This window comes from Kingella denitrificans ATCC 33394 (genome assembly GCF_000190695.1).
In the GTDB taxonomy this organism is placed as follows: domain Bacteria; phylum Pseudomonadota; class Gammaproteobacteria; order Burkholderiales; family Neisseriaceae; genus Kingella_A; species Kingella_A denitrificans.
Map to the genome: position 1 here is coordinate 578,611 of NZ_GL870929.1, position 55,793 is coordinate 634,403.

The following is a 55,793-nucleotide window of genomic DNA, read 5'->3' on the forward strand; positions in this document are numbered from 1 at the left end:
ACATGGCGTTGCGCCGCCATACCCACGCAAGATGGCTGCCCGCCCCACGTTTCGTTTTTCGCACATCAAAAAGCAGCCTGCACTCCGCATGTTTCCAGAGTGCAGGCTGCTTTTCACAAACCAAATCGACTATTACGCGACTTGCGTTTGGTGTTCGTCACCCACGCGCTCGCGGATTTTGCCCAAGCGGTACACGGTTTCGCCCTGCTCGGCAAACAGCTTCTCCGCCTGCTCCGCCACTTCGGGCGACACAATCACCACCATGCCGATGCCGCAGTTGAACGTGCGGTACATTTCCGCCGTCGCCACGTTGCCGCCCTGTTGCAGCCATTGGAACAGCTTGGGCATCTGCCATGCGGACGCATCGATTTGGGCAACGCAGTTTTCCGGCAGCACACGCGGCACGTTTTCGGTGATACCGCCGCCGGTAATGTGCGCCATACCTTTGATTTCAAAATGTTTCAACGCTTCCAAAACGGGTTTCACATACAGGCGCGTGGGCGCGATAATCGCTTCGCGCAGGGTTTTACCGCCGTCAAAAGGCGCGTCCAAATCGGGATTGTCGCGCGCCAGGATTTTACGCACCAGCGAATAGCCGTTGGAATGCGCGCCGTTGGAAGCCAGTCCCAGTACGATGTCGCCCGCCCGAATATTGCGGCCGTTAATCACGCGGTCTTTTTCCACCACGCCCACGGCAAAGCCCGCCAAATCGTATTCGCCGTCGGGATACATACCGGGCATTTCCGCCGTTTCGCCGCCAATCAGGGCGCAGCCGGATTCTTCGCAACCGGCCGCAATGCCTTTGACCACATCGGTGGCACGCGCCACATCCAGTTTGCCGCACGCAAAATAATCCAAGAAAAACAAAGGCTCTGCGCCCTGCACCAAAATATCGTTCACGCTCATGGCCACCAAATCGATGCCGACCGTGTCGTGCTTGTCCCATTCGAAGGCGAGCTTGAGTTTGGTGCCCACGCCGTCCGTGCCGCTCACAAGGACGGGGTTTTGATATTTTTTGTTGATTTCCACCAGCGCGCCGAAGCCGCCCAAGCCGCCCAACACTTCGGGGCGCATGGTGCGTTTGGCAAAGGGTTTGATGTTTTCGACCAGTTGGTCGCCCGCGTCGATATCGACGCCTGCGTCGCGGTAGCTTAAGGATTCTTGGGTCATGGAAGGCTTTCTGTGTTGTTGAAACGGGTAGAACAAAGTGCAGGCTGCTTTTTTGCCGCGCAGACAGAAAAAGCAGCCTGCACCCGGGTATTTCGTGCCAGGCGCATTTTATCCTAATTTTGCCCCCAACGGCGGTGTTTGTTTGCCGCCCCCGCTCAATCGAACAGTGCAGGCTGCTTTTCGCGCAAAAACACGTCCAGCGCGGTGTGCCGCCGTTCGGCTTGGCGGCAGGCGGCGTGAAAGCCCTCCATGCTGCCCCAATACGCGAATTTTTCTTTGGCACGGGTGATGGCGGTGTACAGCAGGGCGCGGCTCACGGCGGCTTGCTCCGGCGCGGCATACCACACTTCGCCGTATTCCGAGCCTTGGCTTTTGTGGACGGTCAATGCGAACGCGGTTTCGTGTTCGGGCAGGCGGCTCAACGGCACGCTGCGGTAGGATTCCCCATGGGCGAAGCAGGCCGTCAGCCCCGTTTCGGCCTGTGCAGGCTGCATGATGATGCCCACGTCGCCGTTATACAGATGCTGCGCGGGCGCATTGCGCGTAATCAGGATGATTTGGCCGGCGAACCATGCGGCGTTCGGGGCGATGTGCCGCTGAATTTGCAGGCGCTGCGTGTAATGGCGGTTGATACGTTCGGCATCGTGACGCAGCGCGGTCAGCACCACGCATTTCTGCTGTTCGGCAAAAGCAGCCTGCACATGGCCGCCGTCCACCGCCTGCCAATAAGCCTGGTGCCGCTGCCACAGCATTCGGGCGATTTGGTCGGCATCGTTTTCGTGCTGTTGCAGCGCATCAGGGAAGGCCGCCAGCACATCGCCCACCTGCGCCCCGCCATCCAGCACGGCACGCGCCAGTTGCCCGATGGCGCTGTTTTCGCCGAAGCGGTGACTGCGCGTCAAACGGGCGTGCTGCTGCGACAGGGTTTGCCAGTCGCGGCGGTGCGGCAGATACGTTTGCAGCGCGTTGTGCACCGATTCGGACAGCGGCGGCGTTTGGGTTAAGGCTTCCAGCACCGCACCCGCGCCGACGGACGGCAGCTGTTCCGTGTCGCCCAGCAGGATGACGCGGCAGCCGTCCGCTACGGCTTTGAGCAGTTGCAGACACAAATGGTTGTCCAGCATGGAAGCTTCGTCAATCAGCAGGATATCCACCGGCAGCGGATGCCGTTCGTTATAGGCAGGCTGCATCAGCGGCGGTTTCAGCCCCAACAGGCGGTGCACCGTCTGCCCTTCGATGCGCTGCAAATGTGCGGCCACATGGTCCGGCAGCCCTTTCAGCCGCCCCACGGCATTTTGCAGCGCCTGCGACAAACGCGCGCCCGCCTTCCCCGTGGGCGCCACCAAGGCAATGCGCGGCAGGCTGCCGTCCGAACACAGCAGCGCCAGCAGTTTGGCAACGGTGGTGGTTTTGCCCGTGCCCGGCCCGCCGCTTATCAGCATGAATGGTTGCAGCAGTGCCAAAGTGCAGGCTGCCTGCTGGTCAAAGCTGCCCTCATCGGCAAACCATTGCTGCAATTTGTCCGACACGGCGGCCGGCTCGGGCACGGTGCAGGCTGCCTGCATAATGCGGCGGATGTGCCATGCCAATTCCTGCTCCTGCCGAAAATATTTCGCCAGAAACAACTGCCTGCCGCGCAACACCAGTGGCGTATCGCCGTCCCTGCCGACCAAATCGGGCATGGCGTTTAAGGCGGCCGCTTCCCCGTCGTCCACATAAACCAGCGTGTCGCCCTGCGCCAATGCGTCAAACAGGTGCAGTACGAACGGTTCCGCAGCCGCCGCATTCTCGGGCGACAAACGGTGCAGCAGGCGCACGGCGGCTTGGGCGGCTGCGGCAAACGGCGTATCGTCCGTCAGGATATCGGCCTTCATGCGCCCTGCCCCTTGCGCCAAAGAAATTGTTTCTGGTTATGCAGATTGCGACCTTTCGCGTCCATCAGCATGCGGAAAAAGTCCAATCCGTAGCGTTTGCCCAATTTGTCGGCACGCTTTTTCAGTTTTTCGATGTTCAATTCGGGTTCGCTGCAAAAGGCCAGCACCGCCACATTGCCGTGGGTGGTGGCCGGCACTTCCAAAACGCGGTTGTCGAAAATCGTGCGCAGCCGTTGCAGGAACAGCGGATAGCGTTTGTCGCCGCTCCACCAGTTGGCGGCAAAAATGCCTTTTTCGCTCAATGCCATGTGGCAGTCGTGGAAAAACGGCTCGGCCACCAGTTCGTCGATAATCTGCACGCCGTCAAAGCCGTCCACCAGCACCACGTCGGTATTGCCGCGCAGAATCTGAATATATTCCGCGCCGTCCGCTTCGATAATCTGGAACGCGTCGCCCTCGAAATCCAGGTAGAACGAGGCGCGGGCAATCTGAATCACCTGTGGGTTGATTTCCACGGCGGTTTGGCGGCAGTCGGGCAGATAATGGTGCAGCCAGCGGGCGAACGAGCCGCCGCCCAAGCCGATTTGCGTGATGTGCTGCGGCAGTTCGTCCGCAAACAGCAGCCACGACATCATGGCGCGGCTGTACGACAGTACCAATTCCACCGGATTGTCCACGTTCATGGAGCTTTGAATGGTGGGCGTGCCCAAATGCAGCGAGCGGATGTTGCCTAGCTCGGAAATATTGGCTTCGGGCAAGGTGTTGCGGAAAAAGCGGTTGCGGCGGAAGGGGTGGGTCATGATTCGGTTTCTGAAGTTGGGTTGGCGGATTCGGGGAGTGCGTGGAAGCAAAAGCCGTCGGCATCGAGCGACAGATAGCCGCCTTCGCCGTGTTTCCAGTCGGGCAGCACATAGCGCGTCACGGCGCGGTGGCCGCATTGGTGTTGATGGGTATTTGGCCGGTGCGTGTGCCCGTGCACGATGGCATCGAATGGGGCGTGGTTTACAAAAGCAGCCTGCACGCCGGCTTCGGTAACATCGGCAATGGCATATACGTCGGCGCTTTTTTGGCGTTGGCGGCTGGCGTTGCGCATTTTCTCGGCAATACGGCGGCGCAGGGCGAACGGCAGGCTCAAAAGCAGCCTGCACACCCATGGGCGGCGGATGACGGTGCGGTATTTTTGGTAATCCGTGTCGTCGGTGCACATTTCATCGCCGTGCGTGAGCAGAATCCGCCTACCGTGCCGTTCAATGACGCAGGGTTCGGGCAGAATCTGTATTCCGGCGCGGGCGGCATAGGCATTGCCCAGCAGGAAGTCGCGGTTGCCGGCCATGAAATACACGGGGGCGCGGCGGGCAAAGGCGGCCAATGCTTCGGCCACTTGCGCGGCGGTGCGGCTTGGGTCGTCGTCGCCCGTCCATGCTTCAAACAGGTCACCCAGAATATACAATTCGGCGGCGGTTTCCGCGTGCTCGTGCAGGAAGCGGCACAGCAGGCGGGTCAGCTCCGGTTCGTGGTCGGAAAGGTGCAAATCGGCAATGAATAGGGTCTGCATAGCGTTGGGAAAAGTGCAGGCTGCTTTTGAATCCGTCCGAAAGCAGCCTGCACTTTCGGATGGGGCGGTTTATTGAATCAATATGGCCGATATGCAGGCTGCTTTTTGCGCGGGTGCTATCCGGCAGCCTGCACGTATTGGGCGTATTGCGCTTCGTCAAAGCCTGCCAATACACCGTTGCCGTCCGTCAGAATGGGGCGTTTGATAAGGCTGGGGTATGCGCACATCAGCGCGATGGCGCCGGATTCGTCGGCCGCCTGCGCCTGCTCTTCGGGCGTGAGTTTGCGCCATGTCGTGCCGCGCTTGTTCAACAAAATTTCCAGTGGGACGTGTTGCAGGCAGGCAGCCAGCCATTCCGCCGTGAGCGCTTCTTTTTTGAAATCGTGAAACACATAGTCTATCTGCCGCGCTTCCAGCCATGCGCGTGCTTTTTTCACTGTCGAGCAGTTGGTGATGCCGTAAAGATGCCGCATAAATTTGTCCTGACACAAAAAAATATCGGCTATTGTACGAAATTCATTATTTTTTGTCTTGTCGTTCTGCGAATTTGCCGTTATCCTTCCCATGTTCGGCAATCATTTGCCGCCTTTTTCCATCCGCAACCCACAGGAAACGCAACATGAAAAAATTATGGCTCGGCGGTTTGGCCGTCTGCTTGCTTAGCGCTTGTTCTCCTTCACAAATTTCCAAATCCGATGTGCAAAAGGCATTGGACGCGTCCAAAACCCTGAACCAAATCTGCGTGCCTTTCCAACTGACCATCGACACGCGCCTGAAAGAAAATGACGAAATCACGCAAGAATTGCTGGGCGCACGCGAAGTCCGCTTCCTGAAACGCCGCCCCGACGGCAAACACGCCAACCATGCCGCCGCAGAGCAAATGGAAGCCTTGGTGGATGCCGGCATTTACAGCAGCGCGGAAAGCAAGCGCATCGGCGAAGGCGAAGAAACCATCCGCTATTATTCCTACCAGCTCACGCCCAAAGGCGAAAATTATTTCGTTCCGTCTCCGCACGGCGCGCTGTTGTGCGTCGGCCAACAAAAAGTGACCGACATCCGCTATTACACCGAGCCCACCCCCGCCAACGGCATCACCGTGAGCCAAGTGGCGTATCAGGCCGACATCCAAATGCCTTCTTGGGCGAAAACGCTGCTGCGCGACACCCCGATGTACGAAGATTTGAAACAGCCGCTGAACGAAAAAATCACACTGGTGAAAACCAATGGCGGCTGGCGCGACATCCGCCAAATCCGCCGCGATTTATATTGATACGGCACAACATCCGAACCACACGCCTGTTTACGAACGGGCGTTTTGCGTGAAAAGCAGCCTGCACGCCGCAACGCAACACTGGCTCGGACATTCATGGCCGCCCTGCCTGCCCCACACGGGTGCAGGCTGCTTTTTGCCAACCCAGCCGCACACAACATAGAAAGGACACACCATGCCAGCAGAACGCACCGCATTACACGCTCCCATGCGCATCATGGGCATTCACGCCACCACCACATTGGACAAAGCCCACGAAACCCTCAACCGCCTGTGGACGGACTGGCAGAACCACAAAGCCTCGCGCCTGCCCTCGTTCACGCTCACCGTCTATTGCGTGTACCAATACAACGACGCAGAGCCCGACCAAGTCAGCATCACACTCGGCCGCCTGGTCGCACTCGACCTGCCCACGCCCGATTTCGCCCACGAAACCCAGCTGCCCGCACAAGACTACCTGCGTTACGACGTGCCCGATTTAGAGCCGCAAAGCCTGTTCAACACCTGGAAACGCATCGAGCAAACCGAAAACCTGCCGCGCCTGTTCACCACCGATTTCGAAGCACACCCCATCAACGGCGCACCGCGCATTTATATCGGCGTGGCGGCAGAAAAAGAGTAATTTCATGAAATTCAAAAATATCAAGCCGATTGTGCAAAAAGCCTTGTCCGTGCTCAACCGCTTGGACGCACTGCTGCCCCCCGAAGAGCGCGAACCCGATTGGGCGGCCAGCATCGCCTTCCGTTGGCAAAAAGCGGGCAACCGTGGCATTTTGCACAGCCTGCCACACCCGCACACCTTCCCGCTGAACCGCCTAGCCGCCATCGACACCCAAATGCGGCAACTGGTGCGCAACACCGAGCAGTTTCTGGCAGGCCGCGCTGCCAACAATGTTTTGCTGACCGGCGCGCGCGGCACCGGCAAATCGTCGCTGGTCAAAGCGCTGCTGCACGAATACGCCGAACAAGGCCTGCGCCTGATTGAAGTGGACAAACACGATTTGGCCACCCTGCCCGTGCTCTTGGTGCTGCTGGAACCGCGCCCCGAAAAATTCATCGTGTTTTGCGACGATTTGTCGTTTGAAGAAGGCGAAGACGGCTACAAAGCCCTGAAAACCGCGTTGGATGGCAGCCTGTCGCGCCGCGCCGACAATGTTTTGGTTTATGCCACCTCCAACCGCCGCCACCTGATGCCCGAATACATGCACGAAAACGTGCAAACCGGCGGCGAAATCCACCAAAAAGAAGCGGTGGAAGAAAAAGTTTCGCTGTCCGACCGCTTCGGGCTGTGGCTCAGCTTTTATCCGTTTTCGCAAGACGAATATTTGGCCGCCGCCCGCTTGTGGCTGCTCGATTTCGGCACGAAATGGGACGACACCGCGCGGAAAGCCGCCCTCAACTGGGCGCAATCGCGCGGCAGCCGTTCGGGACGCACGGCTTACCAGTTTGCCTGCGACTGGGCGGGACGCTTGCCCGAAGAGCGCACCGTGTAAAAAATATAAAATAAAAACAAACAACAATGAACTTATTAACCACTATCCTGCTGGCCTTGGGCATGTCGGTCGATGCCTTTGCCGCCGCATTGGCGCGCGGTGCAGGCAGCCTGCACTATACTTGGCGGCAAACCGTTAAAACCGCGCTGATTTTCGGCATTGTCGAAACCATAACGCCGCTCATCGGCTGGCTGGCCGGCAGCATGGCGCAGAAATTTATTGCCGAATACGACCACTGGCTGGCGTTCGGCCTGCTGCTGGCGCTGGGGCTGAAAATGATTTGGGGCGCGCTGCATGACGACGACGAAGCCGCCGCTGCCGACGGAAACCCCACCGACGCTACCCTGCTACTGACCGTCGTCACCGCCATCGCCACCAGCATCGATTCCATGGTGGTGGGCGTGGGCTTGGCCTTTTTGGACGCCAATATCTGGCTCACCGCCCTGGCCATCGGCACCAGCACCACCATCATGGCAGCCATCGGCCTGCGACTCGGCCGCCTGCTCGGTCAGAAAATCGGCAGCCGTGCAGAAATGGCGGGCGGCGTAGTGCTTATCGGCATCGGCACGTTTATCTTATTGGAGCATTTGGGTTATTTGAACGTCTGAACCCCGTTTTAGCTTCGCAGAAACTGCGTTTTCCGTGTGCAGGCTGCTTTTTCCCATCATTTTGCTTATCGAGAACCACCATGAACCCCCTCATCACCGACTACCCGCTCTCCACCGCACGCACACCCGTTATTGTCGCGCTGGATTTTGCCAACGAACACGACACGCTTGCCTTTGTGCGCCGCCTGTCGCCCGAATTGTGCCAACTCAAAATCGGCAAAGAACTCTTCACCGCCACCGGCCGCAGCCTGGTGGAAAAGCTGATTCAGCAAGGCTTCAAACTGTTTCTAGATTTGAAATACCACGACATCCCCAACACCGTTGCCCAAGCCTGCAAAGTGGCGGCCGACATGGGCGTGTGGCTGGTCGATATGCACGCTTCGGGCGGGCGGCGCATGATGGAAGCGGCGGCCGACGCGGTGGCCAATTACCGCCAGCGTCCGCAGCTCATCGGCGTTACCGTGCTCACCAGCATGGAACAGGGCGACCTGCGCGAGCTCGGTTTCACGCAAACACCCGAAGAATTGGTGCTGGCATGGGCGGCATTGGCGAAGGATTCGGGTTTGGACGGCGTGGTCTGCTCCGCGCATGAAGCCCAAGCCCTGCGCCAATCACTGGGCAACGAATTCCTGCTGGTCACGCCCGGCATCCGCCTCGACGTGGCCGGCAACAACGACGACCAGCGCCGCATTATGACGCCGCAACAGGCGCTTGCCGCCGGTTCGAGCTATCTGGTGATGGGGCGGCCGATTACACAGGCGGCAGACCCGGTGGCCGTGTTGCAGCAAATCAATCACGGCGTTTTATAGTGAATTAAAATCGCAATGATACGGCGTTGGCTCGCCTTGACGTACTATTTGTACGCCTTGCGGCTCGCCGCCTTGCCTCATTTTTATTTTAATCCACTATATAAACGCTTTAAAATCAATGCGAAAAAGCAGCCTGCACTTTGGTTTTCAGAGTGCAGGCTGCTTTTAAAAGGGGATTTGCGGGATGTGTGCCGCTCAACAACAGTCCCAGCTGTACATCACGCGGGAAAAATCGCGGCGGCGCAGATCATCGGGATGGATGAACAGGTGGCCGACACCGGCATCGCCCCACATGGTGTGTTTGTCGTCGCTGTCGAGCTGCATCAGCTGCACATATTCGCGGAATGCCGGCACCGAGGCGCGCGGGTCTTCCTGCGTGAACTCGGGATAGCCGCCGATGCGGTGGCCGCCGTTATAGTAGCCGTGTTTGTCTGTGGCACTTTCGGCAAATACGAATTCGGTATAGGCATCGCAGGCGGCTCCGTCGTCGTGTTCGTAGTTGTCGTAGGTGATGTCGGGCACGCCTTCGCCGCGCAGGTGCAGGGTGCAGTCTTGAAACGAAGGAAACTGGCTACCGGATTGGAAACGGATGGCGCAGGGATGAACGAACGGGGGATGGCTTTCGCCCTCCATGCCCCAGTCTTTGATGCGCCGCCACAGGCTACGCTTGGGCGGCGGCACGGGCGGAACGTTTTCCAGAAAGGAGAAGTCCCGCACCAGCGCATCATCCGACAGCACTTCGGGATAGTACAGCACGCGGAAGCCATCTTGATTCAACGGATTTTTGGAATCCAAGCCCCAACAGTTGAAGAAGCCGTGCAGGTTGATAAACCATTGCAGGATGCCGCTTGTTGGAAAATCGGGCAGTGGCGGCATTTCGGCGAAGTTGATTTGCGCGAGCAGGGTCAGCGGCTGGTGGTAGGGGTTGCGCGGGTATTCTGCGTCAAGCGGCAGATAGGGCAACCCGCCGATTTTGCTCTGGCTCAAGGTCAGATTACCGCAGGGCTCGAGAGTGATTTCGGCAGTGGGTTTCTCGGCAGCGAGAATGGCCGCTTTGTAGGGGGCAAGAAGGGGATGGTCGGGCACACGCATGATGTCTCCTTTGGAAATGGGATTTATCCAGACAAGAAGTGACTAACGTTTAATTTTATTTTCCAGCAGTTCCCGTCCCAATGCCTCCCCAAGTGCAGGCTGCTTTTCACACAGAATATTCTATTCGGCGGGACGGTATTCCTTTTTCAGCCGGATATACAGCGTGCGCGTGGCCACGGCGATGGTTTCGTTGCGGGCATTGAAAATGCGCACGGTGAACACGGGAAAATGCTTTTCGCCATTCGCCGTGGCGGCTTCAATGCTGGTGCGGTCGGCGTGGCTCAGGCGGCAGTCCAGATACACTTCGCCCATCGCCGGTTGGACAAACTCGATATGCGCGGATTTGTCCCACACATAATATTTGTCGCCATACAGGCAGCCGAGCATGATGGGGTAAATCGGGTCGGTCAGCGCAAACAGGCTGCCGCCGAACTGGCTGCCGTGCGTGTTTTTGGTGTTGAACCAGTTGCGCAGGCGGGCGCGGCAGTGCATGAAATCGTCCGACAAATATGTGATTTGTATGCCGGCGAAAAACAGCGGCGACCACCAGTTCAGGCGGCGGCGCAGGGCGGCGGCGGTTTTCGGGCGTTTGCGGGGCAGCGGCAGCATAATCAGTCTTCGCCTTGGTCGTCGGTGGCAAAGAAAAGATGCTGCACGGCAAACGGGCTGCCGTCTTCTGCAAACATGCTGTGCTGCGCGGCAGCGTGTTTCACCACCAGCAGGTGCAGGCTGCCTGATTGGTTAATCACAATGCCTGCTTCCGCCTGCTGCGCGTCCTGCACAGGTACGCCTGCGGGCTGCGGCACGGCATTTTCCGCCACCGCCAAACCGCGTTTGACCTGTCCGCGGTATTGCGCGCGGGCAATGATTTCCTGCCCGGGATAACAGCCTTTGCGGAAATGCACGCCGCCGATGGTGTGCTGGTTCAGCATTTGCGCTACACAGGTTTCGCTGGTGGCCGCGCTAATCCACGGATAGCCGCACAGGATTTCGTGGCGGTTCCATGCGGATTCAGCCGCAGCGTCATGGGCCGGTAAATCGGATTTCGGCGCCAAAGTCAGGCAGCCGCCGTGGGGCAGTTCGATTTGCCCTGCTTCATTGCACGATAATTGCAGTTTCGGTTCGCTCGGATACACTACCGGCGCGTTCTCCGGCAGGCAGCCTGCAACGCCCCAATCGGCCAAAACCTCCATCTGCACTTTGGCGCGCAGCACGAACATCCGCAAACGCTTGGCCACTTTTTCCGCCAAATCCGCCGCCAAAATCAGGAAAACGGCATCATCCGCGCAATACGCCAGCATATTGGCAATGACGCGGCCTTTCGGCGTGTTGTAAGTGGCATAGCACGCCGTTTTTTCACTTAAATTTTTAATATCGTTGGAAAATTGGTTGTGCAGAAATTCGTGGCGGTCATCGCCGGTAACGCGAATCACGCCGAAAAAAGGCAATAGTGTGTTCATAAAAACCTCTGATGTGTTAATGGTCGGTAAGCGCTTTGCCCAGAATGAGCACGTCCGCTGTCCGTTTCGGCATTTCGCACACGGCGGGCAGCCGCCCCCAGGTTTCAAAGCCGAAGCGTTCAAACAGATGCAGGCTGGCGGCATTGTGGGCGAAAATCACCGCCAGCACGTTGCGAATCCCCAAATCGGGCGCGAGCGCCAGCATAAATGCCAGAATTTCGCGCCCCAAGCCGCGCCCGCGGTAGGATTCGTGGATATAAATGCTGATTTCTGCGCTGATTCGGTAGGCCTCGCGCGGATAATAATCGCTGAAACTGGCCCATGCGACCATGTTCTGCTGATCGTCGCGCCACACATAAAGCGGGCGATGCGGCTGCCGGTGGGCATCGAACCATGCCTGTCGCTGTTCGATGCGGATAGGTTGCAAATCGGCGGTGGACTGCCCGGAAGCCACGGTGCTGTTGTAAATGGCGACAATCTCCGCCAGATCGCCCTGCCGTGCGCGCCGCGGTGTCATGCGATGAGCTTGGAAATGTTTTTAAATTGCGGATGTTGCGCGTCTTGCAGCATTTGGAACAGCAGGCTTTCGATATTGCTGATGTGCACGCCGACCTCGCGCATTTGGTCGATGCCGTTTTGCTTGTTGGCGGCAGTGCGCGATGTTACGCATTCCTGCGGCACATACACTTCAAAGCCTTGCCCGCGCAAATCCCATGCAGTCTGCAACACGCAAATATGGGCTTCGCAGCCAATCAGGATGACGTTTTGCGGTTTGTGTTGTGCCAAAGCAGCCTGCACTTCTTCAGTGAAGGCAGAAAAGCGCGTTTTTTCAAACACGGGGGCATCATTCAGCAGTACGGCCACATCGGCAACGGTTTTGCCCAAGCCTTTGGGGTATTGCTCCGTGAGAATGATGGGCAGCGACAGGTATTGGCTGCCCTGAATCCAACGGCGGCATGCGGCGGCAAACTCTGCCGACTGATGCAGCACGGGCAGCAGTCGCTCCTGAATATCGACCACCAGCACAACGGTATTTTGATGATTTAACATGTGTATGCTCCTTGCCAAACGGTTTACTGCAAACAAAAGCAGCCTGCACTTCGATATTCAAGGTGCAGGCTGCTTTTTCGGATTATTCGCTGCGGTTTTGACGACGCAGCACCGCAGGGGTTTCAAAATCGTCAATCACGGATTGGTTGGAAAAATCGGCGGCCACCAAATTGATGCTGCGGGCATCGCGGCCGGAACGAATCAGGGTTTCCACGCCGTTATGGAATGCGTGCGTATCCTGAACCGGACGTGCAGGCTGCATTGGGCGCGCATAAGATTCGTGCATGGCATAATCGCTGTCGCGCAGGCCGGTGGCGATAATGGTGATGCGGATGGCGTCTTCCGGCATGGATTCGTCTTCCGCCGTACCGAATTTCAGTTCCGCATCGGGCGCGGCGTAATTGTTCACCACCGACATGATTTCTTCGTATTCGTCCAAAATGAAGCTGTCCGGCGCCGTGGTGATATTGACCAGCACGCCGCGCGCACCGCTCAAACTCACATCGTCCAACAGCGGGCTGGAAATTGCCTGTTCCACCGCCACGCGCGCACGGTCGCTGCCTTTGGATTCGCCAATCCCCATCATCGCCATGCCTGTAATGCTCATCATGTTTTTCACGTCGGCAAAGTCCAAGTTAATCAAACCGGGCGATGTGATGATTTCCGAAATCCCCGCCACGCCGTTGCGCAATACATTATTGGCGGCACGGAATGCGGCACGCACGGTAACGCCTTTGCCCAATGCGCTGAGCAGCTTGTCGTTCGGCACCACAATCAGCGAATCCACATGCTGTTTCAGCAAATCAATGCCTTGCTGGGCAACTTGCGTGCGCTTGCCTTCGTGCTTGAACGGGCGTGTAACCACGGCCACCGTCAAAATACCCATTTCTTTGGCAATTTCAGCAATCACCGGTGCCGCGCCCGTGCCTGTGCCGCCGCCCATGCCGGTGGTGATGAAGAGCATATTCGCGCCGCTGATGGCTTTGGAAATGGCTTCGCGGTCTTCCAATGCGGCATCGCGCCCCACTTCCGGATTTGCACCCGCACCCAAACCGCGCGTCAAACTTGCCCCTAATTGGATTTTGGTGGCTGCCTGGCTGTTGCTCAATGATTGGGAATCGGTATTGGCGCTGATATATTCCACGCCGCAAATCGGATTTTCAATCATATTGTTGATGGCATTACAGCCGCCGCCGCCCACGCCAATCACCTTGATGACTGCCGCGCCCGTGGTTGCTTCTACAAGATTAGAGACAAAGTTTGTCATGTTTTACTCCTCACGTTATTCGTAACGTGTACTCAAACAAAATAAAAATATGAATTCGATAAAGTGCAGGCTGCCTGAACGCTTATAAATTTTCCCGCATCCAAGTAACGATTCGCGTGAAAATATTGGCCTTGCGCGGTCTCGGTTCCGGCAAATCCAATGCCTGCATATCGGTATTTTTCTCATTGTCCGCGCGTTTGTTCTGCGACGAACCGCCCGTTTTGTCTTTATTGCCAAACGATGCGGAACGCACACTGCCCGTAGAACCACCGTTTTTCTGTTGCACGCGCTCTTTTGCAGCCTCCAGCAAGCCCATGGCAGTGGAATAACGCGGATTGCGGATACGCTCCGACAAATGTCCCGAATCGTGCGGCACACCGATGCGCGCCGGCAGATTAAAGACCTCTTCTGTCAATTCTACCACGCCGCGCAGCAATGATGCACCGCCCGTCAGGACAATGCCCGATGTGAGCAGCTCTTCCGGATAGCCGGCATGACGCAGCTCGTTTAATGTCAGCAGCAAGATTTCCTCAACGCGCGGCCCGATAACGCTGGCCAAATTGCGGCGGGCAATCTGGCGCGGCGGACGGTTGCCCACGCTGGGCACTTCCACCATTTCATCCAAACCGTCCAAATCTTCCAGCGCCACGCCGTGATAGGTTTTAATGCGTTCTGCCGCATGATACGGTGTGCGCAAGGCTTGCGCCAAATCGCGCGTGATGTGGTCGCCCGCAATCGGAATCACGGCGGTGTGGCGGATGGCGCCGTTGGTATAAACCGCAATATCAGTCGTGCCGCCGCCAATATTAATCACGCACACGCCCAATTCTTTTTCGTCTTCGGTCAGCACCGCTTCGGCGCAAACCAAAGGCTGCAGCATAATGGCATCCACTTCCAGCTGGCAGCGTTTGATACATTTTTGAATGTTCTGCAGCGCCGTTACCGCCCCTGTAATAATGTGTACGCGCGTATCCAAGCGTACGCCGCTCATGCCGATCGGTTCACGCACGCCCAGTTGGTTGTCGATAATATATTCCTGCACCACCGTGTGCAAAATTTGGTGGTCCGGTGGAATATTGACGGCTTTGGCCGTGTCTTTGGCACGTTCCACATCGGCTTTGCTCACTTCGCCGTCTTTGATTTTCACTACGCCTTGCGAATTAAGGCTGCGGATATGGTTGCCGGTAATCCCTGTCGTCACGCTGCGGATTTTGCAGCCTGCCATGCGCTCTGCCTCCGCAATCACGGCTTTAATATCTTGAGTGGTCGCATCGATATTGGTGACCATGCCCGCAGTCAATCCGCGCGATTCCACCTCTGCCACGCCGACAATATTGATTTCGTCATCCACCACCTCGCCCACCAAAGCGATAACCGTTGAGGTGCCGATATCGAGTGCGCAGATATATTGCTGTTTTTCGTTCATGTTTCTTCCATTATTCTTGAATACTATTGTCGGCTGCCGTTTGTTCTGCCCGCACCAGAGGATTGAATTCCGCCGGGACATCTGCATTGAGTTTGACGGCAAATGCGTGCGGATAACGCATATCCACATAATCCAAATACGGTGCCAATACACTCAATTCGGATTGCCAATATTGAATCAGCCGTTGAACCCGGGTGTGGATATCTTGTTTACCCAAGCGCACTTCCACACCGTTGGTCAGGCGCATTGTCCATGCGCCGCGCGCATCATATTTTAAACGTTCGATTTCCAAACGCAAAGATTTTAATTGCCCGTTAAGCAAATGATATTGCTTCATTACTGTGTTCAGTTCGTCTGCCGGCGCATCGAATTCGGGCAATTTCTCATCTGTGGGCGCTTGGAAAACACGGCCGCTGCTGTCCACCAGCCCCGCTTCCGTGCCATTGTTCAGCCATCGTGCAACGGCATGATATTCCTGCACATCAATTTTGATGCTGGAAAACGACACTCTGCTGACTTTGGCCTGTGCCACCCACGGCGTGGCCTGTGCGGCTTTTTGCGCCTGATGCACGTTGACCGAAAAAAAGCTGCCGGTCAGGCTCGGCAATACGGACTGGAATATCTGCTGCCGATTGGCATTTTGAAATTCGGTGCTGCCGCGTTCGTTCACAATATCAATTTGTGCAATTTGGAAATAGCGGTGTTGTTCAATATATTTCGCCAGCAGGACGATAACGGCAAGAGCGCACAAATATACAAAAAATTTCATGTACTTCAAAGATTTCACCTGCGCTCATCTTGTGCATTCTGCAATACGGCGATACACAAATCGGCAAAGGAGATACCGATTTGCAGGGCAGATTTCGGAATCAGGCTGTGGCTGGTCATGCCGGGCAGCGTATTAGCTTCGAGGATATACAGGCAGCCTGCACTGTCTTTCAGGAAATCGATGCGCCCCAATGTGTTGCCGCCACCAATCGCTGCAAAGGCTTCTTGCGCCAAATGCTGCATGGTGCGTTCGTCTTCGCCGCTCAAATCGGAAGGGCACAGATAAACGGTGTCGTCGCGCAGGTATTTGGCTTCGTAATCGTAAAACTCGGTTTGCGGGATAATGTGGATGCTGGGCAGGGCTTTGCCGTTGAACACGCCGCAAGTGTATTCGCCGCCCGACATAAACTGTTCGGCCAGAATCACGCCGTGCAGCCCCATATCGCGTAATTGGGCATATTGTTGCGCCAATTCTCCGGCCTGTTTGATTTTGACCACGCCGACGCTGCTGCCTTCTGCGGCCGGCTTGATGAACAGCGGCAGTCCGAGTTTTTGTTCCACGGCGGCAAAATCGCTGTCGTCGTGCAGCACTTCAAACGGCGGCACAGGCAAGCCCAATGCCGACCAAATCAGCTTGCAGCGGTATTTGTCCATGCCCAATGCCGATGCCAACACGCCGCAGCCTGTGTAGGGGATGCCCAATGCTTCCAATGCGCCCTGCACCGTGCCGTCTTCGCCGTAAGTGCCGTGCAGGATGTTGAACGCCATATCGAAATTCTGCGTTTTCAGTTCGGACAATTCCATTTCAGCCGGGTCGAAAGCGTGGGCATCTACGCCGCGACTTTGCAGGGCTTCCAAAATGGCTTTCCCGCTAATCAGTGAAATTTCCCGCTCTGACGAAAAACCGCCCATCAATACGGCCACTTTACCAAAATGCTGCATGTTCCCATTCCTATGCAATAAACAGTACAAGCAGCCTGCACGCAACAGCGGGGTGCAGGCTGCTTTTTTCAAATTATGAAGGCTGTCCGCCCAACTGCGACAAGGCTTGTGCCACGCGGTTGATGCTGCCTGCGCCCATGGTCAGGACCACATCGCCGTCCTGCAAAATGCTCAGCAGGGTTTGCGGTAGCGCCTGCACGTCGGCACAATAAATCGGCTCAACCAAGCCGCGCGCGCGCACCGCATTGGCCAGCGAGTGCCCGTTGGCATCGGCAATCGGCGCCTCGCCGGCGGCATATACTTCGGTCAGCACCACGCGGTCGGCGGTGGATAAAATATCGACGAATTGATAAAACAAATCTTTGGTGCGCGTATAACGGTGCGGCTGGAACGCCAATACCAGACGGCGGCCGGGATACGCGCCGCGCGTGGCGGCAATGGTCGATGCCATTTCCACGGGATGATGGCCGTAATCGTCGATAATCAGGGCTTCGCCGCCGGAAGGCAGCGCAATGTTGCCGTAGCTTTGGAAGCGGCGGCCGACACCTGCGAAATTAGCCAAGCCCTGTTGGATGGCTTCAATGGGCGCCTTGCATTCGAGTGCGACGCCGATGCTGGCCAGCGCGTTCAACACATTGTGGCGGCCGGGCAGGTTCAGGGTCACGTCAAATTCGTGGACGCTGCCGGTATGGCGCGTGTGCGCGGTGAACTGCATTTGCGCGCCGTTCGTGCGGACGTTGGTGGCGTAAATATCGGCCGTTTCGTCTTCAATGGCATATGTGGCGAACGGTTTTTTGATTTTGGGCAGAATGCTGCGGACGTGTTCGCTGTCCACACACAAAAATGCTTTGCCATAAAACGGCATGCGGTGCACGAAATCGATAAAGGCCTGGTGCAGCCGCTGCACGTCCTGCCCGTAGGTGTCCATGTGGTCTTCGTCGATATTGGTAACCACGGTGATGACAGGCGACAAATACAGGAAAGACGCATCGCTTTCATCGGCTTCGGCCACCAGATATTCGCCTTTGCCCAATTTGGCATTCGTGCCGGCGGCGGTGAGTTTGCCGCCAATGACGAAGGTCGGGTCCATACCGGCCGCACCCAGAATGGAAGCGGTCAGGCTGGTGGTGGTGGTTTTGCCGTGCGTACCGGCAATGGCGATGCCGTCTTTCAGGCGCATGAGTTCCGCCAGCATCATGGCGCGCGGAATCACGGGAATGTGCTGTGCCAAAGCAGCCTGCACTTCGGGATTGTCGGCCTTTATGGCGGTGGACGTTACCACCACTTCGGCACCTTCGATGTGTTCCGCCGTGTGGCCGGGAAACACGCGCACGCCCAAATCACTCAAATGCTGGGTCATGGCGCTTTGGCTCTGGTCCGAGCCCGACACTTGGAAACCCAGATTGTGCAACACTTCGGCAATGCCGCACATGCCGGAACCGCCGATGCCGACAAAATGGATACGTTTGATTCTGTTTTTCATAACTTCGTCCGTGTTTTTCAGTGCCGTTGCAAAACCGTGTATTTTAAAGTCTTATACGCACTTGCGCCATGCTTTTTTGTGCATTTGCGGCAAATTTTGCGTAATTTTAAAAAGCAGCCTGCACCCTACCGCTGCGCCTGCATGCGATGCCATTCTTCGATAATCTCGCGGTTGGACGGCGAAAAGACTTGTTCCGCCGCCAAAAGTGCAGGCTGCCACGCATAAGCCGTATGCTCAGACAGGCGGATGGGCGTGCTGCGGTCGATGCGGGCGGAAAACCAATGTTCGGTATTGTGCGTTACGCCGTCCACATAACGGTGCCGCCAATGCGCGTAAATTTCATAGACCACGCTGCGCCGCCAATCGTGCAGGCTGCTTTCGGCAAGCACGATGCCCGTTTCTTCGGCCACTTCGCGCAAAGCAGCCTGCACCGGCGTTTCCCCGTCTTCCAGGCTGCCCGTAACCGACTGCCAGAACCCTGCGCGGTCGGCGCGTTCCAGCAGCAATACATGCCCTGCCCCGTCGTGCAGCAACACCAGCACGGACACGGGTCTTTTGGGCGGTTTAGATGCAGGCTGCATTCGGTTTATCCTTCCTGTTCATTGGCAGAACGCGTGTCTGTCTGTTCGTGAATTTTCGCTTTGCGCAGCGCCAAATCGCTGGGCGCGGATTCGCTCGGCAAAATGCGTACTTCGCGCTGCGGATATGGAAACTCGATTTTTTCTTCGTTGAAGCGCCGCCAAATGGTCAGCAAAATCGAAGAAAACAGCTTGTTGAACCCGTTTTCCGGATCGCTCACCCAAAAGCCGACACGCAACTGAATGCCATTATCGCCGAAATTGATAAGGTAGGCGGCAGGCTCCGGCTCTTTGCTGACACGCTCCTGTGCCGCTGCCGCATCTTTCAGAATCTGCAAGGCCAGCGTCAAATCCGTGTGATACGCCACTTCCACATCCAGCGTTTTGTGCAGCGCTTTCGTGCTGTACGATTCGTTAATCACGGTGGAAGTAACAAAGGTTTCGTTCGGAATCAGCGCTTCCTCGCCTGCCGCACTGCGCAGCACCACGAAACGCGCCGTCATTTGGGTAACATAGCCCGTGAAACTGTTTACCGTCAGGCGGTCGCCCGGGCGGATGGAGCGGTCGGCCAAAATAATGAAGCCCGACACATAATTGCTAGCGATTTTCTGCAAGCCGAAACCCAAGCCCACACCCAGCGCGCCGCCAAACACCGACAACACGGTCAAATCAATGCCCACCAAAGGCAGCGCAATCAAAATCGACAGCACCACCGCCGCGCTGGAAATGATTTTGGACAGGACAATCCGCAAGTTGATGTCGATGTGCCGGCTTTTCATCAACTGTGTATTGAGCCAGCGCGCCAGCCATGTCATCAACAGCAGAATCACGCCGACCCACAACAGGCCGGTGAACATGGTCCACACGCTCAAACGGCTTTTGCCGACCGAAAAACTCAAGCCGTCCAGCCAATTGATAATCCACGTATCGACACCCGAAATCCACAGCACGAAACACAGCCACAAGCCGCCGGCCGCCGTGCGTTCCAGCCAGTCCATCCAATGATACGGCGGCGCCACCGCATGCAGCAGCGACAAACATAGCCGAATCGCCATCATCCAGCCCGCCGCCAGCACCAAAAAGCGCAGCCACGCACTGTTAAAACCCAGTAGCTGCCACACAATCTGCGCCACCACGCCGAATATCAGCATGAAAAACGGGAACAGCAGCCGCTTCAAACTGTGCCGCACCACCCACCAGCGGATGCGTTCGAACACCGCGTGTTGTTGCAGCCGTTCGGACAAACGGTGCGCCAGCCACACCAGCGCCAACGCCAGCAAAGCCTCGCCCCAGCCCGACGTTTGGCGGAAACTGCGTTCCAGCAGCCGCCCCATCAGCTCGTCGCGCTCAAATAAATTGCTAATGATTTCCCACCAAGCGTTTTGCGTCATAAAATCATCGGTTCCATTTGCAAATTGATATGGTGCGTTATTATATAGCAAACCCATCCAACGCCCAATTTTACCCACAAGATTTGTGGATAACTTTTGCTGCGATTGTGGAGAAAAAATAAAATTGCTTTTGCCGCCAAGCCCATTATATTTTTGCTTATTTTTTGTGCAAATTTCGCGTTGACAAACTTTGTTTTACATTTATTTATTTGATAAATAATGGATTATTTTAGTGCAGACTGCTTTTTTACATTGTAAAAATACGGCAGGTTTTGCTAATCCGTTGATAAAAATACGGGCTTTTTGCACACGGAAATTTTCTGCCGGATTTCCCCTTTCGGCGATATTTTATTGCGGTGCAAATGTTGCCCGTTTTCCACGCATTTTAATGTGTTGATATGGTCTGTTAAGGGATTTGCCATTATGAAAAAGCAGCCTGCACTCCGTATTTCAGGGTGCAGGCTGCTTTTGTTGCTTTTGTTTAATTGGCCGTCAGATAGCGGCGCAGCACATAAGCGGCATCGGGGGCGAGCACCGTTTGCCACGGCGCGCTGTAAATCCGCCAGTCGGTGATGCTGTCCGTCGGCAGCGTGTACACTTCGCCGCTCTGCATTTCGGGGATTTCGAACGGGTCGTTGTCCAGTTGCACGCGCACCGTGTCGCCGTTCATCTCCAACACGGTGAACCACATGTGTTCCACGGCTTGCGTGGAAGGCGATTCGCAGCGGATTTTGACGATATAGCCCCACTGCCCTTCTTCCGGCGCGAAACGGCGGAAGCATTGTTCCAGCAGCGGCAGTTTTTCAATGGCATAAGCGTGCATGCGCGCAGTTTCCAAATCAGACTTCAACAGCATCATATGGGTTTGTTCGTCGTCCAGCAGCACGCCCAAATCGCCCAAAGGCTGCGGCTTGCCGTCTTGGTCGGCAAATATCACCAAGGAAGGCTCGGTATGGATGTCGTCGTCCCGGTCGGACATATCGCCGCTAAACGGCAGGACTTTGTTGCGGAACAGGCCTTTTTTCACCGGTGCCAACAGGTTGGACGCCAAAGCCGTCTGCCACGGTATCAGCCGCACCGCAATCATCTGCTCTTCCGTGTACACGACCCACATCGGCTCGTCGCCGTCTTCGTACCACGATTCCGGGTCTTGCATCAGGCGCATGGCCACCGACTGGATAATACCTTGGCATGCCGACACCTGCGACCGCTCCACCCGTATGATTTCCAATTCCGGCATACCGAATTTCAGCAGTCCGTGCGTGTGCAGCCAATAATCCGCCGCTTCGGGGTTTTGCGGCGTAATCGCATGAATCACATAGCCCAAATCCAAGCTTGGCAGCGTTTCGGTTTGCGCCGTTTCCGCCAGCCACATGCCGCTCAGGAATATGCTCGCCACCATATCTTGCAAGGCATAGCATTCGCCGGCCAGCGCATCCATCACCGCCAGTTGCAGCGCCCAAGACGTTTGGCTGCCCAATTCATATTCGGTATCGAAATAGGTTTCGCATTCCATAATCTGCGGCGCGCGGTGCATTTCGATGCGCTCGTCTTCCAGCAGGTTGCGGTCGCGGAATTCGGCCGCTTCATACGACCACTCTTCCGGCGTGTCGTTGGCATAAAACCGCACGCGGAAAATGAAATGCTCCGTCTCGTCCCAATCTTCGTGGCCGCCGCTGATGACGATGTGGATGAAATCGCTGTCGTCATCCGCTTCCACCGCCAAAATTTCATCCACATCGGCGCGTTGCAGGATTTTCTCCAAACGTTCGCGCACAACGGCCGGCGTGGGATTGGCCAACGGTGTTTTCATGGCCGCCAAATAAATGCTGGGCGCTTGATAGTCGCCGTTTTTCAAATCTTCGTATATCGATAAATCTTGCATATCCATTGCGGTTGGCTCCTTTGCGGACAATTAAAAAATCAGACTATTATAAAAATGAACGTTTATCATCGCATTGCGCTGCCGCCAAGGCCGGAATTGCGGTGCAAAAAGCAGCCTGCACCCGATATCCGCGCGCAATGACGGCATTATACACAGAATTCGCCGTTGTTCCGCCCGAAAGCTGCTACAATGCGCCTATCCGCGCGGCGCAAAAGCAGCCTGCACTTTTTGGCCGTTGATTCAAAACAATATGTGAGAAATATAGAAAATGGAACTGCAAGAATCTTGGAAAAACCGCCTGAAAAAATGGCAAGAACAAAATAAGAAATCCTTTGCCGAGTGGTGGGATAAAAAAAGCAATTCAGCCAAAGTGCTATGTGCTGCAGCACTGTCTGTCATTATTTTTTTATTGATCTATTTTACTGTTATCAGATGCAGCAGCGAAGATTCTGCCGGATATTGGAACTTCATCATTCTGATTGTTTCCTCTCCCGTTGCTTTTGTGATTTGGCAATTTCGGGATGAAAACCAGCGCAAAGACATCAATTTGAAAGAATTTCAAAAACTGTCCGAATGGGTAAGTGGCACGCATTTGCCGGAAATCAAAATTATTAATAAAAACACAACTAAAAGCAGTTTTACAACCGACAATGAGTCCGCCATATTACCCGAGAAACAAATCACCGAACAAATAGAAGAATACTCCAAAGAATATGGGCAGAAACCCGATAACGCCCATTTGGGCACATTCAGCAAATGGAATGGTGCGGTTGCGTTGCAGATTTCGGCAATTTACAACCTGCTGCCGTTTTTTCGCGGCGATTACGGCGAAAGTTTCCGCCTGCCTGCTTTTAATCTGCTGAAATCGGCTTGGCAGTCAATGCAACAGGAAAGTTTGAATGATTTGAATGAACCGGGTGAGTTTTATCAACCAGAGGGAGTAATAATTGACGAGCTAGAACAAACAGCGCAAAGCCCTATGGGTATTGCACTAACTCAAGTTTTGTTAAGCCTGAACCGTGAAAGTACGCAACTAAACCTGCGGGATTTTCCGGAAACGTTGCCGAATATTTGTTTGGCAGGTATAGATTTTGATTTTAGCGAGATAAAAGAAAAAGCGAAAGAAAAAGCGAGAGATTTATCTCAATTAAATTTAGATAGTGCAGACTTACGTGCTGCTAATTTATGCTCTGTAAACTTACACGGTGCTGAATTATTCAATGCTAATTTATCCTATGCAAAATTACAAGATGCTGATTTATCTAATGCTGATTTAAGATATGCTGTTTTTACATGGAAGGAATTACGAAAAAGTAGATCACTACTTTCTGCAAAGATAAGGATAAAGAATTTCAGCAGAAATATTTATCCTTACTGGAAACAGACAGATAGTCAAATATGGGAAAACCTAACAGAACCCGAACAAAAAGAAGCCATGCAAAAATTCTGCAATGAAACACGCATGATTATTTTTGATGACGATGGAAACGTAGTAGCCAAACGCCAATCCTAACCAGCCTGCACTCCCTACCCATATTTTCAGCCAGCCTGAAAACACGCTACAATCCGCCTTTACCCGTTTTTACCGACACAGAGAAACCGACTATGAAAGCCTCCCAGTTCTTCATCTCCACCCTCAAAGAAGCCCCTGCCGAAGCCGCACTGCCCAGCCACAAGCTCATGCTGCGCGCCGGCCTGATTAAAGCCAACGCATCGGGCCTGTACACATGGATGCCGATGGGTCTGCGCGTGCTGCGGAAAGTGGAAAACATCGTGCGCGAAGAAATGAACCGCGCCGGCGCCATCGAACTTTTAATGCCCGTCATCCAGCCGGCCGACTTGTGGAAAGAGTCCGGCCGCTGGGATTTTTACGGCGACGAACTGCTGCGGATTACCGACCGCCACGACAATGAATTCTGCTTCAGCCCCACCTGCGAAGAGATGGTCACCGACATCGTCCGCAAAGAAGTTAATTCCTACAAACAACTGCCGAAAAATTTCTACCACATCCAAACCAAGTTCCGCGACGAACGCCGCCCGCGTTTCGGCGTGATGCGCGCACGCGAATTTGTGATGAAAGATGCTTATTCCTTCCACGCCGATTTCGCCTCGCTGCAAGAAACCTATCAGGCGATGTATGACGCGTATTGCCGCGTATTCGGCCGCTTGGGGCTGAACTTCCGCCCTGTGGCGGCGGACACGGGCAGCATCGGCGGCACGGGCTCGCACGAATTCCAAGTGCTGGCGGAAAGCGGCGAAGACGTGATTGCCTACAGCGACGCGTCCGATTACGCCGCCAACGTGGAACTGGCGCAAACCCTGCCGCTTTCAGGCAGCCGTGCCGCCGCGCAGAAAAATCTGGAAAAAGCGCACACGCCCGAAGTCAAAACCATCGCGCAACTGGTGGATTTTTTGCAAATTCCCGTGGAAACCACACTCAAATCCATTGTGGTGGAAGGCGAAAATGAAGGCGAATTGGTGCTGCTGCTGTTGCGCGGCGACCATGAGTTCAACGACATCAAAGCCGAAAAACTGGCGGGCGTGAAATCGCCGCTGACCATGGCGCAGCCCGAACACATCCTCGCCGCATTCGGCGCCAACGGCGGCTCGCTCGGCCCGGTCGGCTTCAAAGGCAGAGTGTATGCCGATTTCGCCACCGAAAAAGGTGCGGACTGGGTCATCGGAGCGAACGAAGACGGCTTCCACTACACCGGCTTCAACTTCGGGCGCGATGCGGCTGAACCCGAATTTGCCGACATCCGCAACGTGGTGGCGGGCGACCCGAGCCCCTGCGGCAAAGGCAGCCTGCAACTGGCGCGCGGCATTGAAGTCGGCCACGTGTTCCAACTGCGCGACAAATATTCCGCCGCGCTGAACGCCTCGTTCTTGGACAACAACGGCAAATCGCAAATCATGGAAATGGGCTGCTACGGCATCGGCATCACGCGCGTGGTGGCCGCCGCCATCGAGCAGAACCACGACGAGCGCGGCATTATCTGGACGGACACGATGGCACCGTTTGCCGCCGTGATTGTGCCAATGAACTACAAAAAATCCGAAGCCGTGCGCGAAGCGGCGGACAAAATCTACGCCGATTTACTGGCGGCAGGCGTGGACGTGCTGCTGGACGACCGCGACGAGCGCGCCGGCGTTCTGCTGGCGGACAGCGAACTGCTGGGCATCCCGCACCGCATCGTCATCGGCGACCGCGGCTTGAAGGAAGGCAACGTGGAATACGCGCGCCGCACCGACAGCGAAGCGCAAAGCGTTCCGGTGGGCGACATTGCCGCACACGTTGCCGCGCAGTTGCGTTGATGGCATGAAAACGAAAGCAGCCTGCACTCGTAGTTGGGGTGCAGGCTGCTTTTTAACGGGCAAACGGCGCAATGGTAGTTTGGGGCGAACCGTGCGGCGGCAGCCATCTGAAAGCGCGGGTATGGCGGCAAGACGCCATGAAAACCATTAGAATGCGGAAACGATGAATTCGTTTATTGCAGCTTTAAAAAGCAGCCTGCACCCCTAAAATCCGAGTGCAGGCTGCTTTTTCACGCCCAGAGCCACGCCCAAACCTGCCGCCCTTCACTTTGCAGCAGGATATAGGTCCGGCACGCGGCCGCCGTGGTCATGCATTCCAAACTGATGCCCAATTCCGCCGCACGCACGCGCAATGCCGCCGCCGCAAAATGCTGCCGTTTTCCCGTGCCCAGCAGTATCATTTCCGCGCCCGCGTCAAAAGCAGCCTGCACATCGCCGGCCGAAAAATCCTGCCATGAAGCCTTGTCCAACGCCACGGCTTTATCGGCCAGCAGCAGCGGGAACGCATGGCGCACCTGCGCGATTTCCACGCCCCCGTCGTCATAACTGTCCACCGGCACGCCGCCTGCCGAACCCATTTCCTGAAATTTCATTTCAAAATCTCCCACACAAAAGCGCGCAAATCGCGAAAAAAGGTGCATAACGCCGCAAAATCGGGTAGGATTGCAGGCGTTTTTGTCTATTTATTTTACCCTAATTCTGTTTTTCATCGGGAGTACTCATGCAAGCCATCAATATCGGATTATTGGGACTCGGCACCGTCGGCGGCGGCGTTGCCGAAGTCTTGCGCGACAACCAGGCCGAAATCGCCCGCCGTTTGGGCCGCCAAATCAACATCACCGCCGTGTGCGATTTGAATGCCGAACGCGCCGCACAATTATGCCCGCAGGCCGAATGGGTCGCCAATCCGATGGATTTGGTGCAGCGCGCCGATGTGGATATTGTGGTCGAACTGTTCGGCGGCACGGGCATTGCCAAAGAAGCGGTGCTCAACGCCATTAACAGCGGCAAACATGTTGTGACCGCCAACAAAAAACTGCTGGCCGAATACGGTAACGAAATCTTCGCATTGGCCGAGCAGAAAAACGTGATGGTGCAGTTTGAAGCGGCGGTGGCCGGCGGCATTCCCGTGATTAAAGCCCTGCGCGAAGGCCTGGCCGCCAACCGAATCCAATCCATTGCCGGCATCATCAACGGCACCAGCAACTTTATTTTGAGTGAAATGCGCGAAAAAGGCAGCGCGTTCAAAGACGTGCTGGCGGAAGCGCAACGCTTGGGCTATGCCGAAGCCGACCCGACGTTCGATATCGAAGGACACGATGCGGGCCATAAAATCACCATTATGTCGGCATTGGCATTCGGCACACCGGTGAACTTCGGCGCGTGCTATTTGGAAGGCATCAGCCGTCTCGACAGCCGCGACATCAAATATGCCGAAGAACTGGGCTACCGCGTGAAGCTACTGGGCATCACCCGCAAAACCGACAAAGGCATCGAATTGCGCGTGCACCCCACGCTGATTCCCGAATGCCGCCTGCTGGCCAATGTGAACGGCGTGATGAATGCCGTGCGCGTGCAGGCCGACATGGTGGGCGAAACCCTGTATTACGGCGCAGGTGCAGGCGCATTGCCCACTGCCAGCGCCGTGGTGGCCGATTTAATCGACATTTCGCGCCTGATTACCGCCGATACGGAAAACCGCGTGCCGCATTTGGCGTTCCAACCCAGCCAAGTGCAGGCGCAAAACTTCGTGGGCATGGACGACATCACCAGCAGCTATTACCTGCGCGTCCAAGTAACCGACAAAGCTGGCGTTTTGGGCACGATTGCCAATTTGCTGGCCAAAGAAGGCGTGTCCATCGAAGCGCTGATTCAAAAAGCGGTGCTGGACAACAATCAGGCCGAAATTGTGATTCTGACCCACAGCACGGTGGAGCGGAATGTGAAAACCGCCCTGCGCGCCATCGAAGCGCTGGACAGCGTCGGCGCACCGGTCACCCTCATCCGCATGGAAAGTCTGAATGGCTGATCAAGAACACGAAAAGCAGCCTGCACCGCCTGCGGAAGCGGACGGCAAAAGCAGCCTGCACAACGAAGCAGAAGCCGAACGCTTGGCAAAATCGGCTGCCAAACGCCGCACGCTTATTAACTGGATGCGCGTCATCGCCCTTTTGTTTGCGGGCTTCTTCTTCCTGAGCCAATGCGGCATGAGCAAGCATCAGGCCATTGCCAAAATCGTGGAAAGCTGCATTCAGAACGTGCCCGCCGCGCCTAAATGGCAGGCCGATTTGAAGCAGCGCGGCTTGCAAGACCCCGACGGCAAACTGGTGGCGCAATACTGCGTCTGCATGTGGAAGGAGCCTTTGAACCGTCTGGGCGTGAATCAAATCCGGTCGTTCGCCAAAATCAGCAGCGAAGAGCGCTTGCGGCTTTTGGGCGGCGAAGAAGCCTTCACCGCGCGCGATACGCAATGCATTGCCGATTTAAAGGCCGATTGATTGTGTGAAGACCATACCGCCTGTTTCGGGCGGTATTTTTACGGATACCGAAGCATGAAAACAGAAAAATCGTTACGCGCCCGCGCCATGGATTATGTGGCCCGCCGCGAACTGAGCCGCGCGCAGCTGCACAAAAAATTGCAGCCCTATGCCGAAGACGAAGACGAATTGGAGCGCGTGTTAAATGAATTTGCCCAAAAAAACTGGCAGTCGGACGAACGTTTCACGCAAGCATTCGTCCGCAGCAAAAGCATCAAACACGGCTCGGCGCGTTTGCAGCAGGAATTGAAGGCGCACGGCGTTTCGGCCGATTTGATTCGCGACGCCCTGCCCAGCCGCGAAGAAGAATTGCGCAATGCCATCGGCGTGGCGCGGAAGAAATTCAAGCAGCCTGCACAAAATTTTGAAGAAAAACAAAAGCAAATGCGCTTCCTGCTTTATCGCGGCTTTTCCAGCGGCATCGCGCAGGCTGCTTTGAAAGCTGATTGGGACGAAGAAGAACTTTGGGATTCTGAAGACTAATGTGCAGCCTGCGCCTCCAAATAGGCACGCAATGCCGCCTCGTCCAAATGCCAATGGCAGATTTCGTGTTCGCCGTGCAGCAGCACCGGCACCAACTCGTTGTATTTGGCTTCCAAATCGGGAAAATCGTCGATTTCGACAATCTCCAATTCCGCGCGGTATTCCGCCAAATACGGCTGCAACGCATCGCGCATTTGGTGACACAATCCGCAATAAGTGCGGAACATCAGTGTTAATTTCATGTTTTTATGCGCCTTTCGCAACAAATGGACGATGTATCGCTACACCGTCCATTTTGATGATGGGGAGATTTATACGATTTCCGCCTGCTCAATCACCACGGGTTCCACCGGCACATCGTCATGGTAGCCGTGCGATTTGGTCGCCACTTTTTCAATCGCGTCCACCACATCGAAACCGTCAGTCACGCGGCCGAACACGGCATAGCCCCAATCCTGCACCACGTGGCGGCCGTGCAGTTCTTTGGCGCGGTGGTTCAAAAAGGCGTTGTCGTTGGTGTTGATGAAAAATTGTGCGCTGGCGGAATGCGGGTCGGACGTACGCGCCATGGCAATCGTGTATTTTTCGTTGCCCAAACCGTTGCCGGCTTCGTTCTGAATGCTGTCGCGCGTGTCTTTTTCGCGCATATCTTCCGTCATGCCGCCGCCCTGAATCATGAAGCCGGGAATCACGCGGTGGAAAATCACGCCGTTATAAAAGCCGTCTTTCACATATTGCTCGAAATTGGCGGCGGTAACCGGAGCTTTTTCGTGGTCCAGTTCCAATGTAATCACGCCGAAATTGGTATGCAGTTTAATCGCCATATTTTTTCCTTAAAATCAATGAAGAGTTGGAGGGATAATTCTGTGGGTTCAACGCCGTTTATTGTCCGACGCGGACATTTTTAATCACCACGGGCTGCACGGGCACATTTTGGTGGATGAGGCGCGACGTGGTGCGCACCTGACCGATACGCTGCACCACGTCCATGCCTTTGGTCACATGGCCGAACACCGCATAGCCAAAACCGGCCGCGCTACGGTCTTTGTGGTTGAGAAAATCGTTGTCCGCCAGATTGATAAAGAACTGGCTGGTGGCAGAATTGGGCGCGGACGTACGCGCCATGGCAATAGTGCCGACTGTATTTTTCAGGCCGTTATCAGCTTCGTTGGTAATGGCTTTGGAAGTAGGCTTTTCAATCATGTCCGCCGTCATGCCGCCGCCCTGAATCATGAAGCCGGGAATCACGCGGTGGAATATCGTGCCGCTGTAAAAGCCTTGCTTGGCATAAGCCACGAAATTGGCAACGCTTTTGGGCGCGCGCTGTTCGTCCAAACTCAGTTCGATATTGCCCATATTGGTTTCGATAACGACTTTGGTCTCGGCTTGCGCGGTGAATGCACAGGCAGCGAGCAAGCCAGCCAACAGGTATCGGGTTGCATGGTTCATCACAATCACTCCTTCAAACAAAAAAGCAGCCTGCACATCGGCAGCTTTTAAAATCAACAAATCAATCAATAATCTACATTTCAGGCAAACGGCAAAAAGCAGCCTGCACTATTTTTTGCGGAACACCAAATCCCACACGCCGTGCCCCAAGCGTTTGCCGCGCGCTTCAAATTTGGTTTCAGGGCGGTATGCGGGCGTGGGCGCGAAATCGGCGGCGGTGTTTTGCAGTTCTTCGGGGAACTGGTTCAACACGTCCAGCATTTGCAACGCGTATTCTTCCCAATCGGTCGCCAAATGGATATAACCGCCGGATTGCAGCTTGGGCAGCAATTTCTGCACAAACGGCACCTGAATCAGGCGGCGTTTGTTGTGGCGTTTTTTGTGCCAAGGGTCGGGGAAGAAAATGTGGATGCCGTGCAGGCTGCTTTCCGCCAGCATATTCTCCACCACTTCCACCGCGTCATGACGCATCACGCGGATATTGCCGATATTGTGTTCGGCAATCAGCTTGCACAAATTGCCCACGCCGGGGCCGTGCACGTCAATCGCCAAAAAATCCATGTCGGGCAATGTGCGGGCAATTTCCGCCGTGGCTGTGCCCATGCCGAAGCCGATTTCCAAAACCTTGGGCTTCGTACTTTGGAAAACGGCATCCAAATCCACAACCTGCGGCCGATAATCCACGCCAACGCGTGCCCATTGCTCGTCAATCGCTTTTTGCTGCGCCGCGGTCATGTGCCCCTGCCGTAAAACAAAGGATTTAATCCCGCGACGGTGCGTCGGTTCGGATTCAGGTGTTACTGCTTCGGTTTCCGTGTTCATATCATCACATTTCAAATGAGTTAATCAATAGCTGACGCCGGCTCTGCGCGCCAATTCCAGGCCTTGCTCGCGGGTCAGGTAAACCGGCGGTTCGGGGCAATGGCGGCGGACAATCTGCCCGTTTTCAAACATAACCAATTCGTTGCACGCCAGCTGCTGCCAAATTTCATTGTCGGTCAAAGGCAGCGTGGTAATCACGGCAACGCGGTCGTCCGGCGTGGTCACGGTGGAAAAGTCGATTTCCAAATCCTCGTCCACCAAATGCGCGTGTCCGAACGGCGGCTGGCGCACAATATAGTGCAGCAGGGTACTGGCGTGGGCAAACATCACGTTGCCGTCCGACAAAATCATGTTGAACATGCCATATTCGCGCACTTGGGCGCACAGTTCCGCCAGTGCGTCGAACAGTTCGTCATTGCCGGGTTTGCGGCTGAAACGACTGCGCAGTTGGTCGAGCAGGTAGCAAAATGCGCGTTCCGAATCGGTACAGCCCACGGCTTGATAATAAGTTGTCTGCGGCTGGAATTCCGCGCTCAAATTGCCGTTGTGGGCAAAAAGCCAGTAGCCGCCCCACAATTCGCGCTGGAACGGATGGGTATTTTCCAACGTGGTACGCCCCTGCGTCGCCTTGCGGATATGGGCAATCACGTTGCGCGATTTGATATCGTAATGGCGCACCAACTGGGCAACGGGCGAATCGGCACAGGGCTTGTCGTCCAAGAACAGGCGCAGCCCCCGCCCTTCGAAAAAGCCGATGCCGAAGCCGTCCGAATGGTGGTCCGTCAGGCCGCCGCGTTTGGAAAAGCCGGCAAACGAAAACGAAATATCGGTCGGAAGGTGGCAATTCATTCCGAGAAGCTGGCACATAATGCGTTCCTTTTGGTTAATCAGCCGCCCCTTCGGGCATTCGTGGTTTTGTGCTGACGGAATTATAGCGTTTTTCGCCTTTTGTCGCTAAAATATCCCTTTATTTTTTACCATACACGGCACTTTGAATATGATTTTCCATCCTGATGTGATGGGCGTGAGTACGCTCGCCCAAAAAATCCGCAAAATCCCTAATTGGCCGGAAGCGGGCATCCTGTTTCACGATATCACTCCCGTGCTGCAAAGCCCGGAATATTTCCGCCTGCTGGTGGATTTGTTTACCTACCGCTACATGGGGCAGAAAATCGACGTGGTGGCCGGCTTGGACGCGCGCGGTTTCATTATCGGCGCCGCGCTGGCCTACCAACTGAACGTCGGCTTCGTGCCCATCCGCAAAAAGGGCAAGCTGCCGTTTGAAACCGTGTCACAAAGCTACGCGCTGGAATACGGCGAGGCCACGGTGGAAATGCACACAGATGCTTTAACGGCCGGCAGCCGCGTGCTGCTGGTGGACGATTTGGTGGCCACGGGCGGCACCATGCTGGCCGGCGTGGACTTAATCCGCAAAGTGGGCGGCGTGGTGGTGGAGGCCTGTGCCATTTTGGAATTTACCGATTTGCCCGGCGCGAAAAAAATCCGCGACCATAATGTGCCGCTGTTTACATTGTTGCAAAACGACGGCTGCATGTAATCCCACCAGTACAGGCTGCTTTTTCCAAGGCAGCCTGCACTTTTTATTTATCTTATTTATCGCCCCCAACACAATAGAGAGAGAAACATCATGAGCCACACCCGTTATTTAAAAGCCTTGTTCAACGATTTATGCAGCGGCTGGAAGCCTTTCGAGCTTTTCTGGCTGGCTGCCTTCCTTGCCGCGCAGATTTGGGCGTATTGGCGGCAGCCCGATTCCTGGGTGAGCATGGTGGCGGGTATTTCCGGCATCATCTGCGTGGTGCTGGTGAGCAAAGGCAAAATGATTAACTACCTGTTCGGGCTGATTTTTGCCTACAGTTATTTTTACGCCTCGTGGAAAGCCAACTTTTTGGGCGAAATGAATACCGTGCTGTATGTGTATCTGCCGTCCCAATTCATCGGCTATTTCGTCTGGAAGGAAAACTTGTGCCAGGAAGGCGGCGGCCAGGTCGTACAGGCCAAAAAACTGTCGCCCAAAGGCTGGGCGTTGCTGCTGGTTTCGCTGGCCGTCAGCACGTTTCTGTTTGCCCAAGCCCTGCGCGCGGCGGGCGGCAGCTCCACCAATTTGGACGGCCTGACCACCATGATTACCGTGGCCGGCCAGCTGCTCATGATTCTGCGTTACCGCGAGCAATGGATTTTATGGATTGCCTTAAACATCCTTTCCATCGTGTTGTGGGCGGAGAATCCGTCCATGTATCTGATGTTCGGTGCGTATCTGCTCAATTCTGTGTACGGGTTTTATAACTGGTCGCGCCTGCAAAAGGCAACAGCGTAACGCCGACGTGAAAAAGCAGCCTGCACCCCGCTCAACGGAAAGTGCAGGCTGCTTTCGGAAACCCGTCCAAAGCAGCCTGCACTGTTTAACGTTTATGGCAAGAATATCGGATTATTGCGCCGGCACGATATTCGCCTTCTGCATCAGCGCGCCCACGGCAGCCTGCACACGCTCTTGGCGCATATTGTTTAGCAAACCTTCACGCACTTTCTCAAACGGCTCCACCGCAATTTTGCGGCGCGTGCTCATATAAAACACCACAAACGCCTTGTTGTCCTCGTTCAATGCCTGACGCGTGAACTCGCCCGCCTTCAAATTCTGCACGGCGGCAAAGATTTTCGGGCGCGCCTCTTTCAAATCCACCAGCGCCATAAAGTCGCTAATGGCAGACTGCCCCGCCTTCACTTCCGGGTCAATGCTGTATTTGCGCGCCACATCGGCAAACGATTTTTTCGCCGCCAATTCGCGGATGGCCGCTTGTGCCTGTTCCGCCTTATCAGTGATGATTTCGCCGATTTGCACTTCGTCCGTGTTGTCGTAACGCGTTTTGATAGCGTTATAACGCTCCTGCAACTGCTCGTCCGTGACCGGATTTTGTTGAACGATGTGCTGCGCATAAACATCCATCAGCACCTGGTTCAAGAAACGCTTCCAGTTGGCTTGAAAATCCGGCTGTTTGTCCAAACCGCGGTCGCGTGCCTGGCGGCGCGCATCGGCTTCCGCCGTTTTGTAATCCGCACTCTGGTCGAGTTTCAGGCGGCGCGCTTCCTGCACCACCACGGTTTCCACCACCACTTCGTTGGCAATAAACTGGCGCAGCTCCGGGCTGTCTTTCACTTGGCCCTGGCTTTGCTGCTGAACAAATTTGGCGCGCGCATCCAATTCGTCGCTGTCGATTTTCGTACCGTTCACGGTAACCACGGTCTGCGCCATCAGTTGCGCCGACAACAATACGCCGGCCAATGCGGCAGCCATTTGGGTTTTCTTCATAAAACCTCCTTGTATTTAGTGTGAATGGAAATATTCGGACGGAGTGTGCGCCTGAATCGTAAGTGCGTGGATTTTGCCCGCCTGAAACAGAGGCGCCAAAGCAGCCTGCACTTTCCGCCAACGTGCAATGCGCGGCTGCCCGGCAAACGCCTCCGACACCACCAGCACGGAATAATGCCCGCCGCCTCGGTTGCCCGCGTGTCCGGCATGCAGATGGCTTTCGTCTTCAAATTCGAAAATTTCAGGGTTCATCGGCGCGAGCAGCTCGGCCATTTCCTGACGGATAGCGCTCATTTCGGGAACACTTTTTTAAACGGTTTAATCAACACTTCGGCATACACGCCGGCATCGACATACGGGTCTTGCCCCGCCCATGCCTCGGCTTCGTCCAAGCTGTCGAATTCGGCCACAATCAGGCTGCCGGATACCGCATCGGGATTGTCGGGCAAAGGGTTCGGGCCCGCGGTGAGCAGGCGGCCTGCGCGGTCAAGCTCTTCCAATCGCGCCAAATGTGCCGGACGGGCTTGGGCGCGTGCTTCGCCAGTGCCTTCTGCATCGGTTGCCAATAACATAAACAGCATTATTCTTCATCCTTCGGTAAGTGTTTGACAAGGTAAATGGCTTGCGCCAAGGAAAAAACAAGGGTCATGGGGAGATAACCCCACAGGCTGAACTGAACCCAAAATGCTTCGCGTTCCGCCGTGAACGGGTAGGCCACGGCCAGATTGACCGCGCCCAAGAAAAAGAAAAAAAACATCCATGCGAACGATATCTTGCGCCACACCTCATCGGGTAGCGTTACTTCTCCGCCCAGCAGCAGTTTCAGGCCGTTTTTGCCCATCAGCTGCATCACGCCGATGGCAGAAGCCATGGTCCACGGCAGGATGGTTTTTTTCAGCATGATGAAACTGCGGTCGTTCAGCCAGATGGTTAGCCCGCCGAACACCACCACCAAAATCAGGCTGAGCCATTGCGTCGGCGCCAATTTTTTATGCACGGCGAAGGTATATACCGCCTGAATCACGCCTGTCACCACGGCCACGGTGGTGGCGGTAATCATGTTGCCGGTGATTTGGTAGGCAACGAAAAACAGGATGACGGCAATAAAATCGCTTAATATTTTCATAATTTTGGCAGCGTGTGTGTGAATAAAAGCCGTTATCATAGCAGCGCAAACGCAAACTGCCTACTTTTTCGCGCGGATTCTTGCCTACATAAGCAGTTCGACCAGCAGGTTTTTAAACAAAAATCCTGCAATGCCAAGCCCTAATACCAAAAACAAGATGAACATGCCGAATTTGCCGGCTTTGGATTCTTTGCCCAAATTGTAAATAATGAAACCCAGAAAAAGCACCAGTCCGGGAATGAAAATACGCAATGCCCACATGGAAAATTCTGCTTCGGTCATGGTTTCCTCCACATCAATAAGTTGTTCGAAAAAAAGCAGCCTGCACTTTGAAAACGGCAAAGGTGCAGGCTGCTTTTTCATTATGCCTGACTGGCAGCCAATGCCTGCGCCAAATCGTTGATTAAGTCGTCCGCATATTCCAAGCCTATGGCGATGCGAATCAGCCCTTCGCGGATACCGGCGGCCGTTTTGTCTTCGGGCGACATTCTGCCGTGCGTGGTCGTCCACGGGTGGGTGATGGTGGAGCGCACATCGCCGAAATTGGCGGTTTTGGAGAAAATCTGCACGGCATCAATCACTTTCCAAGCAGCCTGCACGCCGCCTGCCACTTCAAACGCAATCACCATGCCGCCTGCGCTTTGCTGTTTGCGCACCAGTTCCGCCTGCGGATGGTCGGGCAGGCCGGCATAATGCACCGCTTGGATTGCAGGCTGCTTTTTCAGCCATTCGGCGATTTTTTGCGCACTGGCCGCCTGTTGCTGCGTCCGGACGAAAATTGTTTCCGTGCCGCTGAGCAGCAGCCACGCATTGAACGGCGACAAGCTCAAGCCCGCCGAATTGACATACAGCCCGATTTGTTTAATCAAATCCTCCCGGCCGCACACAATACCGCCCAACACGCGGCCGTGCCCGTCAATAAATTTGGTGGCCGACTGAATCGACAAATCCGCGCCGAAATTCAAAGGCTGCTGCACGGCGGGCGAGCAGAAACAGTTGTCTACCGCCAGCAGCGCGCCGTTGTCGTGCGCCAGTTTGGCCAGTTTTTCCAAATCGGCCACTTCGTTCAGAGGATTGGACGGCGTTTCCAAGAACAGCATTTTGGTGTTGGGGCGGATGGCTTTTTCCCATTCGGACACATCGGTTTGCGATACGAAGGTAATTTCAATGCCGAAACGCGCGATATGGCCCGACAGCAATCCTGCGGTGGTACCGAACAGGCTGCGGCTGCTGACCAAATGGTCGCCCGCGCTCAAAAATGTCAGCAAAGCCGCCTGAATCGCCGCCATGCCGGTGGCCGTGGCAATGCCGGCCTCTGCATTTTCCAGTGCTGCAATACGTTTTTGGAATGCCGCTATTGTGGGATTTGCCGTGCGCGAATAAGTGTAGCCCTCTTTGGTTTTGGCAAAGATGGCCGCCGCATCCGCCGCGCTGTCCGCCATAAAGCTGCTGGTCAGGAACAGGGCTTGTTGGTGTTCGTTAAACGGCGTTTGCTCTTTGCTGGCACGGATGGCAAGCGTTTGCGGATGTAGCTTCGACATACGGATTCCTTTAATCGGTTTACATGGGAAAGCGCTATTTTGCGCCTTTTCAGACACGGTTTCAATGCTTATAATGCCAAGTTTCTCAGACCATCAGCAAGGAAACACCATGAAATGGACCGACACCCAGCGCATCGGCGAAGAATTGTTCGACACGCACGGCGACAGCATCGACCCGAAAACGCTGCGCTTTACCCAACTGCGCGATTTGGTCTTGGCGCTGCCCGATTTTGACGACGACCCTGCCCGCTGTGGCGAGAAAATCTTGGAAGCCATCCAGCAGGTGTGGATTAGCGAAGCCGAATAAACCGCCGCTTCTGTTTGGAACAAACGTTTGATAATTTTTGTAAATTTTCGCGAAATTGCCATGATTAACCTTTAATTTCAAAAGGGAATATGATAAATTTCGCAATTGGTGCCCGTCATGGGCACGGATTTATTTTGTCTTAAATTCAATTTCTAAGTGGTTTTATTGATGACTTTATTACAGCATACCAAACAAATCTGCACGGGATTGGTCTTTAGTTTCGGCCTTGTTTCATCCGCCTTTGCCTACGATTCCGAAGACGTATTGGGCGATTTCCTGCAACAAAACTTTCCCGGCCAGTTCACCACCGTCCCTGCAGCCAACAATCACGCCGCACCCGCCGCGCAGCAACAGCCGGCTTATGCCGCCCCCCTGCTCAACGCGCAGGCTGCCGCCATCATGAATGCCAACACCGGCCAAATCCTGTTCCAAAAAAATATGAATAGCGTACGCTCCATTGCTTCCATCTCCAAACTGATGGCAGCCATGGTGGTTTTGGATGCGCGTTTGGACATGGGCCAGACCATCACCATTACCGAAGCGGAAATCGACCGCCTGAAAGGCACCGGCAGCCGTTTGAGCATCGGCACAGAGCTGACACGCACTCAGCTGCTGCACTTGGGTCTGATGAGCAGCGAAAACCGCGCCATCCACGCTTTGGCGCGCACTTATCCCGGCGGCATGAGCGCGTTCGTTCAGGCCATGAATGCCAAAGCGCAAAGTTTGGGCATGCGCCACACCCGTTTTTATGAACCTACCGGTTTGGATCCGCGCAACGTATCCACCGCATCCGACCTGCTCCTGATGGCGCAGGCTGCCGACCGTTATCCGCAAATCCGCCAATTCAGCACGGCCAAAAGCGGTCAGGTATATACCAGCGCGGGACGTGTTCAGCAGTATCAAAACAGCAATGCTTTGGTGCGCGAAGGCCGCTGGAACATCAGCGTGCAGAAAACAGGCTATATTCGCGAAGCCGGCCGCTCCATGGTGCTGAAAACACAAATGGGCCGCGACCCGATTATTATGGTGGTGCTGGGCTCGTCCACATCCACCACGCGCGTGAACGATGCGCGCACGTTGGGCAGCATGGTATCGCAATATCCGCTGTAAACCGCACATGACAAAAGCAGCCTGCACTTCGGAAATCAAGGTGCAGGCTGCTTTTTCTATATTTCCGTTTCGCCGATAAAATATACTGCAAAGGTCAAACTATAGTGGATTAAAATAAAAATGAGACAAGGCGGCGAGCCGCAAGGCGTACAAATTAAGTACGTCAAGGCGAGCCAACACCGTATCATTGCAATTTTAATCCACTATAAATACAAAAGCAGCCTGCACGCCCCAATGTCAAACGTGCAGGCTGCTTTTTTGCATGCCGATTAAGCAGAGGTTTCGATTTGGAACACCTGCCGCAAATACGCCAAAAACGTATCGTTGTCCGTGATGGTTTTACCGGGCGTGTCCGAAATTTTGGCCACCGACTGCCCGTTGCATTCCACCAGTTTCAGCACGATATTCAGCGGCTCGTGCCCCATATCGTTGGTCAGGTTCGTGCCGATGCCGAAGCTGGTTTTGAAGCGGTCTTTGAAATATTGGTGCAAATCCCACGCGCGCTGCAAATCCAAGCCGTCCGAGAAGGTGAGCATTTTGGTGCGGCTGTCGATTTTCAGTTTTTGGTAATGGCGGTATGCCTTGTCGCCCCACACATAAGGGTCGCCGCTGTCGTGGCGCAGGCCGTCGAACAGTTTGGCGAAATACAGGTCGAAATCGCGCAAGAAGGCATCCATGCCCACCACATCGGTCAGCGCAATGCCCAAATCGCCGCGGTATTCGTGCACCCACGCTTCCAAAGCGGCTTTTTGGAAATCGCGCAAACGCACGTCCAGCGCCTGAAAAGCCTGCAAAAATTCGTGCGCCATCGTGCCAATCGGCGTGAGGTTGAGTTTTTTCGCCAAATACACATTGCTGGTGCCGCGAAACACATCGGGTGCCGCTTGGGCAAATGCTTTCACCACATGCTCCTGCCATGCCAACGTGTAACGGCGGCGCGTACCGAAATCGGAAACCAGAAACGGCGGGTCGCCGGCCTGCTGCTGCCGGTCGTATGACTGAATCAACGCTACTTTTTCCTGCAAACGGCGTTCGCCTTCCACCAACACTTCCGGCGTTTCCAAGCGGCGGAAATACAGCTCGTTCACAATCGACAGGATGTAAATTTCGAAGAACATCGCCTGTATCATCGGGCCTTCGACACGGATGTGCAGCCTGCCCGTGTCATCGGGGCGGACGCTGACAAAGCGGCGTTTGAGCTGAAACAGTTCCAGATAATCGACAAAATCGCTCTTGATAAAGCGCAGGCTGCGCAGATACGATAATTCGTCCGGTGTAAAGCGCAGTTGGCACAAGGCGTCGATTTCCCGTTCGAAATCGGCCTGAATGTCCGCCAGCGGATACACGGTGGTGGCGTTGCGGCAGCGGAATTCGTACACGCTGTGCGTTTCGGGGAACTGGTGCAGCACCACTTGCAGCATGGTGAATTTATATAAATCGGTGTCCAGCAGTGAGCGGATAATGGCCATGGCGTTGTCTCCGTTAAGATGGAACGGGCATTGTAAACGATATTGCGCCGTTTTTGCATGAAAATTCAAGTGCAGGCTGCCTGCATGGGCTATATAATACAGGTAAATTTTGGCTAGATTTTGTAAGGACAGGATTCATGAACCCCGCACCTGACTCAAGCACCAAACCCACCCGTTTGCGCTACCGTGCGCTGGCCTATTGGCGGCTGATGCGCGCCGACAAGCCCATCGGCACGCTGCTGCTGCTTTACCCCACACTGTGGGCGATATGGATTGCCACCAAAGGCCAGCCGGAATGGCCGGACGTGCTGGCCTTCGCTTTGGGCACTTTTTTCATGCGTAGTGCAGGCTGCATTATCAACGACTGGGCCGACAAAGACTTCGACAGCCGCGTTGCCCGCACCAAAGACCGCCCCATGGCCACCGGCGAAATCACCCCGCGGCAGGCACGCAGGTTATTGATTGTTTTGTGCATCCTCGCCGCCCTCTGCCTGATTCCGTTTTCATGGCAGACATGGCTCATGTCGCTGCCCGCCCTGGCGCTGGCCGGCACTTATCCCTTTGCCAAACGCTGGTTCCCCATCCCGCAGCTTTATTTGGGGCTGGCATTTTCCTGGGGCATGCTGATGGCGTTTGTCGCCCTGCAAAACGACGTCCCCGAAGTGGCGTGGTGGCTTTATGCCGCCAACCTGTTCTGGACGCTGGCCTACGACACCGCCTATGCCATGGCCGACAAACCCGACGATTTGAAAATCGGCATCAAAACCTCCGCCATCACCTTTGGCGACTGGGACGCGGAAATGGTGCTGCTGGCGCATTTCACGTTCGACATCCTCATGCTCAAAGTGGGCTGGCTCATCGGCGCGACCTGGGTTTTCTGGACCATCTGGGTGCTGGTGCTGTATTGGCAATGGAGGCAATACACCCGCCTGTTCACACGCGACCGTGATACCTGCCTGCAAGTCTTCCTGGACAACAATAAAATCGGCGCAGCATGGCTGGCGGCGCTGGCGGCACATTTTGCCTATTTCTGATATTTTGCGATTCTGACAACCCCAAAAAGCAGCCTGCACCTTCGTTTTCCCAAGTGCAGGCTGCTTTCCCACACCGAAAAACGCCAATGACACACCCCCTGCTCCCCTTTTCCCTGCCGCACACGCCGCTCGCCCTCGCCCCCATGGCCGGCATCACCGACAACCCCACCCGCCGCACCGCACGGCAATGGGGCGCAGATTGGACCGTGAGCGAAATGCTCTCCAGCGACCCCGGCCTGCAACACACCCAAAAAAGCCGCAACCGCCGTAACCACGAAGGCGAAGACGGCGTTATCGTGGTGCAGATTGCCGGCAGCGACCCCGAACAAATGGCGCACGCCGCGCGGCACAACGCCGAACACGGCGCGCAAATCATCGACATCAACATGGGCTGCCCCGTCAAAAAAGTGTGCAACGTGCTGGCCGGTAGCGCATTGCTGCAAAACGAACCGCTGGTCGAACGCATCCTGCACGCCGTCGTCCGAAACGCAGGCGTGCCCGTCACCCTGAAAACGCGGCTCGGCTGGGACGACGAACACCGCAACATCCTCACCATCGCCAAAATGGCGGAACAGGCAGGCATTGCCGCATTGGCTATCCACGGCCGCACGCGCACGCAAATGTATCAGGGCAACGCGGAATACGACCTTATCGCCCAAGTCAAACACACTGTGTCCCTGCCCGTTTGGGTGAACGGCGACATCGACAGCCCGCAAAAAGCCGCCCGCGTGTTGCAGCAGACACAGGCCGACGGCGTGATGGTCGGACGCGCTGCGCAAGGCCAGCCGTGGATTTTCCGCGACATCGCCCAATTCCTGCAACACGGCCGCATTCCCGAAGCACCCGTGTTTGACGAAGCCGCCGACACCGTGCTGGCACACATTGCCGCGCTGCACCGCTTTTACGGCGACACCGCCGGCACCCGCATTGCCCGCAAGCACATCGCCTGGTATCTGCGCCGCCTGGCCGACGGCGAAAGCTGCCGCAAACACATCAACCAAATCGGCAATGCGGCCGAGCAATACGACACGCTGGCGCAATTCCTGCAACGGCAGAAAGCGCTTTACACGCACTGGCCGCGCGATTACGCATCGTAAAACGTGCAGGCTGCTTTTGAAGTGCGGAAAAAATCGGCAAAAAGCAGCCTGCATACACCAACACAGGAACAACCCATGTTTACCACATACGATTTACGTCATTTCCTAGAAGGCTTGGCCATCCTGTTCGCAATCGGCTATTGGGGCACCATGCTGCTGTTGCTTTGGTTTCTCGTCCGCTTCGCCTACAAAAAGCCCAAACGGAACGCCGGTAAAATCCTTTCAGGCAGCCTAACCGCCGCCGTTATCCTGCTGCTGTTTGTTTGGATTATTCCCAAACAATTCGGCCCGAGCAAAGAAGAAATACAGGCACAAGAAGAATGGGACAGAAAATATAAAGAAGCCGAAGCCGTATTTAACGAACAATGCAAAACGGCGGGGGAAAAGATTTACCGAACGGTGGACAATGTGGAAGGGATTATGCTGTTGAAGGTAGTAGCTGAGAGTACCGTTTCGGTAGATGCCCAAAATAAAGATCCAATGTGGGACAATGCGACTTTACAGACCAGCGAAGGAAAGGAATTCATTGCCGAATTTCTAGGATTTTATGGCAGTAAGAGATACCACTATGTGGATGTCCTGCAACCCAACCATTCCGATATTATTCGGTATTCAGGCAAAGATTTTCCGCTCAACCAAACACTTAACCCTAGACACCCCGCCCGTTATGCAGTAACGTTCGAAAACAATGTCGATCCCAAGCTGCGCAGGCACTGGGTGGCAGGTGCGACCATACAGATTATCGACCGCCAAACTAACGAAGTGATTGCCGAAAAGACCATCTATGCCTTTGAAAAAGGCTTGGGTAGCACGGGTGGGGCAAGAATGCCGTGGGCATTTGCCGTCAGGTGTGCCAATCAAGAATTTTCCAATAGACATCCGATAACCAGTTTTTTAACCAAAGTAGTAAAACCCAAATAGGAGACTAAAAATGTCAAACACTGATACCCAAAACACCAATATCCCAAATGCGGCAACCCTTTTGGAGTTTGCCAGTGTGCAGCGAGCCGCCCGCCGCCCCCAATATCCCGCCCAGACAGCCTGAAAAACCGTTTGCCCGTGCAGGCTGCTTTTCAGGCTGCTTTATTTTGCAGGCAACCTGCACTTTTAAACTGAAAGGCAACCATGATCGCCATTGTTCTGTTTATTTTTCTGATTATCTGGATTCTGCTAACCAAATTCGCCATGAAAATCGGCAGGTATCTGTTCCGCCGTTTCCGACCCGACAACCCCCGTGCGGAACGGTGGGGCGCGTTTTGGGGATTTATGCTGGCGATGGGCTGGGTGTTCGTTTATTGGACGGTGGAAGCAGTAATCGTCCGTATTTATGCGGCAGAAATGTGCAAGCAGGCGGGGATTACGGTTTATGTGGCGCCGGAGCAATGGAGGAGTCTCACGAAGGAAAGTGCGGATAATTTGAGAAAAAATGCCCCTTTTTCATTTAAAAAAAATGTTTCTTTTCCCTTTAAAGAAGATAGTATCGTATTCGATGGGCACGAATTTCAATTTTCTTATTCTTCTTCATTGTTGAATGATATATATACTTTTATTTCAAAAGAGGTAAACTATACATTTCTGCACTATCAAATATATTTTGATAAAAAGTTTCAGGTGATTCTATTTAAAAATATAAGTACCTCCACACGTTACGCACCTGTTGGGAGCTCCTATAAATTTTGGATAGATAATACGCCTAGGTGCGATAGCGATGCATTTAAGTATTTCTCTCAATATTATTTAATTTCTCAACCAGCCTATAAAGGGTAATATCATGGCAAACATCAATGTCTCTGATTATGTTTTACTGGCAGAAGCCAGCTATGCCGATTCCCCTACCAAAGCCATCACAAATCACTAGAACAACCCCATTCCTTACCCAAACCTGCCGTCCGCCGTTTCAAAAGCAGCCTGCACTTCAAACGTTCAAAGTGCAGGCTGCTTTCTTTATTCAATCGAGCTACACGTCCGCCGCCCGTGCAGGCTGCCGCCCTAGTCCAACAGCCGCTGCGCCGCCTGAACGCCCCAATGCACGGCTTCTTCAAACACGGAATAGCTGCTCAAATCGCTGTGTGCGAATTGCAGGCGCGAATGGTGGCCGCGCAGTTGCAGCAGCAGCGGATTGGAAAGATAGCCCACCGCCGGCACCGCCATGGCATGCGCGCGCACGGCAATGTCCACATGCACAACGGCGCGCCAAAATACTTTGCCGTAAACCGCCAGTAAATCTTCTGCCGCCAAAGCGAGCAAATCTTCATCGGCGGCGTGCAGCAACTGGCGGCGTACTTGGTCGGGCGGTGCGTGGTTCAGCGCGCGGTAGGCCGTGAAAATCGTCTGTTCGGGCTTGGCAACGCGAATTGCCTGATGGCTTGCCACCACATAGCCCAGTGCGGGCGAGCCGTAGCGGATGTTGTCCCACGCCAGTTCGGTATGCGCAGCTTCATTGGGGAAACGGCGCAACACAAAATTGCCGACCAGCCACGGCGCGCTTTGCGGCAATGGGTTTTGCGCGGCGAAACCGTATCGTTCAGCATGGCGCAGCACCCGTTTCGCCACTGCCAGCGGCATGGCGCAAATCACGTTTTTCGCGCGTATCAAATGCGTTTTGCCGTTTTGCGTGTGACGCAGATGCACGTTCACCGCATCGCTCTGCTCTTCCACAGACAATGCGACGGCCGGCACGCTGGCAGGCTGCCGCAATGCGTATTCGGCGGTATCGGGGAAATCGGCCAATTCCTGCAAACCGATGAACTGCCTGAGTTTTTCGGCAATGTGGTTCAGGCCGTCCGCCCACGTGAGCACGGCGGCGTTTTCGTTACCCCGCGCGGCGAAATAATGCAGCCCGGCAAAGGCGGACACCTGCGCCACGCCCTGCCCGTAGTCGTCGCGGCAGCAATAGTCCAAATACCACCACAGCACGGGCGATTGGTAGCCCTGCTGTTTCATCCATTGCGCGAAGGTGATGCGGTCGAGCTGCCGCCATTCTTCCGCTGCGGAACTCAACGCCACCGGCATGGCAAAGGCTTTGTTGCCCGACGCATCTTTGGCGTGGCGCAATGTGGCGATGTATTGGAAAAAGCGTTGCGTGTCTGCGTCTTGGCGGGGCAGCAGGCCGCTGTGCCATGCGCCGTCCGCCCACACGCGCTCGTCGGGCTGGTGCACCAAATCCATGTCGGAATAGATGGGATGGGTGAGCGGGTTGCTGCCTTGGATAATGCCCAAATCATGCAGCATTTGCCGCACATGTATGCTTTCGGCGGAGGACTGCGGCAGATAATGCGCGCCTGCAGGCGCGTGCAGGCTGCTTTTGGATTCGCCGAATGTGTATGCCGCCTGGTTGCCGTTGCGCTCGAAGCCTTCGGCCAGCAGGATGTTTCGCTGCCCGTTCCGAACCAGCCACCATGCGGCGGACAATGCGGCCGCTCCGCTGCCCAAAATCAGCGTGTCGCAGCTTTGCTCGCGCGAATGGGTCAGCGGCAACTGTGCGTCGCGCAGGGCGTGCGCCAAAGGCAGGCCGATGCGCCGCACCGACACGCTCGGTTGATGATTGCTGCGCCGAAGCTGCCACCAAGCCGCGGTTGCCGTGCCGGCCGCCAATGCGGAATAGCTGAGGAATTGTCGCCGGTTCATATTGGCCGTCCCAAGTGCAGGCTGCTTTGGTTCACAGCAAAATCAACGGTTTGTCGGTGGCGGTGATAATGCCGCCGCCCAAGCAGACTTCGCCGTCGTACAACACGGCCGACTGCCCGTGCGTTACCGCCCATTGCGGCTCGTCAAACTGCAATTCGGCCGTATCGTCCGACAAATACTGCAACGTGCAGGCTGCATCAGTCATGCGGTAGCGCGTTTTGCAGGTGTAGCGGCCTTCACGCGGTTTTTCGGGCAGCGTCCAGCTCAACTGATTCATTTGCAGGGAGCGGGTGTACAGCAGTTCGTGGTCGTGCCCCTGCACCACCAAAAGTTCGTTTTTCGGCAGGTTTTTGCCCGCCACGAACCACGGTTCGCCCGCACCGCCGATGCCCAAGCCTTTGCGCTGGCCGATGGTGTAAAACGTCAGCCCCACATGTTCGCCGACAATTTTGCCTTCGGGCGTGACCATGTTGCCGTTATGCGTGGGCAGGTATTTTTGCAGGAATTCGCGGAACGGCCGCTCGCCGATAAAGCAGATGCCGGTGCTGTCTTTCTTGGCGGCGGTGGGCAGGCCGAATTCGACCGCCAAACGGCGCACTTCAGGCTTTTCTAAATGCCCCAGCGGAAACAGGGCTTTTTGCAGCTGATACGGTTGCAGGCGGTACAGGAAATAGCTTTGGTCTTTGTTGCCGTCCGCGCCGCGCAGCAGGTAATGCACGCCGTCGCGCACTTCTTTGCGTGCATAATGGCCGGTGGCAATCGCTTCCGCGCCTTCGGCCACCGCGTAATCCAAAAAACATTTGAATTTGATTTCGGCATTGCACAGCACATCGGGATTCGGCGTCCTGCCGGCCTGATATTCCTGCAAAAAATAGGCAAACACTTTGTCTTTGTATTGCGCGGCGAAGTTCACGATATCGATGTCGATGCCGACAATATCCGCCACGGCCATCGCGTCCAGCGAATCCTGTTTGATGCTGCAATATTCGTCGCTGTCGTCGTCTTCCCAGTTCTGCATGAACACGCCGCGCACGTTTGCACCGCCGCGTTTGAGCAGCGCCGCGGTTACCGATGAATCCACGCCGCCGGAAAGCCCCACAACAATATTCTGATTCTTATACATTTTTATTATCTCAACAATAAAATTACCCGCCCATTTTAACACAAGCCGAAGTGCAGGCTGCTTTTGCGGTTTTGTCACCCCGAAAAGCAGCCTGCACCCCGCTGAAACGGCCAGCCCGAAAACAGGTGTTCCGTTTTCGGGCTGGCATTGGCGGCGGCGCGTCGTCCGTCAGTGTTTTTGAATCAGGTTCAGATAGGTTTCCGCGCATTTGAAACCGAAGCCGACATAAGCGCGGTTCAGCTCTTCGTATTTCACGTCCGCCTCGGTGCGGCCGCCTCGGCTCAACGCCGTGTTCAAATGCCCCAAGTGCGCCGCCGCATGGCCGATTTCCGCCAGCGCCAAAACCAGCGCGGTTTGGTTGTCGTCCAAATCGCCCACTTCCTCCACCAAATGCGACATCACGCGAAACCAGCGTTTCGTGCCCAAATCGATGTCCAATTCGCCGTCGGCAAATTTGCGGTAGTCGCGCAGGGCGGATTGCACGTGAAATTGCGTGCGCGGGTGGACGGCCCAGTCATACGACGCGGCCAGGTCGATGGTGCGGTTGTAGTAATCGTATAATTCGTCTAGGGAATATTCCGGGATATCATAAAGTTGCATGGTTTTGTCCTTGTTGGCTTTTGTTTTCGGGGTACAGCCCGCCTTCAAAGCAGCCTGCACTTTTTGCGGGTTTCACCGACTGTATAGTGGATTAAAATAAAAATAAGACAAGGCGGCGAGCCGCAAGGCGTACAAATAGTACGTCAAGGCGAGCCAACGCCGTATCATTGCGATTTTAATCCACTATATTTTTGCCCGTTTATTGGCGGCGGATATGGGCAACGGCTTCCAATTCAACCAGCAAATCGTCGCGGCAGACATCGCCCACCGTGTACACCACCGGCACGCCGGGCAGCTGTTTCTCGCACTCGCGGCGCACGGTTTCGTAATCTGCCGCGTGTTTCACATAAGCCCGCACCACCGCCAAATCGGTCAGCTTCGCGCCGAATCCGGCAAAACCGGCGTTGGCGAAATTTTCCGCGCTAATCAGCGTGGCGATGTTCAGCAGGGTTTCTTCGGTCTGCTTGGCCGTATTGCCGATATGCTGCGTTTCGGACGCGGTAATCGATGCGGTGCCGGAAATGTACACGGCGGCCTGGTTATCGTACACCACCGCCATGGCGCGAGCGAATTTCGGCGTCTCGGGGCTGTAATGGCGCGCATAATCGAAAGCGGGCGTTTGGCGCGGATTTTCCAGCGGCAGGGTAAACACGTCTTTGCGCTCGGTCAGCAGCGCGCTGCACGACAACGCCACGTCTTCGCCGTCCATGCCGATACCGGTGGAAGCGGGATACACATCGAATGCAGGCTGCTTTTGCAGCGTATCGCGCAAAAACCGCACACCGTCAAACGCCACCGTGCGGGCGCGGTTCAGCTCTTTATAACGCTGGATGCCGTCTGCGCTGCGCGAATCGGGGGCGACAATGCTGCCCATGTAAAACCATGTGCGGAACACCTGCGCCAAGCCCGCGCCGCCTTGTGCCAGCAAGCGTTTGTTTTCATTCAGCACGTCCAATGTGTCGGCAAACGCGTTTTCACCCAATGCCGCCCTGCCCTGCAATGCGTCGCCGTGCGTGTGCACAAACGTGATGCCGTCGTGCCGCACCAGTGTCAGACCGTCGTTTTCCTGCGCCACTTGCGCGCCCGAAACGGCGGTAATTTCCACCGCCAGCAGTTTGCCGTCGGCCGGCGGCTGGCTGACAAACGCGGTTTGCGGCAGGTTGCGTTCGAGGGCGGCTTGGAATTGGCGGCGGAATTCGCCTGCCACGGCGTTCAGCTGCTCCGCGTCGCGGAAAAACACCGTTTGGCGCACGATGTGCGTATCTGCAGGCTGCTTTTGAAGCCACGCGCGGGTTTGCTCGGCAATATCGGCGGCCTGTTCCGCATAATCCGCGCCGTGTTGCGGCACAATCACGGTATAGGCATATCGGGTGTTTTGCGTCATATTGTTCTCCTTTTTTTTCCGCCAATCAGGCGGCCCTTTCTTCGGCAAATTCAAAATAAGCAGGAATGCTTTTGTCTGCCAAGCGTAAAAATTCGTCCACGCCTTTGAAGGCGAAATTCACATAAGCGGTTTGCAGTTTCACATATTCCGCATCGGCGGGGGTGCGGTTGCCGCGGCTCAGCGCCATGTTCACGTGCCCCATGTGCGATGCCGCGTGCGCCACTTCCGCCGCCGCCAAAATATAGGCCGACTGCGCCGGCGTCATATCGCCCACTTCTTCCGCCAGTTTGGTCAGCTTCTTGAACCACAGCTTCGCGCCTTCATCCGTGCCCAATTCGCCCGAAATAAAGCGGCGCAAATGGCCGATAGCCTGCTGCACGGTGGGCAGCGCGCGCTTGTGGGCATACTCGGTGTGCTGCTCGATAATGTCCACGCCTTGGCCCAAGCGTTGGTAAAGTTCGGCCAGCGGCGTGCTGTCGCTCACCGAAAAAAGTATATGTTTGCTCATGGCGGTGTCCCGTTTCGTTCTGTTTGGAATGCCGCCATCTTAATGCGGACGAATCCGCCTTTCCAAGAATATTTGATAATATCCTTTATTCTTTAATCAGTTATATTCAATATAGCCAAATCGAATAACCCAACGCCATGTTTTTTGAAGATATAGTGAATTAAAATCGCAATGATATGGCGTTGGCTCGCCTTGACGTACTACTTGTACGCCTTGCAGCTCGCCGCCTTGTCTCATTTTTATTTTAATCCACTATAAAAAAGCAGCCTGCACTTCCGTTTTCGCAAAGTGCAGGCTGCTTTTTCATGCTGCCCAAAACCGCCCTAGCCCAAAATCTTCTCCACAATCTCGCGCACGTCTTTGGAAAGGTCGGGCATATCGGCAAGTGCCTGCAATTCCTGCCGCATCAGGGCTTGGCGCTGCGGTTCGACGCGCTGCATCAGATTGAAGCTGCGGGCGAGTCCGGCGGCGATTTGCGGATTGAAGGCGTTGATTTCGCGGATTTTGTCCGCCACAAAGCGGTAGCCGCTGCCGTCCGCCGCGTGGAAATGCGGGACGTTGCGCGCGAATGTGCCGATGAGGGCGCGGACTTTGTTGGGATTGGCGATGTCGAAGCGCGGGTGCGTCAGGGCAGCCTGCACTTGGGCCAGGGTGTCGCTGCGGCGGCTGGACGCAATCAGCATGAAGTATTTGTCCATCACGAGGGCTTGGTCGTCGAACTTGGCGGCGAAGCGGACGAGCAGTTCGTTGCGGCGCGGGCTTTCGTTGTGGTTCACGGCGGTGAGTATGCCCCATTCGTGGGTCATGTTTTTGCGGGCGATTTCGTCATAATGTTCAAACACCTGCGCCATAATCGCGCTGTCGTCGAAGCGGTGCAGCAGGGCGAAGGCGGTGTATTGCAGGCTGCGCTGGGCGGCATCCTGCGGGTTGTAGCCGTATATGCTGATTTGCTTGCCGCGCTTGTCGGCGTTTTCGGCTTCGCGGGCGTTGAGTGCGGCGGCTAGCAGTTCGCCGTGCAGGCTGCCTGCAAGGGCTTCGTGCAGGGCTTCGCGGGCGGCGGCGGTGCGCACGGGATCGATTCGGGTGCGGCCGTCCCACAGTTCGCTTTCGGCGGGCACTTGCAGCAGCAGGGCTTTGAAAGCGGGGTCGATGCTTTGGTCGTTCAAGATGCGGCGCAGGGCTTCGGCAAGCGCGGCGTGTTCGGGCAGGTCTGTTCCGTTTTCCAGCGCGGCTTCGTTGGCGGCGATGGCGCGGCGGTACAGGGTTTGCCCGGCTTCCCAACGGGCGAACGGGTCGTCGTCGTGGGCGAGCAGGTGGGCGAGTTGCGCGTCCGTGTAGTCAAAATGCAGATGCACGGGGGCGGAGAAGCCGCGCAGCAGGGACGGAGTAACGCTCTGAACGGGGCGGGCAAGCTGCAACTCATAGGTTTGCTCGGCTTGGTTTACAGTGAGCACGGTTTCGGTGTGCAGGCTGCCTGAAAGCGCAAACGGGATTTTTTCACCGTTCTCGTCCAGCAGGGCGACGGCAAGCGGCATCATCATCGGGCGTTTGTCGGCGGCGGGCATATCGGGCGTATCGGGCAGGCTTTGTTTGACGTGCAGCGTGTAGGTGTGCAGGCTGCCTTCGGATTGCAGGCTGTCTGAAACGTCCAACACAGGCGTGCCGGCCTGCGAATACCACAGGGCGAACTGGTCGAAGTCCGCGCCGTTGGCATCGGCCATGGCAGCGCGGAAATCGTCGCAGGTGACGGCCTGCCCGTCGTGGCGTTCAAAATAGAGCTTCATGCCGCGCTGGAAGCCTTCTTCGCCGAGGAAAGTGTGATACATCCGCACCACTTCCGCGCCTTTTTCGTACACGGTCATGGTATAGAAATTGTTCATTTCCACATAGCTGGCGGGGCGGACGGGGTGCGCCATCGGGCCGGCGTCTTCGGCAAACTGGTGCTGGCGCAGCATTTTCACGTTTTCAATGCGGCGCACGGCACGGCTGGCTCTGTCGCCGGAAAATTCTTGGTCGCGGAACACGGTCAGGCCTTCTTTGAGCGAAAGCTGGAACCAGTCGCGGCAGGTAACGCGGTTGCCCGTCCAGTTGTGGAAATATTCGTGGCCGATGACGCTTTCCACGCCTTCAAAATCGGGGTCGGTGGCGGTGCGCTCGTCTGCCAGCACATATTTGGTATTGAAGATGTTCAGGCCTTTGTTTTCCATTGCACCCATGTTGAAATCGCCCACGGCCACGACCATGAAAATATCCAAATCGTATTCCAGCCCGAAGCGTTCTTCGTCCCACTTCATCGCGTTTTTCAGCGATTCGATGGCGAACGCGGTTTTGTCGGCATCTTCGGCGCGCGTGTAAAACGCAATCGCCACGTCGCGCCCGCTGCGGGTTTTGAACGTGTCGCGCCGCACCGCCAAATCGCCCGCCACCAGCGCGAACAGATAAGTGGGTTTGGCGAACGGGTCGTGCCACACGGCAAAATGGCGGTTAGGATTATCGTGCAGGCTGCCTGAACGGATTTGGTTGCCGTTGGAAAGCAGCACGGGGAAGGCGGCTTTGTCGGCGCGGATTTCGGTGGTGAACACGCCCATCACGTCGGGGCGGTCTGGGTGGAAGGTGATGCGGCGGAAGCCTTCGGGCTCGCACTGCGTATAAAGGTTGCCGCCGCTGGCATACAGGCCGTTGAAGGATTTGTTGGCGGCGGGATTGACTTCGGTTTCCACGGTCAGCACAAACGGTTCGGCGGGCATATCGTGCAGCGTGAGCGTTTCGCTGTCTTTATCCAGCGTGTAGCGGCTTTCAGGCAGCGTTTCGCCGTTTAACGCAATGCGGTGCAGTTTTGCGTCGCCGTGCAGTTCCAGCTCGGTGGCGCCGTGCTGCGGTTCGATGTGCAGCGTGGCGGTGATGCGGACTTCGGTTTCACTAATGATGTCGAACAAGAGCTCGGTTTTGGGGACAAGGTGAGCGGGCGCGGCATAATCGCGCAGGTATTTGACGGTTTGGGTGGAGGTCATGGGGTGTCCTTTCGTTTATTCGGGAGTGATAGCGCGGATGAACATGGCATATATTGGAAGGAATGCCGGCAAACACGATGGTGGCCTTACAAAAAAAATCCGTTCAATCAACAAAATAGAAGTGCAGGCTGCTTTTTAACGCGGCGGCAGCACCACCGCATGCAGCTGCTGCAAATGCCGGATGTGATACGTCGGCGCAACGTGTTCGGGACAGGCGCGGCCTTCGGGGTTGTACCACGCGGTGTCCATGCCTGCCCGCGCGCCGCCGGCAATGTCGGTGTCCGGATTGTCGCCAATCATCAGCACACGCTGCGGTGCAGGCTGCTTCATTTTGTGCAGCGCGGCCTCAAACAGCCGCTTATCGGGTTTCGGAAAGCCTTCCAACTCGGAAATTATCAACAAATCAATATATTGGGAAACATCCGAAGCGCGCAGGCGCGGCTCTTGCTGCACGGCAAACCCGTTGGTAATGATGCCGATGCGGATGCCCGCACCATGCGCGGCAGCCAGCAATTCGCGCGCGCCGGGCAAAAGGTTGCACAGCTGCGCCATTTCCAGTTGCAGCTCGCGGTTTAATTGCGGTGCAGGCTGCCCCGTGCGCGCCGACAAATCGGCAAACCGCTGCGCTTCCAGCTGCCCGATGTCAATGCGCCCCTCTTGATAAGCGCGCCACAAAGGCTGGTTCACCGCCTGGAACTGCACATAATCCGCGTCCGTCCACGCAATGCCGTACCGCGCCGCCAGCCGCGCCAAACCGATGTGCGACGGATAATCAAACAACGTCTCGTCCGCATCAAACAAAAGCCAGTCGTATTTTTTCTGCATATTTTTCAATTCACCGTCATTCAAACATTTCATGGCGTCTTGCCGCCATACCCACGCCCTGCGCCCCACGTTCAGCCGCCCAAAGCAGCCTGCACTGCCACCCAAAGCTGGCGGCACGCCCACGCGCTCATCAGCAGGCCCGTGATTAACCGCAGGACGCGCTGCCGCACCAATCGCTGCAACTGCGCGGCAAAAATCCCCATTGCCAGCAGATTGGGCAGCGTGCCCAAACCGAACGCCAGCAAATACAGCGCCCCCGTGCCGGCCGAACCGCTGGAAAGCGCGAACAGCGAAGCATTGTACACCAGCCCGCACGGCAGCCAGCCCCACAGCGCGCCCACGCCGAAACACGCGGCATAACTGCGGATAGGCAGCAGTTTTTGCAGTGCAGGCTGCATTTTGCGCCACAGCCAGCGCCCCACCCACTCGGTTTTGTTCGCCCAATCCGACAGCCCCGCCAAATAAAGCCCCATCAGCAGCAGAAAAATATTCGCCAACACTAGCAGCACGATTTGCAGCGTGTGCGTTTCGTTCAGCAGGCTGCCCATGCCCGACAGCAGCCCCATCAGCGCGCCAATCAGCACATAGCTGGCAATCCTGCCGAAATTCATCAGCAAAATCAGCCACACGCGCCGGATATGCGGCGGAAGCTGCAAAGCAAACGCGCTGCTCAAACCGCCGCACATGCCCACGCAGTGCGTGCCGCCGAAAAAGCCCAGCAGAAACAGCGACAGCAAAGTGCCCCAATCCCACATCACGCCAGCCCCTGCCGTTTCGGTGGGCGGCGGCAAAAGCAGCCTACACCATGTTGGTTGAAAATGCCCATAACGTTTCCCAATATCCGTGCGCCAAACAAAAGTACCGAATATAGGCGCGGCGCGGCGCGAATGCAAGGAGAACTTTGCAGGCTGCTTTTTTGTGCCGTATAATCCGCCGCTTTCATTCACAACGGAAATCCGCATGAAACACGAACACAATAAAGGCAAAATCCGCGACAACGCGCTCAAAGCGCTGGTCCGCTCCAACCTGTTCCGCCACAAAACGGAACGCAAGAAAAAAGGCAAAGGCAGCTACAACAGACAAGAAGCCAAAAAATGGCGGGACGGTTTTGAACAACCGTCCCGTTTTTGTTTTCATGCCGCAAGTGCAGGCTGCTTATGTTTTGCGTAAAATTTCTTGCCACATTTTGACAAAGATTAACAAAACGCATATATTCGCGCCTTCATGCGCCGTGTATCCGACACCGGCGGCCTGTATTTCCACAAGAAGAAAGGGAGACTTCATGGAACCAATCAAACTCAATGCTTATTACACGCTGATTTGCGCCACCATCGTGCTGCTCATCGGCCGCTTATTGGTGCGCAAAATCAAATTCCTGCGCGATTTCAACATTCCCGAACCCGTGTCCGGCGGTTTGCTGGCGGCCGCTATCATCGGCACGCTTTATGCCACCACCGGCATTTCGTTTGAGTTTGACGGCGATATGCAGCGCACCTTCATGATTGCGTTTTTCGCCTCCATCGGCCTTTCTGCCGATTTCAGCCGCTTGAAACAAGGCGGCTTCCCGCTGGTCGTCTTTTTGGTGATTGTGAGCGTGTTCATCATCGTGCAAAACCTGGTCGGCGTGGGCATGGCCGTGCTGCTTGACCAAAATCCGCTTATCGGCCTGATTACCGGCTCCATCACGCTGACCGGCGGACACGGCACGGGCGGCGCATACGGTGCGACATTGGCGGACAAATACGGTATTACCGGCGCAGTGGAAATGGCCATGGTGTCCGCCACTTACGGCCTGGTCTCCGGCGGTTTGATCGGCGGCCCTCTGGCGCGACGCCTGATCACCAAAATGGGACGAAAACCAGTGGCAGAAAGCCAGCAAAGCGACAACGACGGCGCATACGACGACTCCACCTTTGAAAACTCCGGCCGCACCCGCTTGATTACAGCCGAATCCGCCATCGAAACCATGGCACTGTTTGCCGCATGCTTAGCGTTCTCATCCTTTACCTATACTTACGCTTCTGAACACGGCTTCAAACTGCCGCAATTCGTGTGGGCGCTGGGCTTCGGCGTGGTGCTGCGCAATACCTTGACCACCCTGTTCCGCTTCGATATGTTCGACCGCGCGATTGACGTGTTCGGCAACGCATCGCTCAGCCTCTTTTTGGCCATAGCGCTGATGAGTATGAAACTGTGGCAGCTTTCCGGCATGGCAGGCTCGATGATGGCCATCCTGCTGGTGCAAACCGTGGTGATGTGGGTCTATGCGTACTACGTTACCTTCCGCTTCATGGGCAAAGACTACGACGCCGCCATTTTGGCCGCTGGACACTGCGGCTTCGGTTTGGGTGCAACCCCGACCGCCGTTGCCAATATGCAATCGGTTACCAGTATGTTCGGCCCTTCGCACAAAGCGTTTTTGATTGTGCCGCTGGTGGGCGCGTTCTTTATCGACTTGGTAAACGCCGCCATCCTCGACCGCATGATGGCATTTTTCGGCTAATGCTTGATTGTCAATAAAAGTGCAGGCTGCTTTTGTAGCCCGCAAACCCCGAACGGGACGGTTTTCAACAGCCGTCCCGTTTTTGATGGGCATTGCCATATTGAACGCAATCAGCTATGGCAGCTGCCTTGTTCAAACAGCGTATTGCCGTTCGTATTCTGTAGTGGACTGAAATCAGTCCTATGCCCTATTTCCCATTTTGCCCGCCCTATATCCAAAACCAATTCATTATAATTTTCCATTTAAAATACAAAATCTTAAAATAAAATCCTTTTCGTATTCAAATCTCCTTCAAAACCAAATTCTTCATTCAATGAATCCGTTCCAATGGCAAATATTGGAAAATAAGAAACAGATTCCGGTAATCGCCAAAAAATAAAAGCCTATACAAATGAAACTATTCCGAAAACATTAACTACACGCCATTACATTTTGCTGGAAAATTGGTTATAGTAACGGCTGTACAACCTTTA

At 55.4% G+C, this 55,793-nt stretch carries 59 protein-coding genes; 20 read left to right on the forward strand and 39 right to left on the reverse strand.

Features of this window, described 5'->3' with window-relative positions:
* Positions 1-132: 132 nt before the first annotated feature.
* The 5 genes from purM to HMPREF9098_RS02825 all read right to left on the reverse strand — a co-directional run bounded on the left by purM (position 133) and on the right by HMPREF9098_RS02825 (position 5,072).
* The gene (gene purM / locus HMPREF9098_RS02805; protein WP_003781814.1) at positions 133-1,170 is read right to left on the reverse strand and encodes a phosphoribosylformylglycinamidine cyclo-ligase; all 1,038 of its coding nucleotides are present in this window, start codon (positions 1,168-1,170) and stop codon (positions 133-135) included.
* A gap of 155 nt (positions 1,171-1,325) precedes the next feature.
* Positions 1,326-3,044 carry an exodeoxyribonuclease V subunit alpha gene (gene recD, locus HMPREF9098_RS02810; RefSeq protein ID WP_003781816.1) on the reverse strand — a complete coding sequence of 573 codons (1,719 nt, stop codon included), beginning with the start codon at positions 3,042-3,044 and terminating at the stop codon, positions 1,326-1,328.
* Entirely contained in the window at positions 3,041-3,847 is an 807-nt protein-coding gene (locus HMPREF9098_RS02815) for a polyamine aminopropyltransferase (RefSeq protein WP_169309630.1), read from the reverse strand. The genes recD and HMPREF9098_RS02815 overlap by 4 nt, the downstream gene beginning before the upstream one ends.
* A complete protein-coding gene (locus tag HMPREF9098_RS02820) occupies positions 3,841-4,599 on the reverse strand; it encodes a UDP-2,3-diacylglucosamine diphosphatase (protein WP_003781821.1) in 759 nt (252 codons plus the stop codon). The genes HMPREF9098_RS02815 and HMPREF9098_RS02820 overlap by 7 nt, the downstream gene beginning before the upstream one ends.
* Before the next feature lie 116 nt (positions 4,600-4,715).
* Complete coding sequence (locus HMPREF9098_RS02825) at positions 4,716-5,072, reverse strand: ArsC family reductase (RefSeq protein ID WP_040564211.1); 357 nt, start codon at positions 5,070-5,072, stop codon at positions 4,716-4,718.
* 146 nt (positions 5,073-5,218) lie between these two features.
* On the opposite strand from HMPREF9098_RS02825, the gene HMPREF9098_RS02830 reads away from it, so the two are divergent.
* The 5 genes from HMPREF9098_RS02830 (at position 5,219) to pyrF (ending at position 8,779) form a co-directional block, all read left to right on the forward strand.
* Positions 5,219-5,869 carry an SEN1982 family lipoprotein gene (locus HMPREF9098_RS02830; protein WP_003781823.1) on the forward strand — a complete coding sequence of 217 codons (651 nt, stop codon included), beginning with the start codon at positions 5,219-5,221 and terminating at the stop codon, positions 5,867-5,869.
* 175 nt (positions 5,870-6,044) lie between these two features.
* Entirely contained in the window at positions 6,045-6,491 is a 447-nt protein-coding gene (locus HMPREF9098_RS02835; protein ID WP_040564212.1) for an effector binding domain-containing protein, read from the forward strand.
* A gap of 4 nt (positions 6,492-6,495) precedes the next feature.
* Positions 6,496-7,362, forward strand: coding sequence for an ATP-binding protein (locus tag HMPREF9098_RS02840; RefSeq protein WP_003781828.1), 867 nt, complete (start codon positions 6,496-6,498; stop codon positions 7,360-7,362).
* 26 nt (positions 7,363-7,388) lie between these two features.
* The gene (locus HMPREF9098_RS02845) at positions 7,389-7,970 is read left to right on the forward strand and encodes a manganese efflux pump MntP (protein ID WP_003781829.1); all 582 of its coding nucleotides are present in this window, start codon (positions 7,389-7,391) and stop codon (positions 7,968-7,970) included.
* A gap of 80 nt (positions 7,971-8,050) precedes the next feature.
* A complete protein-coding gene (gene pyrF / locus HMPREF9098_RS02850) occupies positions 8,051-8,779 on the forward strand; it encodes an orotidine-5'-phosphate decarboxylase (RefSeq protein ID WP_003781830.1) in 729 nt (242 codons plus the stop codon).
* A gap of 195 nt (positions 8,780-8,974) precedes the next feature.
* Here pyrF and HMPREF9098_RS02855 read toward each other — a convergent pair whose 3' ends face one another.
* The 13 genes from HMPREF9098_RS02855 to HMPREF9098_RS02915 form a co-directional block, all read right to left on the reverse strand.
* Entirely contained in the window at positions 8,975-9,871 is an 897-nt protein-coding gene (locus HMPREF9098_RS02855; protein ID WP_040564213.1) for a YwqG family protein, read from the reverse strand.
* A 120-nt stretch (positions 9,872-9,991) separates the two neighbouring features.
* Positions 9,992-10,480: a PaaI family thioesterase gene (locus HMPREF9098_RS02860; protein ID WP_003781833.1), complete on the reverse strand. Its 489-nt coding sequence runs from the start codon at positions 10,478-10,480 to the stop codon at positions 9,992-9,994.
* Between the two features lie 2 nt (positions 10,481-10,482).
* Positions 10,483-11,331 (reverse strand): CAF17-like 4Fe-4S cluster assembly/insertion protein YgfZ, encoded by an 849-nt coding sequence (gene ygfZ / locus HMPREF9098_RS02865; RefSeq protein WP_003781834.1) that lies wholly within the window; start codon positions 11,329-11,331, stop codon positions 10,483-10,485.
* Positions 11,332-11,347: 16 nt separating this feature from the next.
* Positions 11,348-11,848: a GNAT family N-acetyltransferase gene (locus HMPREF9098_RS02870; RefSeq protein WP_003781835.1), complete on the reverse strand. Its 501-nt coding sequence runs from the start codon at positions 11,846-11,848 to the stop codon at positions 11,348-11,350.
* Positions 11,845-12,381, reverse strand: a complete 537-nt coding sequence (locus HMPREF9098_RS02875) for an isochorismatase family protein (protein WP_003781836.1) — start codon at positions 12,379-12,381, stop codon at positions 11,845-11,847. The genes HMPREF9098_RS02870 and HMPREF9098_RS02875 overlap by 4 nt, the downstream gene beginning before the upstream one ends.
* Before the next feature lie 82 nt (positions 12,382-12,463).
* Entirely contained in the window at positions 12,464-13,648 is a 1,185-nt protein-coding gene (gene ftsZ / locus HMPREF9098_RS02880) for a cell division protein FtsZ (RefSeq protein WP_003781837.1), read from the reverse strand.
* Positions 13,649-13,730: 82 nt separating this feature from the next.
* On the reverse strand, positions 13,731-15,074 hold the full coding sequence (gene ftsA, locus HMPREF9098_RS02885) for a cell division protein FtsA (RefSeq protein ID WP_003781838.1): 1,344 nt from the start codon (positions 15,072-15,074) through the stop codon (positions 13,731-13,733).
* Positions 15,075-15,084: 10 nt separating this feature from the next.
* Positions 15,085-15,843 carry a cell division protein FtsQ/DivIB gene (locus HMPREF9098_RS02890; protein ID WP_172460039.1) on the reverse strand — a complete coding sequence of 253 codons (759 nt, stop codon included), beginning with the start codon at positions 15,841-15,843 and terminating at the stop codon, positions 15,085-15,087.
* Positions 15,844-15,857: 14 nt separating this feature from the next.
* Positions 15,858-16,784 (reverse strand): D-alanine--D-alanine ligase, encoded by a 927-nt coding sequence (locus HMPREF9098_RS02895; RefSeq protein WP_003781840.1) that lies wholly within the window; start codon positions 16,782-16,784, stop codon positions 15,858-15,860.
* Positions 16,785-16,857: 73 nt separating this feature from the next.
* The gene (gene murC, locus HMPREF9098_RS02900) at positions 16,858-18,267 is read right to left on the reverse strand and encodes a UDP-N-acetylmuramate--L-alanine ligase (RefSeq protein ID WP_003781841.1); all 1,410 of its coding nucleotides are present in this window, start codon (positions 18,265-18,267) and stop codon (positions 16,858-16,860) included.
* 125 nt (positions 18,268-18,392) lie between these two features.
* Positions 18,393-18,848: a dihydroneopterin triphosphate diphosphatase gene (nudB, locus tag HMPREF9098_RS02905; protein WP_003781842.1), complete on the reverse strand. Its 456-nt coding sequence runs from the start codon at positions 18,846-18,848 to the stop codon at positions 18,393-18,395.
* A 5-nt stretch (positions 18,849-18,853) separates the two neighbouring features.
* A complete protein-coding gene (locus HMPREF9098_RS02910; protein ID WP_040564214.1) occupies positions 18,854-20,236 on the reverse strand; it encodes a mechanosensitive ion channel family protein in 1,383 nt (460 codons plus the stop codon).
* Between the two features lie 481 nt (positions 20,237-20,717).
* Positions 20,718-22,127, reverse strand: a complete 1,410-nt coding sequence (locus tag HMPREF9098_RS02915; protein WP_003781845.1) for a DUF4026 domain-containing protein — start codon at positions 22,125-22,127, stop codon at positions 20,718-20,720.
* Positions 22,128-22,389: 262 nt separating this feature from the next.
* Here HMPREF9098_RS02915 and HMPREF9098_RS02920 point away from each other — a divergent pair, with 262 nt between their 5' ends.
* On the forward strand, positions 22,390-23,634 hold the full coding sequence (locus HMPREF9098_RS02920) for a pentapeptide repeat-containing protein (RefSeq protein WP_003781848.1): 1,245 nt from the start codon (positions 22,390-22,392) through the stop codon (positions 23,632-23,634).
* A 92-nt stretch (positions 23,635-23,726) separates the two neighbouring features.
* The gene (locus tag HMPREF9098_RS02925; RefSeq protein ID WP_003781849.1) at positions 23,727-25,436 is read left to right on the forward strand and encodes a proline--tRNA ligase; all 1,710 of its coding nucleotides are present in this window, start codon (positions 23,727-23,729) and stop codon (positions 25,434-25,436) included.
* A 230-nt stretch (positions 25,437-25,666) separates the two neighbouring features.
* Here the strand turns inward: HMPREF9098_RS02925 and HMPREF9098_RS02930 are convergent, their stop codons facing one another.
* Complete coding sequence (locus HMPREF9098_RS02930; RefSeq protein ID WP_003781852.1) at positions 25,667-26,029, reverse strand: Mth938-like domain-containing protein; 363 nt, start codon at positions 26,027-26,029, stop codon at positions 25,667-25,669.
* A gap of 128 nt (positions 26,030-26,157) precedes the next feature.
* On the opposite strand from HMPREF9098_RS02930, the gene HMPREF9098_RS02935 reads away from it, so the two are divergent.
* The 3 genes from HMPREF9098_RS02935 to recX are packed head-to-tail and all read left to right on the forward strand — an operon-like array spanning position 26,158 to position 28,456.
* On the forward strand, positions 26,158-27,465 hold the full coding sequence (locus HMPREF9098_RS02935; protein WP_003781854.1) for a homoserine dehydrogenase: 1,308 nt from the start codon (positions 26,158-26,160) through the stop codon (positions 27,463-27,465).
* On the forward strand, positions 27,458-27,934 hold the full coding sequence (locus HMPREF9098_RS02940; protein WP_003781855.1) for a hypothetical protein: 477 nt from the start codon (positions 27,458-27,460) through the stop codon (positions 27,932-27,934). The genes HMPREF9098_RS02935 and HMPREF9098_RS02940 overlap by 8 nt, the downstream gene beginning before the upstream one ends.
* Positions 27,935-27,988: 54 nt before the next feature.
* Positions 27,989-28,456 carry a recombination regulator RecX gene (gene recX, locus HMPREF9098_RS02945; RefSeq protein WP_003781858.1) on the forward strand — a complete coding sequence of 156 codons (468 nt, stop codon included), beginning with the start codon at positions 27,989-27,991 and terminating at the stop codon, positions 28,454-28,456.
* On the opposite strand, the gene HMPREF9098_RS02950 is transcribed toward recX, so the two are convergent.
* The 5 genes from HMPREF9098_RS02950 to HMPREF9098_RS02970 form a co-directional block, all read right to left on the reverse strand.
* On the reverse strand, positions 28,453-28,698 hold the full coding sequence (locus HMPREF9098_RS02950) for a glutaredoxin family protein (protein ID WP_003781860.1): 246 nt from the start codon (positions 28,696-28,698) through the stop codon (positions 28,453-28,455). The genes recX and HMPREF9098_RS02950 overlap by 4 nt on opposite strands.
* 69 nt (positions 28,699-28,767) lie before the next feature.
* Positions 28,768-29,280, reverse strand: a complete 513-nt coding sequence (locus HMPREF9098_RS02955; protein WP_003781862.1) for a peptidylprolyl isomerase — start codon at positions 29,278-29,280, stop codon at positions 28,768-28,770.
* 58 nt (positions 29,281-29,338) lie between these two features.
* On the reverse strand, positions 29,339-29,905 hold the full coding sequence (locus HMPREF9098_RS02960; RefSeq protein WP_040564641.1) for a peptidylprolyl isomerase: 567 nt from the start codon (positions 29,903-29,905) through the stop codon (positions 29,339-29,341).
* Positions 29,906-30,013: 108 nt separating this feature from the next.
* The gene (gene trmB, locus HMPREF9098_RS02965; RefSeq protein WP_003781866.1) at positions 30,014-30,727 is read right to left on the reverse strand and encodes a tRNA (guanosine(46)-N7)-methyltransferase TrmB; all 714 of its coding nucleotides are present in this window, start codon (positions 30,725-30,727) and stop codon (positions 30,014-30,016) included.
* 24 nt (positions 30,728-30,751) lie between these two features.
* Entirely contained in the window at positions 30,752-31,594 is an 843-nt protein-coding gene (locus HMPREF9098_RS02970) for a class II glutamine amidotransferase (RefSeq protein WP_040564215.1), read from the reverse strand.
* 130 nt (positions 31,595-31,724) lie between these two features.
* Between HMPREF9098_RS02970 and HMPREF9098_RS02975 the strand changes: the two genes are divergently transcribed.
* Both HMPREF9098_RS02975 and pnuC read left to right on the forward strand, forming a co-directional pair.
* A complete protein-coding gene (locus HMPREF9098_RS02975; protein ID WP_003781871.1) occupies positions 31,725-32,285 on the forward strand; it encodes an adenine phosphoribosyltransferase in 561 nt (186 codons plus the stop codon).
* Between the two features lie 90 nt (positions 32,286-32,375).
* On the forward strand, positions 32,376-33,065 hold the full coding sequence (gene pnuC, locus HMPREF9098_RS02980; RefSeq protein WP_003781873.1) for a nicotinamide riboside transporter PnuC: 690 nt from the start codon (positions 32,376-32,378) through the stop codon (positions 33,063-33,065).
* A gap of 111 nt (positions 33,066-33,176) precedes the next feature.
* Here the strand turns inward: pnuC and HMPREF9098_RS02985 are convergent, their stop codons facing one another.
* From HMPREF9098_RS02985 to metZ, 6 genes are all read right to left on the reverse strand, one after another.
* Entirely contained in the window at positions 33,177-34,055 is an 879-nt protein-coding gene (locus HMPREF9098_RS02985) for a peptidylprolyl isomerase (protein ID WP_003781875.1), read from the reverse strand.
* A 15-nt stretch (positions 34,056-34,070) separates the two neighbouring features.
* Positions 34,071-34,349, reverse strand: coding sequence for a BolA family protein (locus tag HMPREF9098_RS02990; RefSeq protein WP_003781876.1), 279 nt, complete (start codon positions 34,347-34,349; stop codon positions 34,071-34,073).
* Positions 34,346-34,639, reverse strand: coding sequence for a YciI family protein (locus tag HMPREF9098_RS02995; protein ID WP_094576274.1), 294 nt, complete (start codon positions 34,637-34,639; stop codon positions 34,346-34,348). Before HMPREF9098_RS02995 ends, HMPREF9098_RS02990 begins: the two co-directional genes overlap by 4 nt.
* Entirely contained in the window at positions 34,636-35,181 is a 546-nt protein-coding gene (locus tag HMPREF9098_RS03000) for an inner membrane-spanning protein YciB (RefSeq protein WP_040564643.1), read from the reverse strand. Before HMPREF9098_RS03000 ends, HMPREF9098_RS02995 begins: the two co-directional genes overlap by 4 nt.
* Positions 35,182-35,265: 84 nt before the next feature.
* A complete protein-coding gene (locus HMPREF9098_RS03005) occupies positions 35,266-35,463 on the reverse strand; it encodes a DUF2788 domain-containing protein (RefSeq protein ID WP_040564645.1) in 198 nt (65 codons plus the stop codon).
* A gap of 80 nt (positions 35,464-35,543) precedes the next feature.
* On the reverse strand, positions 35,544-36,722 hold the full coding sequence (gene metZ, locus HMPREF9098_RS03010) for an O-succinylhomoserine sulfhydrylase (RefSeq protein WP_003781885.1): 1,179 nt from the start codon (positions 36,720-36,722) through the stop codon (positions 35,544-35,546).
* Between the two features lie 109 nt (positions 36,723-36,831).
* On the opposite strand from metZ, the gene iscX reads away from it, so the two are divergent.
* Together iscX and HMPREF9098_RS03020 are read left to right on the forward strand one after the other, a co-directional pair.
* Positions 36,832-37,029 (forward strand): Fe-S cluster assembly protein IscX, encoded by a 198-nt coding sequence (gene iscX, locus HMPREF9098_RS03015; protein ID WP_040564216.1) that lies wholly within the window; start codon positions 36,832-36,834, stop codon positions 37,027-37,029.
* A 168-nt stretch (positions 37,030-37,197) separates the two neighbouring features.
* Positions 37,198-38,139 carry a D-alanyl-D-alanine carboxypeptidase family protein gene (locus HMPREF9098_RS03020; protein ID WP_040564647.1) on the forward strand — a complete coding sequence of 314 codons (942 nt, stop codon included), beginning with the start codon at positions 37,198-37,200 and terminating at the stop codon, positions 38,137-38,139.
* Between the two features lie 269 nt (positions 38,140-38,408).
* Here the strand turns inward: HMPREF9098_RS03020 and pncB are convergent, their stop codons facing one another.
* Positions 38,409-39,608, reverse strand: coding sequence for a nicotinate phosphoribosyltransferase (gene pncB, locus HMPREF9098_RS03025; protein ID WP_003781891.1), 1,200 nt, complete (start codon positions 39,606-39,608; stop codon positions 38,409-38,411).
* Positions 39,609-39,745: 137 nt separating this feature from the next.
* On the opposite strand from pncB, the gene ubiA reads away from it, so the two are divergent.
* The 4 genes from ubiA (at position 39,746) to HMPREF9098_RS03050 (ending at position 43,506) form a co-directional block, all read left to right on the forward strand.
* Positions 39,746-40,642: a 4-hydroxybenzoate octaprenyltransferase gene (ubiA, locus tag HMPREF9098_RS03030; protein WP_040564217.1), complete on the forward strand. Its 897-nt coding sequence runs from the start codon at positions 39,746-39,748 to the stop codon at positions 40,640-40,642.
* Between the two features lie 86 nt (positions 40,643-40,728).
* On the forward strand, positions 40,729-41,739 hold the full coding sequence (gene dusB / locus HMPREF9098_RS03035) for a tRNA dihydrouridine synthase DusB (protein WP_003781895.1): 1,011 nt from the start codon (positions 40,729-40,731) through the stop codon (positions 41,737-41,739).
* Positions 41,740-41,814: 75 nt separating this feature from the next.
* Positions 41,815-42,660, forward strand: a complete 846-nt coding sequence (locus HMPREF9098_RS12190; RefSeq protein WP_003781897.1) for a hypothetical protein — start codon at positions 41,815-41,817, stop codon at positions 42,658-42,660.
* Positions 42,661-42,864: 204 nt separating this feature from the next.
* A complete protein-coding gene (locus HMPREF9098_RS03050) occupies positions 42,865-43,506 on the forward strand; it encodes a hypothetical protein (protein ID WP_003781901.1) in 642 nt (213 codons plus the stop codon).
* Positions 43,507-43,728: 222 nt separating this feature from the next.
* Here HMPREF9098_RS03050 and HMPREF9098_RS03055 read toward each other — a convergent pair whose 3' ends face one another.
* The 8 genes from HMPREF9098_RS03055 to HMPREF9098_RS03090 form a co-directional block, all read right to left on the reverse strand.
* Positions 43,729-45,366, reverse strand: coding sequence for an FAD-dependent oxidoreductase (locus HMPREF9098_RS03055; protein WP_003781902.1), 1,638 nt, complete (start codon positions 45,364-45,366; stop codon positions 43,729-43,731).
* 31 nt (positions 45,367-45,397) lie between these two features.
* On the reverse strand, positions 45,398-46,507 hold the full coding sequence (mnmA, locus tag HMPREF9098_RS03060) for a tRNA 2-thiouridine(34) synthase MnmA (RefSeq protein WP_257004640.1): 1,110 nt from the start codon (positions 46,505-46,507) through the stop codon (positions 45,398-45,400).
* Between the two features lie 150 nt (positions 46,508-46,657).
* Complete coding sequence (locus tag HMPREF9098_RS03065; RefSeq protein ID WP_040564220.1) at positions 46,658-47,089, reverse strand: hypothetical protein; 432 nt, start codon at positions 47,087-47,089, stop codon at positions 46,658-46,660.
* Positions 47,090-47,288: 199 nt separating this feature from the next.
* Positions 47,289-48,473, reverse strand: coding sequence for a RidA family protein (locus HMPREF9098_RS03070; protein WP_003781906.1), 1,185 nt, complete (start codon positions 48,471-48,473; stop codon positions 47,289-47,291).
* 25 nt (positions 48,474-48,498) lie between these two features.
* The gene (locus tag HMPREF9098_RS03075; RefSeq protein WP_003781907.1) at positions 48,499-48,981 is read right to left on the reverse strand and encodes a hypothetical protein; all 483 of its coding nucleotides are present in this window, start codon (positions 48,979-48,981) and stop codon (positions 48,499-48,501) included.
* A gap of 323 nt (positions 48,982-49,304) precedes the next feature.
* Positions 49,305-51,992: an aminopeptidase N gene (pepN, locus tag HMPREF9098_RS03080; RefSeq protein WP_003781909.1), complete on the reverse strand. Its 2,688-nt coding sequence runs from the start codon at positions 51,990-51,992 to the stop codon at positions 49,305-49,307.
* Between the two features lie 135 nt (positions 51,993-52,127).
* On the reverse strand, positions 52,128-52,850 hold the full coding sequence (gene yjjG / locus HMPREF9098_RS03085; protein ID WP_003781912.1) for a pyrimidine 5'-nucleotidase: 723 nt from the start codon (positions 52,848-52,850) through the stop codon (positions 52,128-52,130).
* 38 nt (positions 52,851-52,888) lie between these two features.
* On the reverse strand, positions 52,889-53,572 hold the full coding sequence (locus HMPREF9098_RS03090) for a sulfite exporter TauE/SafE family protein (RefSeq protein ID WP_003781913.1): 684 nt from the start codon (positions 53,570-53,572) through the stop codon (positions 52,889-52,891).
* Between the two features lie 205 nt (positions 53,573-53,777).
* On the opposite strand from HMPREF9098_RS03090, the gene HMPREF9098_RS03095 reads away from it, so the two are divergent.
* Together HMPREF9098_RS03095 and gltS are read left to right on the forward strand one after the other, a co-directional pair.
* The gene (locus tag HMPREF9098_RS03095; protein ID WP_003781916.1) at positions 53,778-53,987 is read left to right on the forward strand and encodes an alternative ribosome-rescue factor A; all 210 of its coding nucleotides are present in this window, start codon (positions 53,778-53,780) and stop codon (positions 53,985-53,987) included.
* A gap of 112 nt (positions 53,988-54,099) precedes the next feature.
* Positions 54,100-55,320 (forward strand): sodium/glutamate symporter, encoded by a 1,221-nt coding sequence (gene gltS / locus HMPREF9098_RS03100; protein ID WP_003781920.1) that lies wholly within the window; start codon positions 54,100-54,102, stop codon positions 55,318-55,320.
* The last annotated feature ends 473 nt before the right edge of the window (positions 55,321-55,793 follow it).

Coding starts and splice junctions, on each gene's coding strand:
- HMPREF9098_RS02840 (WP_003781828.1), top strand. CDS start 6,496: ATGAAATTCAAAAATATCAAGCCGATTGTGCAAAAAGCCTTGTCCGTG.
- nudB (WP_003781842.1), bottom strand. CDS start 18,848: ATGCAGCCTGCATCTAAACCGCCCAAAAGACCCGTGTCCGTGCTGGTG.
- metZ (WP_003781885.1), bottom strand. CDS start 36,722: ATGTCGAAGCTACATCCGCAAACGCTTGCCATCCGTGCCAGCAAAGAG.
- recX (WP_003781858.1), top strand. CDS start 27,989: ATGAAAACAGAAAAATCGTTACGCGCCCGCGCCATGGATTATGTGGCC.
- dusB (WP_003781895.1), top strand. CDS start 40,729: ATGACACACCCCCTGCTCCCCTTTTCCCTGCCGCACACGCCGCTCGCC.
- ftsA (WP_003781838.1), bottom strand. CDS start 15,074: ATGAACGAAAAACAGCAATATATCTGCGCACTCGATATCGGCACCTCA.
- iscX (WP_040564216.1), top strand. CDS start 36,832: ATGAAATGGACCGACACCCAGCGCATCGGCGAAGAATTGTTCGACACG.
- HMPREF9098_RS03000 (WP_040564643.1), bottom strand. CDS start 35,181: ATGAAAATATTAAGCGATTTTATTGCCGTCATCCTGTTTTTCGTTGCC.
- recD (WP_003781816.1), bottom strand. CDS start 3,044: ATGAAGGCCGATATCCTGACGGACGATACGCCGTTTGCCGCAGCCGCC.
- ftsZ (WP_003781837.1), bottom strand. CDS start 13,648: ATGACAAACTTTGTCTCTAATCTTGTAGAAGCAACCACGGGCGCGGCA.
- HMPREF9098_RS02935 (WP_003781854.1), top strand. CDS start 26,158: ATGCAAGCCATCAATATCGGATTATTGGGACTCGGCACCGTCGGCGGC.
- HMPREF9098_RS02875 (WP_003781836.1), bottom strand. CDS start 12,381: ATGTTAAATCATCAAAATACCGTTGTGCTGGTGGTCGATATTCAGGAG.
- HMPREF9098_RS02835 (WP_040564212.1), top strand. CDS start 6,045: ATGCCAGCAGAACGCACCGCATTACACGCTCCCATGCGCATCATGGGC.
- HMPREF9098_RS03070 (WP_003781906.1), bottom strand. CDS start 48,473: ATGACGCAAAACACCCGATATGCCTATACCGTGATTGTGCCGCAACAC.
- HMPREF9098_RS02860 (WP_003781833.1), bottom strand. CDS start 10,480: ATGCTGCCGCTGCCCCGCAAACGCCCGAAAACCGCCGCCGCCCTGCGC.
- HMPREF9098_RS03065 (WP_040564220.1), bottom strand. CDS start 47,089: ATGCAACTTTATGATATCCCGGAATATTCCCTAGACGAATTATACGAT.
- HMPREF9098_RS02870 (WP_003781835.1), bottom strand. CDS start 11,848: ATGACACCGCGGCGCGCACGGCAGGGCGATCTGGCGGAGATTGTCGCC.
- HMPREF9098_RS02890 (WP_172460039.1), bottom strand. CDS start 15,843: ATGAAATTTTTTGTATATTTGTGCGCTCTTGCCGTTATCGTCCTGCTG.
- HMPREF9098_RS02895 (WP_003781840.1), bottom strand. CDS start 16,784: ATGCAGCATTTTGGTAAAGTGGCCGTATTGATGGGCGGTTTTTCGTCA.
- pyrF (WP_003781830.1), top strand. CDS start 8,051: ATGAACCCCCTCATCACCGACTACCCGCTCTCCACCGCACGCACACCC.
- HMPREF9098_RS12190 (WP_003781897.1), top strand. CDS start 41,815: ATGTTTACCACATACGATTTACGTCATTTCCTAGAAGGCTTGGCCATC.
- HMPREF9098_RS02960 (WP_040564641.1), bottom strand. CDS start 29,905: ATGAACCATGCAACCCGATACCTGTTGGCTGGCTTGCTCGCTGCCTGT.
- trmB (WP_003781866.1), bottom strand. CDS start 30,727: ATGAACACGGAAACCGAAGCAGTAACACCTGAATCCGAACCGACGCAC.
- murC (WP_003781841.1), bottom strand. CDS start 18,267: ATGAAAAACAGAATCAAACGTATCCATTTTGTCGGCATCGGCGGTTCC.
- gltS (WP_003781920.1), top strand. CDS start 54,100: ATGGAACCAATCAAACTCAATGCTTATTACACGCTGATTTGCGCCACC.
- HMPREF9098_RS02940 (WP_003781855.1), top strand. CDS start 27,458: ATGGCTGATCAAGAACACGAAAAGCAGCCTGCACCGCCTGCGGAAGCG.
- HMPREF9098_RS02910 (WP_040564214.1), bottom strand. CDS start 20,236: ATGACGCAAAACGCTTGGTGGGAAATCATTAGCAATTTATTTGAGCGC.
- HMPREF9098_RS02915 (WP_003781845.1), bottom strand. CDS start 22,127: ATGGATATGCAAGATTTATCGATATACGAAGATTTGAAAAACGGCGAC.
- HMPREF9098_RS02855 (WP_040564213.1), bottom strand. CDS start 9,871: ATGCGTGTGCCCGACCATCCCCTTCTTGCCCCCTACAAAGCGGCCATT.
- HMPREF9098_RS02920 (WP_003781848.1), top strand. CDS start 22,390: ATGGAACTGCAAGAATCTTGGAAAAACCGCCTGAAAAAATGGCAAGAA.
- pepN (WP_003781909.1), bottom strand. CDS start 51,992: ATGACCTCCACCCAAACCGTCAAATACCTGCGCGATTATGCCGCGCCC.
- HMPREF9098_RS03005 (WP_040564645.1), bottom strand. CDS start 35,463: ATGACCGAAGCAGAATTTTCCATGTGGGCATTGCGTATTTTCATTCCC.
- HMPREF9098_RS02930 (WP_003781852.1), bottom strand. CDS start 26,029: ATGAAATTTCAGGAAATGGGTTCGGCAGGCGGCGTGCCGGTGGACAGT.
- HMPREF9098_RS02925 (WP_003781849.1), top strand. CDS start 23,727: ATGAAAGCCTCCCAGTTCTTCATCTCCACCCTCAAAGAAGCCCCTGCC.
- HMPREF9098_RS02975 (WP_003781871.1), top strand. CDS start 31,725: ATGATTTTCCATCCTGATGTGATGGGCGTGAGTACGCTCGCCCAAAAA.
- HMPREF9098_RS03075 (WP_003781907.1), bottom strand. CDS start 48,981: ATGAGCAAACATATACTTTTTTCGGTGAGCGACAGCACGCCGCTGGCC.
- purM (WP_003781814.1), bottom strand. CDS start 1,170: ATGACCCAAGAATCCTTAAGCTACCGCGACGCAGGCGTCGATATCGAC.
- HMPREF9098_RS02990 (WP_003781876.1), bottom strand. CDS start 34,349: ATGAGCGCTATCCGTCAGGAAATGGCCGAGCTGCTCGCGCCGATGAAC.
- pnuC (WP_003781873.1), top strand. CDS start 32,376: ATGAGCCACACCCGTTATTTAAAAGCCTTGTTCAACGATTTATGCAGC.
- HMPREF9098_RS03055 (WP_003781902.1), bottom strand. CDS start 45,366: ATGAACCGGCGACAATTCCTCAGCTATTCCGCATTGGCGGCCGGCACG.
- ubiA (WP_040564217.1), top strand. CDS start 39,746: ATGAACCCCGCACCTGACTCAAGCACCAAACCCACCCGTTTGCGCTAC.
- HMPREF9098_RS02820 (WP_003781821.1), bottom strand. CDS start 4,599: ATGCAGACCCTATTCATTGCCGATTTGCACCTTTCCGACCACGAACCG.
- HMPREF9098_RS02985 (WP_003781875.1), bottom strand. CDS start 34,055: ATGAAGAAAACCCAAATGGCTGCCGCATTGGCCGGCGTATTGTTGTCG.
- pncB (WP_003781891.1), bottom strand. CDS start 39,608: ATGGCCATTATCCGCTCACTGCTGGACACCGATTTATATAAATTCACC.
- ygfZ (WP_003781834.1), bottom strand. CDS start 11,331: ATGAACACACTATTGCCTTTTTTCGGCGTGATTCGCGTTACCGGCGAT.
- HMPREF9098_RS03050 (WP_003781901.1), top strand. CDS start 42,865: ATGATCGCCATTGTTCTGTTTATTTTTCTGATTATCTGGATTCTGCTA.
- HMPREF9098_RS03095 (WP_003781916.1), top strand. CDS start 53,778: ATGAAACACGAACACAATAAAGGCAAAATCCGCGACAACGCGCTCAAA.
- yjjG (WP_003781912.1), bottom strand. CDS start 52,850: ATGAAATGTTTGAATGACGGTGAATTGAAAAATATGCAGAAAAAATAC.
- HMPREF9098_RS02950 (WP_003781860.1), bottom strand. CDS start 28,698: ATGAAATTAACACTGATGTTCCGCACTTATTGCGGATTGTGTCACCAA.
- HMPREF9098_RS03020 (WP_040564647.1), top strand. CDS start 37,198: ATGACTTTATTACAGCATACCAAACAAATCTGCACGGGATTGGTCTTT.
- HMPREF9098_RS02955 (WP_003781862.1), bottom strand. CDS start 29,280: ATGGCGATTAAACTGCATACCAATTTCGGCGTGATTACATTGGAACTG.
- HMPREF9098_RS02830 (WP_003781823.1), top strand. CDS start 5,219: ATGAAAAAATTATGGCTCGGCGGTTTGGCCGTCTGCTTGCTTAGCGCT.
- HMPREF9098_RS03090 (WP_003781913.1), bottom strand. CDS start 53,572: ATGTGGGATTGGGGCACTTTGCTGTCGCTGTTTCTGCTGGGCTTTTTC.
- HMPREF9098_RS02845 (WP_003781829.1), top strand. CDS start 7,389: ATGAACTTATTAACCACTATCCTGCTGGCCTTGGGCATGTCGGTCGAT.
- HMPREF9098_RS02970 (WP_040564215.1), bottom strand. CDS start 31,594: ATGTGCCAGCTTCTCGGAATGAATTGCCACCTTCCGACCGATATTTCG.
- HMPREF9098_RS02825 (WP_040564211.1), bottom strand. CDS start 5,072: ATGCGGCATCTTTACGGCATCACCAACTGCTCGACAGTGAAAAAAGCA.